This is a genomic window from Corallococcus terminator (assembly GCF_049194865.1).
GTDB lineage: Bacteria > Myxococcota > Myxococcia > Myxococcales > Myxococcaceae > Myxococcus > Myxococcus terminator_A.
This window is the reverse complement of sequence record NZ_JBLZWL010000031.1, coordinates 1-55164: the sequence shown is the minus strand read 5'-3', so window position 1 is coordinate 55164 and position 55164 is coordinate 1. Positions and strand designations below refer to the sequence as shown.

Here is a 55164-nt window from a genome sequence, read left to right as displayed (position 1 = left end):
GCCGTCACGGGCGCGGGCAGCGAGCTGGACGCTCACGCGAAGAAGCAGGGCTGGCTGCGCACCTTCCCGATGTGGGACTGGGTTGGCGGACGCACGTCGGTGATGTCGGCGGTGGGCCTCTTGCCCGCGCGGCTCCAGGGCCTGGACATCGACGCGATGCTGGCGGGCGCCCGGGAGATGGACGTGGCGACGCGGCAGCGGGACGCGGTGAAGAACCCGGCGGCGCTGCTCGCGCTGATGTGGTTCCACGCAGGCGACGGCAAGGGCCTGAAGGACATGGTCATCCTGCCGTACAAGGACCGCCTGCTCTTGATGTCGCGCTACCTCCAGCAGCTCGTCATGGAGTCGCTGGGCAAGGAGAAGGACCTGGACGGCAAGGTGGTGAACCAGGGCATCGCCGTCTACGGGAACAAGGGCTCCACGGACCAGCACGCGTACGTGCAGCAGCTCCGTGAGGGCGTGCCGAACTTCTTCGCCACCTTCATCGAGGTGCTGAAGGACCGCGACGGCGAGTCCATGGAGGTGGAGCGAGGAATCACCAGCGGGGACTACCTGCTCGGCTTCCTGCTGGGCACGCGCCGCGCGCTGTTCGAGAAGGGCCGCGAGTCCATCACCCTCACCGTCCCGGATGTGAGTCCGCGCACGGTGGGCGCGCTGATTGCCCTCTATGAGCGCGCGGTGGGCCTGTACGCGAGCCTCGTGCACATCAACGCGTACCACCAGCCGGGCGTGGAGGCGGGCAAGAAGGCGGCCACGAGCGTGCTGGACCTCCAGAAGAAGCTCACGGCGCGGCTCCTGGATGCTCGCGCGTCGGCGCGCACGGCCGAGCAGCTCGCCAACGACATCGGCCAGCCCGACGAGGTGGAGACGGTGTTCAAGGTGCTGGAGCACCTGGCCGCCAACCCGGGGCGCGGCGTGCAGCGCTCGGGTGGCGCGAGCCCCTCGGAGGCCCGCTTCCAGGTGAAGTGAGACGCACCGCGGGGCCCGGCGTGCTTCATCAGCGCCGGGCTCTTGTGTAGCGAGTCACCCCTGGGGCCACTTGGGGAAAATTGCTCAGGGGTGGGGCATGCGGTTGTCCTGGACCGCCAGCGGGGACTTCGACCTAGGCTGAAGGCATGAGTCGGTCGACGAGCGCTTTCATGCAGCCCACCCCGCCGCTTCGGGAAGTGGCACATGCCGGACTCGTGCGCGTCTTCGCGTACCACTGCCGCGCGCTGAAGGGCGCTCGAGTCGAACCCGAGCAGTTCACTCACACCTCCATCGCGCTGGTGCGCTCGGGCGTGTTCGGCTTCCGCAGCGAACAGGGGCCCCGGTTGCTCACCACCGGCTTCGCGATGCTCGCGAATCCCGGGCAGCAGTACGAAATCTCGCACGAGCACGCGGGCGGAGACCGCTGCGTCGTCTTCCGCCTCGACGAGGCCGCGCTCGAGGAGCTGGTGGGGAGTCCTCCTCGCGGGGCGCCTCGCAGGTACTTCGCGAGGTCGGTGCTCCCACCTTCGTCGAGGGTCGAGGCGCTCCGACACCTCGCCGAGCAACAGCTGGCCTCCGGTGGCGCGTCGCTGGGGCTGGAGGAGCTGGGGCTCGCGCTCGCGGCCAACGTCGGTACGCTGCTCGGGCGTGCCCCCAAGTCCGAGACGACACGCGACAACCGCGCGGCCCGGGACAGCGTCTATGCGGCCCTGCATGCGATTGAGCTCGGCTCCGCGCGCGAGCTTCGACTGGAGGAGCTCGCGCGAGTGGCAGGCTTGAGCCCGTATCACTTCCTCCGCGTGTTCAAGCGCGAGACGGGTGTGACACCCCATCGCCTCTTGTTGCAGACCCGCGTGCGACGCGCGCTGGAGCTGCTCCGCGACACCTCGCGGCCCGTGACGGACATCGCCTTCGACGTGGGCTTCGGAGACCTCTCCAACTTCATCAACACCTTCCGCCGAGAGGTGGGCAGCTCTCCCTCGAACTTCCGCAAGGCGGCCCCCAAGGACTGGGCCGACACCGTGCTCGCGTCCGCGCGCGGGTGAGGTGACTCGACGGACCCCGCGCCGAAACCTATCGCGACGCCGCCGCCGTCCCCGCGAGCCCCGCCTTCTCGCGTCGACACAGCTCCGCCACCCAGTCCGAAGCCGCGCGCACACGCGGGCTGCGCTGCAAATCCTTGTGAAACGTCAGCCACAAGGGCCGCTTCGCCACGACTCCCGCGCCCACGCGCGTCAACCGAGGGTCCCTCTCTCCCGAGAGACACGGCAGCAGCGCGACGCCCAGACTCGCCGCCGCCGCCTCGCGCAGCACCGCGGTGCTGTTGCTCTGGAGCAGTCGCCGCCCGCCCGACGTCAGCCGCTTGAGTTCCTCGGACTCCTCCCCGGACGTGAGGGACGCGCGGTAGACGAGCACCGTGTGCTCGCGAAAGTCTCCGGGCCGAGGAGCACCCCGGCGACGCAGGTAACCGCGCGCGGCATACATGGCGAAGGCAATCTCGCCGACCTTGCGCACCACCAGCGCATCGCCTCGGGGTGGCGTCAACCGCAGCGCCAGGTCCGCGTCGCCTCGCTGGAGGTCCACCACGTCCGTGCCCACCACCAGCTCCAGGTTCAGCCCGGGGTGGCGCGTGTGCAGCTCTCCCAGATGTGCGACGAGCAGGGCCTGGGCCAGGTACTCCGTGGCCGCGAGGCGGACGGTGCCCTCGGCCTTCGCCTCTCCGGAGACCGAGTCATGGAGCAGGCGGAGCGAGTCCTCCATCTCCCGCGCTCGCGCCACCACCGCCTCGGCGTCCTCCGTGAGCCCCAACGTGCGCGAGCCTCGCAGCACCAACCGCGTGCCGAGCGCCTTCTCCAGCGCCGCCAGTCGTCGGCCCACCGTGGTCGCATCCACCCGCAGCTCTCGGGCCGCCCCGGCGAGCGAGCCCTGGCGTGCCACGGAGAGGAGGTAGCGCAGGTCGTCCCATCGCATATCCATGCCTGCAATGGTGCAGCAAAGCCCTGCATTCCCGCAGCACTTCCGGCGCTATCTCCGAACCTGGAAGCGGCGGCCCCCTTGGCGGCCCCGCGCGAACGACAGGAGAACGCGATGTCCATGTCTCATGCGACGGCGCTGGAGCAAGACACGGTCCCCTCGGTGCGGAGCATCCCCCAGGAGGACAGACTGACGGCGGTCACCCAGGCCTCGAGCCCGGGCGTCCCCTTTCGACTCAAGGCCCAGGACGGCTACACGCTGTCCGCCACCCTCTTCCCGCACGAAGGCGCGGAGGTCGGCGCGGTGGTGCTCGTCGTCGGTGCCACGGGAGCACGGCAGCGGTACTACTCGCGCTTCGCGTCCTTCCTCGCGCGCCGGGGCTTCCCCACCGTCACCTTCGACTACCGAGGCATCGGCGGCTCGCGCCCGGACACCCTCTCGGGCTTCGGCGCGCGCATGGAGGACTGGGGGAGCCAGGACCTCGCGGGCGCCATCGCCGCGATGCGCGAGCGCTTCCCGGGCCGCCGCTTGCTGATGGTGGGCCACAGCGTGGGCGGCCAGCTGCTCGGGCTGGCGGAGAACGCGCGCGAGGTGTCCGCGCTGCTGAGCGTGGCGGCGGGCTCCGGCTACTACAAGCTCTTCCCCCAGCGGCTGCGCATGGCGCTCAACTGGCGCGTGCTGACGCCGGTGCTGACCCGTGCCTTCGGCAAGCTGCCCGGCTGGGCGGGGACGGCGGAGGACCTGCCGGCGGGCGTGGCCACGCAGTGGGCGCGCTGGTGCCTGTCTCCGGACTACCTGCTCGGCGAGGGCGGTGAGCCGCGCCGCGACGCCTTCGCTTCCCTGTACCTGCCCCTCAGGGCCTACAGCTTCGCGGACGACCCCATCGCCTCGAAGGCCGCCGTGGAGCACCTGCTGTCGTTCTACGCGGACGCGCTGGTGGAGCACCGTCGGGTGACGCCCAAGCAGGTGGGCCAGCCCATCGGCCACTTCGGCTTCTTCCGCGAGAACTTCCGCGACACGCTGTGGGAAGACGCCGTCGAGTGGCTCGCCACCCAGGCGCTCACCCCGCGCCCCGCCAACCCGCGCTGACCCACGTCGGTCGACGGACAGAAGTACCGCGCCGGAGACGGCTCTGGCACCGAGGCGTCCCCTCCGCGCGCGGCAAGAATTCACGGTGTGACACAGGCCTCATGCTGTCTCACGGACGGAGGTTGCGCCCGGGTGACCTGAAGTAGAACCCAGCTCCATGGAACTGGAGCTCAGAGGCAAGGCGGCCCTCGTCACCGGCAGCAGCCGGGGCATCGGACGGGCCACGGTGGCGGCGCTGGCCCGCGAGGGCGCACGGGTGTGTCTCAGCGCGAGGGGCGCGGAGGCCCTGGAGACCGCGGCCAAGGAGCTGCGCGCGGCGGGCGCGGACGTGGCCACCGTCGTCGCGGACGTGGCCACCCAGGCGGGCGCCGTGGCGGCGGTGGACGCGGCTGTGCGCGCGTTCGGCACGCTGGATATCCTGGTGAACAACGTGGGCGGCAGCGGCGGCGCGGGCTCGTTCGACGCGGCCACGGTGGAGCAGTGGAGCGCGGTGATGGACCGCAACCTGATGTCCGCCGTGTGGTGCAGCCAGCGCGCCGTGGAGGTCATGCGCGCCAAGGGCGGCGGCACCATCATCCACATCAACTCCATCTACGGCCGCGAGTACGCCGCCAGCGCGCCCTACACCACCGCGAAGGCGGGCATCACCGCGCTCACCAAGGAGATGGCCGTGGACCTCGCGCACCATCGCATCCGCGTCAACGGCGTGGCGCCCGGCTCCATCCTCTTCCCCGGAGGGAGCTGGGACAAACGCCAGAAGGCGGACCCGGACAAGGTCGCGAGGATGGTGAAGGACGAGCTGCCCTGGGGTCGCTTCGGCTCGCCCGAGGAGGTGGCGGACGTGGTGACCTTCCTCTGCTCGGAGCGCGCCCGCTGGGTGACGGGGGCCACGCTCCCCGTGGACGGCGGACAGGGCCGCGCCTTCTGAACGGACCCCAGGGACAGGGGGCCCGTCCCCTGCTGGCGCCAGCCGGACGCCATGCTATGGAGGGCCCTCCCCTGGAGTATCAAGTGCTGAAGCTCTACAAGAAGGAAGGCGACAGCCTCCGTTTCTGGGAGGTCTGGGTGCATGAGGGCGTGCTCACCACGCACTGGGGCACCGTGGGCGAAGTGGGCGAACAGAAGGACACGCCCCTCCCTCCGGAAGAGGACCCCGACTTCGCCATCGCCGACGCCGCCGGCCCGCTCATCGAACAGGACTACGACGAGCCCGAGCCCGACGCCATGGCCACGCTCATCGTGCAGTACCCCATCGAGGGCAAGGGCACCGGCCATGACGTGGAGAAGCGCGTCGCCGTCGAGGAGCTGCTCACCGATGCCCTCGGCTGGACGGGCAACGGCGAGGTGGAGGGCGGGGAGCTGCGCGACGGCCACCTGCGCGTCCACTGCCAGGTGATGCACGCCGAGGCGGCCGTCCGCACCGTGCTTCAGGCCCTCGACTCCGAGGACCTCGTCGATGACGTCAGCGTGCTCGTGGCGAACGGAGACGAGGAGCCTCGCCTCATCTGGCCCACGGCGCCCTGAGCGCCACGTCGCGCGAAGGACAGCTCCGGAGCAAAAGAGCTGTCCCCCTTCAGCGAGAGAGACTTCAGGCGCCCGCGGGGTGCGCGACGGGCGAGGCCTCCACGCCAGCCGAGACGCGGTGCCAGAGCTGGTGCGACGTGAGCAGCAGCGTCAGGACGACGAGGGGCGCGACAGTGGTGCCCAGCGGGTCTCCCATCGCGATGTGCGACACCGCCGCCGCCACGAAGTCGATGGCGAAGCCCGCATAGGCCCACTCGCGCAACGTGCGGGGCCCGGGAGCCCACAGCGCCACCACGCCCAACAGCTTCGCGACGCCCAGCATGGTCCGGAAGTAGTCCGGGTAGCCCAGGTGCTGGAACGCCGCGACCATGTTCGGCGCAGCAGTGAGATACAGGAAGGCGGAGCCCGCGGCCGACAGTGATACCAGCCCGGTGACAACCCAATACGCGACTTTCAGTTTCATGCTCACGCCTCCAAGGACCGTATGGGCTGACGAGCAGCCCCCCACGTGAGACGATACGGGTTACAAATCCGCGGTCGCAAGCGGGCCACTCTGACCCGCCCCCTCGCCCTCGACGAGCCGCCGGTTGTCATTCGCCAGGTCCGGCCTCCGGCCTCGGTCCAGCTCGTCCCGGTCCAACATCCCGTCCTCGTCCTGGTCCACGCCGATGCGTCGCTCGGAGCCCTTGGGCACCACGGTGTACGTCAGCTCCGAGCCGGGCCGCGCCCCCGCCAGCAGCAGGAACGCGCCCACCTTCTCCGAGGTCCGGTCCGACTGGAACACCCCGCCGCCCAGGTAGGCGAAGCCGCGCGCCTCGCCCAAGCGGCGCCCCTTCACCACCAGGCCCACCTTGCCCTGCTCCGCCAGGGACATGAACTGCAACACCCGGGCGAACTCGGAAGGCGTCGCGGTCGTCAGCGTCACCTGCTGCCCCACCGCCGCGTGTGAGTCCTTGCTGTCAGGCCCTGGCGGCAAGAACATGTCCGTGGCCGAGCCGCGCGGCAGCTCCGAGCCCGCGAAGGACAGCAGCAGCGCGACGAGGTCCGCCACCTCCTGGTCGCTCTCCGGATTGAAGGTCGGCTCGGTGATGAAGCGCGCCAGCGAGTCCACGCTGCCGTCATGGATGAAGGCGAAGCCGGCCAGGCTCTCCTTCTGCGTCAGCTCCATGCCCACCTTCTCATAGAGGTTGCGCAGCTGCGGCACCTTGAGCGTGACGTTGGTGCTGCCGTCGGTGGACACGAGCGCGTGGTGCGACTCGCCCATGGCGCCCTTCGGCAGGGGCATCCACATGGCGCCGGTCCACTGCATGTCGACGGCGAGACCCGACGGGAAGGTGTGGCAGGTATTGCACGCGAAGAGGCCCTGCGCGAGCAGGCGCGGCGGACGGAACAGCGCCATGCCGCGCGTCGCGTCACCATTGGGCAGCGGCTGGCCGGCCGGCGCGAAGCGGCCCGTCGTGTATTGGCCCGGCAGCGGCAGGTTCCGGGGCAGCGAGTTGTCCAGGTTGCGGAACGGGTTGGGCGGGAAGGTCAGCGTCGCGAGGAACGAGCGCAGCTCCTTCATCTCCCGGGGCGTCAGCTGGGCATCGTCCCCCTGGAGGCCCTCGAAGGCGGGGTTGAACTCCTCCAGGCTCGCGCGGTCTCCGCGCCAGTGCAGCGGCTCCTTGCCGATGATGTCCTGGAGCGTCTGCGTCGTCATGGGGCCCTTCATCGGGTGCCACGCCTCGAAGGGCGGCAGCGGCAGGCCCATGCCCAGGTTCTGCCCGTCCAGCGCCTTCACCGTGCCCGTCGGGTCGCCCAGGTCCCACGCCAGCCGGTCCATGCGCCCGTCGATGTGGCACGACGCGCAGGCCACGTGGCCCAGGCCCGACGTCTTGTGCGTGTCATAGAGGTGCTTGCGGCCGACCTTGAGGGGCTCGGGCGTCGGGTCGAAGAACGCCACCCGCGACAGCTCCTTGAGGCGGTCCGTGCTCAGCACGGAGATGCTCGCGCCGAAGCGGTTGAGCACGTAGAGCCTGTCGCGCGAGTCGTCGTGGACGATGCCCGTGGGACCCTCACCCACCTGCACCTGACCCAGCCGCGCGCCGCCCAGCCCCACCGCCACCACGTTGTTGGAGCCCATGCCCGTCACGAAGGCCCGCGTGCCACGCGAGTTCCAGGCGATGCCGCGCGGGTCACCCACGGACAGGCTCCGCACGGCCTGGGGCACCGTGGGCGTGGAGTAGTCGAGGTGCGGGTTGAGGTCATGCACCGGGGACAACGAAGGCCGGCGCGGGTCTACCACCGCCATCAACACGCGCAGGAAGCGCCCGTTGACGTTCGGCTCGAAGCGCACCTCGTTGCGCGCGTCGGTGCCCACCACCGTGACGGAGCCGGAGGGATGCACGGCGAGCGCCATGTTCGCGTTCATCAACCGCGCGGCGTAGCTGACGGAGAGTGACGCCGTGTCGATGATGGCCAAATCGCGGTCCGGCAAGTCCCAGCCCGTGAGGCGGCCGGACGCGGCGGCATTCGCCCCGCTCACCAGGTCCGTCCAGTCCGCGCGGTTGTCGTCCAGCCACTGGCCGCGCGCTGTCTTGCGCACGATGAGGCCCACGGGCGGAGGCGGCGGGTTGGCGGGGTTGAGCGCGGGGAAGAAGGTGGAGCCCGCGTTGGGCGGAGGGTTGATACCGCCATAGGGACCGCGCGCGTCGCTCACGGCGTTGGGCGGGTAGGCGTCCGGAATCAGCGAGCCACCGCCGAGGATGGTGCTGCCGTTGCCGGACTCGAAGATGGCCGCGTAGACGAAGCGGCCGTCGGGGCTCACGGCGAGCGCGCGCGGGTCCTCGCCCTTCAGGGTGATGCGCTGGGGTGTGGCATCTGGACGACGAGGGTCCACCACCAGCACGCGGTTGACCTGGGAGCAGGTGATGAAGGCCCGCTCCGGGCGACCGGCGAAGACGACGTCCGCGGGCTCGTCATCCGTATAGAGGGTGGCCGTCACGGTGCCGCGACGAAGGTCGACGATGCTCACGCTGTCGGAGATGTGGTTCACCACCCACGCCTCGGTGTTGCTCCGAGCCCGCACCGACACGGGGTCCAGGCCCACGGGGATGGAGGCCACCAGCTCCAGCCCGCGTCGCGACGTCACATCGAACACCATCAGCCGGTTGTCGGCGGTGTTCACCGCCAGCAGCAAATTGCCGTCAGGAGTCAGGTCCAGCGGGTGAACGTGGGGGTCCTCCCAGTTCACGAACGACTCATCGGCGTGAGACATCCCCGGGAGCAGGAGCGAAACGAGGCACAGCAGCAAGACCGCGCGTCGGACGACAGCCATAAAGGCGACCTCCACGTCAGGAAGAAGCGGTGCTTCTCACTGTCTTGCATTTATCAACGCGACGGATGCAACTCCTTGCGTGCAGAAAATCAAATTCCTACATCCACCCATGCGGGGCGCGTCCTCTCGGGAATCAAAGATTCGAGCGACCTGGAAAACGACTCGGGGCGTCACACACGCCAAGCAAAGGCAGACACACAAGTCCCTTTACCCGCGCCAAAGCCGACAGAACCGCTACACCCAAAAATGCGAGTGCCACTCAAGAAACCGCCCGCATGGCGTTGCAGGGCACTCGCTCCGTCGAGACAGGATTTTTCTGTCTCACACTCTCACTCCCCCAGCGCGGCAACGGGGTGAGGGACGAGGGACAAGGTCTTGGAAAAGGGCGCGTCAGTGTCCGGAGTCCACGGTGGACGTGCCGTCGGGCCTGGGGCGGAACACGCGGAACAACAGCGCGATGGAAGGAAGCACCGTGAGCGCACCCACCGCGAGCGCGATGAGCAACAGGCGCTGGGCCGCGGGGCTCGCCGCCGCGCCCTGCAGCGTCACGTCCGGCACCACCAGATAGGGATACTGGGACGCCGCCCAGCCCAGGACGATGAGCCCCGCCTGAAACGCCGCCGCCAGTCGCGCCCACTGGAAGCGACGCGTCCACAACAAGGCGAACGCCGTCACTGCCGCCACCCCTGTCGCCCCATGCAGCGCCAGCGCGAAGGGCGAGCGCGACAACCCCTCCCACACCCGGGGCGCCCCCTCGCGCGCCAGCAACAGGACCACGAGCGCCGCGATGAACACGGCCACTCCCGCGCCGAGCGCGCGCTTCCGGAAGTCCTCTCGCAGCTCCGCTCCGGACGCCTCGTGCGTAAGGAACACCGCCGCCAGGAAGGCGAAGAGCGCCAGCGCCAGCACCCCCACCGCCCACGCGAAGGGCGACAGCCACGACGCGAAGAAGCCGCTCACCACCACCCTGCCCTCCACGCGGATGGAGCCACTCACCACCGCGCCCACGCACATGCCCAACAGCAGCGGCGCGACGATGCTCGCCCCGCTGAAGACGAGGCCCCACTGTCGCTGCGCGGCGTCGCCTCGCATGTCGTAGGTGCGGAAGGTGAAGGCCGCGCCCCGGAAGACGATGCCCAGCAGCAACAACGTCAGCGGCACATGCAGCGCCACGCTCAGCGCCGCGAAGGCGCGAGGAAACCCCGCGAACAACAGCACCACGCCCACGATGAGCCAGATGTGATTCACCTCCCACACCGGGCCCATGGCGCGAGCGATGAGCGCCCGCTGCTCCGCCTTGCGCGGCCCGAAGGACAAGAGGTCCCACACCCCGCCACCGAAGTCAGCGCCGCCAAACAGCGCGTAGAGCACGAACGTCCCCGCCAGCACGAAGCCCAGCACCGCGTCAGTGGACATGGGCCTCGCCTCCCTTCGCGTCAGGCCCCTTCGGCTCGCGGTCCGGCAGCGTGTCCGCCACCTGCCGCTTCAACAGCGCCACCACCACCACGCCCAGGAACACGTACACGACTGTGAACGTCCAGAACGGCGCGGCCAGGTGCGGCACCGGCGTCACCGCGTCCGCCGTGCGCATGACACCCCGGACAATCCACGGCTGCCGCCCCCACTCGGTGACGAGCCACCCCGCTTCCAACGCCACCAGCCCGAGCGGCCCCGACACCAACCACGCCCACATCATCTTCCGACCCGAAGGCCACGCCTTCTTGCGCCACCGATACCCGAGCGTCACCAGCGCCAGCAACGCCATGGCGCTGCCCGTGCCCACCATCACCTGGAAGGCCACGTGCACCTTCGCCACCGGCGGCCACGTGTCGCGCGGGAACTCGTTGAGCCCCTTCACCTCCGCGTTCGGATCACCAAACGCGAGGATGGACAGGCCCTTGGGGATGTCCAACGCATGCGAGACAGTCCGCGTCTCCACGTCGGGCAATCCGCCCACCCGCAGCGGCGCGCCGCGCTCCGTCTCGAACTGCCCCTCCATCGCCGCCAGCTTCACCGGCTGCGCCTTCGCCACGTGCTTGGCGGACAGGTCGCCGACGACGGGCTGGAGCAGCGCGGTGACACACGCTAGCGGCAGCGCCACCGACAGCGCCTTGCGATGGAAGGCCGAGCCCGGATGGCGCAAGAGCACGAAGGCGTGGATGCCCGCCATCGCGAACGCGCTCGCCTGATAGCAGGACAGCAGCACGTGCGACGTCTGGGTGAGCCAGCCCGGGCTGAACATCGCCTTCAGCGGTTCGACATCCGTGGGCCCATTCGGCGTGGCCACGAAGCCCGACGGGTCATTCATGAACACGTTGACCAGCGTGACGAAGAACGCGCTGGCCGCGCCGCTCACCGCCACCATGACGCCGGAGAACAGGTGCAGCCCCGGCGACACCCGCTCGCGGCCGTACAGATAGATGCCCAGGAAGATGGCCTCGGTGAAGAACGCCACGCCCTCCAGACTGAAGGGCAGGCCGATGACTTCACCGTACTGGCCCATGAACTCCGGCCACAGCAGCCCCAGCTCGAACGACAGCACCGTGCCGCTCACCGCGCCCACCGCGAAGAGGATGGCCGTCCCCTTCGCCAGCTTCTGGCTCAGCTTCCGGTAGTCCGAGTCCCCCGTGCGCCGCGCCTTCCAGTCACTCAGCACCATGAGCACTGGCAACGCCACGCCCGCCGCCGCGAACACGATGTGGAACGCGAGCGACAGGCCCATCTGCGCCCGCGCATAGAGCAGGTCCGTCATGAACATCAGAATGCATTATGCGCATTTGTTGCGCATTTAGATATTCTACTCCTCCAGCAAAGCGGGGCCCGGGGCCTGCCGTGCGGGCACCAGCGTCTTCACGGAGTTCTTCGCCACGGCGGTGGCCAGCGTGGTGGCGAAGATGAGGATGAGCTTGCGGCCCAGCTCGGCGCCCACGGGGCGTTGGTCGGCGCTGGAGGCCAGCTGGTCCGGGTGCTCCCACGCCCGCTGGAGCGCCTTGCGTCGCTTCTTGCGCAGCACCTCTCCCCGGTGGCGGGAGCGGTAGATGGCCAGGCCCACGCCCGTGCCCACCAGCACCATGGCCACGGCGCCCGCGGCCACCAGCGCGCCGGAGTGCTGCTTCGCTTGATAGCGGACGTCGAGGATGCGCCCGCGCCGCCGATCCAACTCCTCCAGCGTCAACAGGAGCTCATCCCGGATGCGGTCCGCGGTCTGCTCCACCTGCTTGCGGTCATCCATGCCCCGGGTGATGCGGTGGTCGACGTGACGGTGACGCTCCGCCAGCTCGTTGCCCCCTCGGCCGTTGTCCTTCATTGCAGCGTCTCCCGCGTGAGCTGGTAGTCGAGCTTCAGCCGCTCCTGCGTGTGCGTCAGGGGCTTCTTGGGCACCCGCTTGCTGCCCAGGAAGAGCATGCCGCCGGCGATGGCGAGCAGCGCCACGCCCACCAGCAGCACGCCCAGGGCCGCGCCCAGGGGAAGGGCCAGGCCCAGCGCCACGAAGAGCACCGCCAGCGACGTGAGGGCCAGCACCGCGCCCGCGCCGATGAGGATGCCCGCGGTGCGCGCGGCCTTCAGCTCGTCGCGAAGCTCCTTCTTGGCGTGCAGCACCTCGGCGCGCACCAACAGGCGCGTCTCCGCCAGGGCATGCCGGATGAGCTCCGTCGTGGAGAGCGACTCCAGTTGGCTCCGCTCCAGGCGTTCCGATTCGAGGTCCACGACTCACGTCTCCCGCGCTCTGAGGAGGGGGGACTCCCGGGTGCGCGCCCGTCCGCTCGGACGGCACCTGGCCCCACTCCTCCGGACAAGGTGGGCAGGGCGAACGAGCGCGCAAAGCCCGCCTGGAAGTGCAGGGCCGGCCCGCCTGGTCGCCTGCCCGGGGAGGCTCGCGAGGGTTTAGCGGCGGCGCTGGTGGGCCAGGGCCGTGGCCAGCGTCTCCCGCACCTGGTGGGCCCGGAACAGCCGGTCCGCGGTGTCCACCAGGTTGTCCATGTACAGCACCTGCTTGCGCAGGCGCGCGGGGAGGGCGCGCGTGCCCAGGTGCGCGCCAAGCAACGCGCCCGTCAGCGCCGCGGCGACGTCCGCCTCTCCGCCGCAGCGGAGCACCAGCGCCACCGCCTCGCGGAAGTCGTGGGGCACCTTCAGCGCGGCGTACAGCGACGTCAGCAGCACGGGCACCACGTGCGAGGGCAACCCGTCCACGCCCTTCAGCTCGCTGGGGGGCACGCCCACCTTGCGCAGCTGCGACAGCGCTCGCGAGGTGTCCCACGTCAGGAGCCGGGGCAGGTGCCGCACTTCCTCGGCCAGCCCCTTGTCGTGCACGGCCGCCGTCAGCGACAGCTGCTCGCAGAAGGCCGCGGGCGTCAGCGGCGCCTCCTCCATGCCCAGCGCGGCGGCCTGCGCGAAGGCGGCGGCGGCGGCGGCGCAGACAGGGTCCTTGTGGGTGATGACGGTGAGCACGCCCACGTCATGCGGCAGGCGCGCGCGCTGACCGCTCTCCAGCAGGCCCACCACCAACGCGCGGCTGAGCACCGACGGGCAGCGCGTCCCCAGGGGCGCGCCCGCGCTCATCCAGGGCGTGCCGCTGGCGAGCCGCTGGAGCGACTCCGCGAGGCTGCGGGGCGGCTGGAGGATGATGCCCTCCTGCCACAGCCACGCCAGGTGCGCCGCCGCGCTGCGCCCGTCCACGCGGCCCTCGCGGATGACGCTCTCCGCCGCCGCGAGCAAGAGCTGCGTGTCGTCGCTGAACTGGCCCTTGGCGAACTTGCCTCGCGGCCTGGGCGCGAAGTCCTCGGCGAGCCCCGGCAGCCGCGCGAGGCTCGCGGGAGGGACGCCGCGCAGCGGGAAGCCGAGCGCATCACCTATGGCGAGCCCCACGAACGCCGCTTGGAACCTGTCCTGGCGCTCGGAGGGAGTCAGCGGCATGGAGTCGAGGAGATTAACCGAGGCTCAGGGCTGGACGGACAGGGAGAAGCACGCGAAACGCGCGCGGCTTCCGACGAAATGACACGCGTGGGGACTTGACTCGCGGAGGAGGAGTTCACTCGCGTGTTTCACGCGAGCGACAACCGCTGTGGACACCAGGACGCACCCCGTCATCACCGTCCACCCTCCTTGCCTCGTGCCCCCCGCGCCGTCACGCGCGGGGGTGGGCTGACTATCGCAACCAGCACGCGCGCGGCAAGCCCGAGCACCAGCATGCATTCGCGCACCTGCACGCGTGTCCAACTCCGGAAGCTTCAGCGCGTCCGCTCACACGGAGCGCATGGCGCACGAGGACCGCGCAGGTGGCAGCCCCACGCGGGAGTCGGCACACGCGCCGTCACGCGTCACGCGTCGTCGCGGCCCAGGTTGACGACGGCCTGCAAGCGCGCCAGCACCGCCTCCGCGCCCTGGTGCAGGTGTGTCCCGTCCCAGAGTGCGGGTGTGGAGTGGCCGCCATGCAGCGTCCAGTCCAGCTCCGCTTCCGCGTACACGAGGTTGCGGAACACGATGCGGTCCTCCAGCGCGTGGTCGACGATGTAGCGGCGCGCCGCGGCGGAGGGCTTGTCGGCGATGCGGTGGAACAACTCGAGCGGGGCAGAGGTCATGGCGCCGTCACGGGGAGGAAGAGGTCGGCCAAATCCTTGCGGGAGCGGCCGACCAGGTCCGCCAGTGTGTACCGGTCCAGCACGGCGAGGAAGGCCTCTCGCGCCTCGGACAACACGCCCTTGAGCCCACAGGCCGGGGCGATGGGGCACGTGTTGGTCTCACGGTTGAAGCACTCCACCAGCTCGAAGTCCGGCTCCGCCGCGCGCAGCACCTTGCCCACGGAGATGTCCTTCGTGGGGCGCGCCAGCGTGACGCCACCGGAGCGCCCCGCTTTGACCTCCACGAAGCCCTCGCCCGACAGCGTCTGCACCACCCGCACCAGGTGGTGCTTGGAGATGCCATATGCGTCCGCCAGCTCCTGGGTGGAGGCGAGCCTTCCGGGGCGGGCGGCGAGGTAGAGCAGGACGCGCAGCGAGTAGTCGGCGTGGAGGGTGAGGTGCACGGTCAGCGGGCTCCGACGACCTCTGCTCCCGGAGCGCTCGGCAGGAAGACATCCGCGTGGAGGTCCTTCAGCGAGAGCCCCGAGAGGAAGAGCTTCTTGCGCAGGGATAACACCATTCCGGAATCGCCGCAGAGCCACGCACGGAAGCCCACCGGCTTCGGGCACTCCGCGCGGATGAGCACGTCGAGTGCTCCCTCGGCCACGTCCCGGCTGCCGCCCGTCAACACGCCGGGCCTGTAGTGGAAACCCGGGTGTCGCGCGGCCAGCTCGCGCAGCTCGTCCAGGAGGTAGAGCCCCTCGGGCGTGCGCGCGCCATGGAAGAGCCAGATGGGGCCGGTGTGCCCCGACTCCAGCGCGTCCCGGGCGATGCCGTAGAGGGGCGCGAGTCCCGTGCCGGTGCCCGCCAGCAGCAGCGGCTGCTCGGGACGTCCTGGCACGTAGAAGCAGCTCCCCGCCGGGCCCTGCACGGACAGGGTGTCACCGACGCGCGCCTCGCGGGCCAGCCAGCCGCTCATCGCCCCGCCCGGCACCAGGCGCACGTGCAGCTCCAGCAGGCCCTCGCGCGGAAGGCTCGCGAGGGAGTAGCTGCGGGCCAGCCCATCCGCCCGCAGCAGCGACACGTACTGCCCCGCCCGGTAGTCGAAGGGCGCGGCGGTGGACAGGCGCACGCGCAGCACGCTCTGGGACAAGAGCGTCAGCGACTCGAGGCGCGCGGGCACACGCAGCGCGTCCGCGCCCGCCACCTCCAGCTCCGTGCCCGCGACGGGCTTGCAGACACACGCGAGGAAGTAGCCCTGCGTGCGCAGCGTGTCCTTCAGTCCCACGCGCGCGGCCTCGGGCACCTCGCCCGACAGCGCGCGCATGAGGCAGGACTGACACGCTCCGGCGCGGCACGCGTTCGGCACGGCCACACCCTGCCGCAAGAGCGCGTCCAGCACGCTCTCCTCGGACTCCAGCGGATACCACCGCGACTCGTGCTTCACCCTGGCCATGGCGCGCCTCCCGTTGCCTCAGCGGTTGAGCACGTCGGCGCGAGCGCCCCCGGCGATGGCGAGCACGCGCTCCACCAGCGGCGCCGGAACGTTGAGTTCCTCCAGCGTCGCGCGCAGGTGCTCCACCACCGCGTCGAAGTGCGTCTCGTTCAGCCCACGCTTCACCAGGGGCGCATGCCCCGCGCGCATGTCCTTGCCCGAGTAGTTCGACGGGCCGCCCGTCACCATCGTCAGGAACGCCTTCTGCTTGGCGGCCTGGCGCTCCATGTCCACGTCCTCGAAGAAGTGGCTGATGCGGTCATCCGACAAGACCTTCCGGTAGAAAACGTCCACCGCCGCCGCCATCGCCGGCTCTCCGCCAATCTGCTCGTAAACGCTCTTCTCCTGCGCCGCCGTGCTCATCTCGGTCCGCCCCTTTCGCCCGTTCGGGCTTAAAGCTGCATTTTAAATGCATCTATTCGCGCGTAACGTCAACCTCGGTGGGACATGACAGTTGAATCGATGGAATCAGGCGGGGCGCCCTCGCGGTGACGGCGCGTCTCCGCGCAAGATTTGCGGCCCCTGGACGGGCTGACGCCGACGTCGTCGGTGGGACACGGAAGAGCAGGAGTCACCAACGGTTGACGTGGTCCAGGATGATTCGGCGCTCACCGAAACGTCCTGGTACGCTGCGCCGCGAAGCTCTCGCCATGCCCCACCCCATCGACCTCGCCCTCACCGCCTCGCTCATCGGAGACGCCACCCGCGCGGGCATGCTCTCGCGTCTGCTCGAAGGGCCCGCGCGCACGGCGGGAGAGCTGGCGCGAGAAGCGGGCATCTCCCCGCAGACGGCGAGCGGACACCTCGCGAAGCTGTTGGAGGGAGACCTGGTGCGCGTGGAGGCGCAGGGTCGGCACCGCTACTACCGGCTCGCCAGCGCCGACGTCGCGCGCGCCCTGGAGGCGCTCAGCCTGCTCGTCCCCACGCGCGTGGCGCCCGTGCGCGTCCCGGAGCCGCTGCGCTTCGCGCGCACCTGCTACGACCACCTGGCGGGCACGCTGGGCGTGGCCCTGGCCGAGGGCCTGGAGCGGCGCGGCCTCTTGGAGTCCAGCGAGGACAGCTACGCGCTCACCCCCGCGGGCACGCGCTTCGTGGCGAAGTGGGGCGTGGATCTGACGACGCTGTCCCAGGGCCGCCGCGCCTTCGCGCGCCGCTGCCTGGACTGGAGCGAGCGCCGCGCCCACGTCGGAGGGGCGCTGGGCGCCGCGTTGGCGGAGCGCCTCTTCGCGCTGCGCTGGATTGCGCGCCGGCCCGAGGGCCGCGGAGTGCGGCTCACCGTCGAGGGCCGGCGGGGCTTCGAGAAGTCGCTGGGGCTGTCCTGGCCGTGAGGCGGCCAGGAGGGTGACTCAGCCCCGGGTGCCCGTGGACGCGGCGCCGATGCGCGCCGTCTCGCGACGCACGGTGGCCTGCTCCAGCGCGTAGCGGGCATCCTCGGTGGGCAGGTTCTTCAGGCGCTCCTGCGCCTCGGACATACGCTTGCGCGCGCCCTCCACGTCGATGCCGGACACATGCTCCGCGCCGTCCGCCAGCACGAGCACCTTGTCGTTGGCCACTTCCACGAAGCCGCCGGCGACGAAGTACGAGTCACGCTTGCCAGCGTCGATGAGCGTCAGCGGGCCCGGCTCCATCAGCGACAGGAAGGGGGTGTGCCCCGGCCGCACGCCAAACAGACCCGTGCCGCCGGGCACGATGGCCTCGTCGGCCTGCACCGACAGGATGCGCTTCTCGGGGGTGACAATCTCCACAGTCAGCTTGGCCATGAGGCTCCTCGCACTACCCAAATCAGAAATGGAGCTGCTGGGTGGTTCCACCCACCGGCTCGAACTCCACCACCCCGCCGTCCGTCAACCGAGGCCCCTTGCCGGGGATGCCGAGCGTGCCCTCCACCCACTTCAGGTGGTGGGTCATCTGGCGCACCTCGGTGAGCTGCTTGGCGGGAACCAGGTCCGTCAGCCGCCGCTCCAGGACGCGCTGCCCGTCGCGGCCGTACTGCCCCGCCACCAGCACGTTCACGGCCCAGCCCGGAGGTCCCTTGGACTTCTTCGCCTTGCCGCGCCTCGGCGCCGGCTCTTCCTTCGTCTTCCCCTTCTCCACCAGGGGCCACAGCACCCAGACGCGCTCGCCGTCGTTGGAGACGAAGTAGTAGTCGTCCACCGTCCCCAGGCACTGCTCCAGTTGCCAGACGGGTCCGCTCTCCTTCGTCACCTCGAGCCGGCACTTGCCCGGGCCGCCGTCCACCATGCGCACGCTGTACAAGCCGTTGGCGCTCACCCGGGCCCGGCCCTTTCGCTCCTCCGCGACGGCGGGGAGCGACAGGACGGTGAGGAACAGGGCGAGCGCCGCGTGACGCATGGTCACCTCGGAAAGCGGGTTGGAACCGAGTCTACGCCGCCTGCTTGAGCGCGTTCTCGACGACTTCGCTGATGGTGCCCGCCATGTAGAAGGCGCCCTCGGGGATTTCGTCGTGCTTGCCCTCGGCGATCTCCTTGAAGCCCTGGATGGTGTCCTGGAGCTTCACGTACCGGCCTTCCTTGCCGGTGAAGACCTGGGCGACGAAGAACGGCTGGGACAGGAACTTCTGAATCTTGCGGGCGCGCGCCACCACCAGCTTGTCGTCCTCGGAGAGCTCGTCCATGCCGAGGATGGCGATGATGTCCTGCAGCTCCTTGTACCGCTGGAGGATGCCCTGGACCTTGCGAGCCACCGCGTAGTGCTCCTGGCCGATGATGCCCGGGTCCAGGATGCGGCTGGTGGAGTCGAGCGGGTCCACGGCGGGGAAGATGGCGAGCTCGGCGATGGAGCGGTTGAGCACCGTCGTCGCGTCCAGGTGGGCGAACGCCGTCGCGGGCGCCGGGTCCGTCAGGTCGTCGGCGGGCACGTAGATGGCCTGCACCGAGGTGATGGAGCCCTTGGTGGTGGAGGTGATGCGCTCCTGCAGGCTGCCCATCTCCGTGGCGAGCGTGGGCTGGTAACCCACGGCGCTGGGGATGCGGCCCAGGAGGGCGGACACTTCCGAGCCGGCCTGGGTGAAGCGGAAGATGTTGTCCACGAAGAGGAGCACGTCACGGCCCTCCACGTCGCGGAAGTACTCCGCCATGGTCAGCGCGGAGAGGGCCACGCGGGCGCGGGCACCGGGCGGCTCGTTCATCTGGCCGTACACGAGGACGGCCTGGCTGGCCTCCAGGTTGTCGGTCTTGATGACGCCCGTGTCCTGCATCTCGTGGTACAGGTCGTTGCCCTCGCGGGTGCGCTCACCGACGCCGGCGAACACGGAGAAGCCGCCGCGCTCGATGGCGACGTTGCGGATGAGCTCCTGCAGGAGCACCGTCTTGCCGACGCCGGCGCCGCCGAACAGGCCAATCTTGCCGCCACGGGTGTAGGGGGCGAGCAGGTCGATGACCTTGATGCCGGTCTCGAACATCTGCACGCGCACGTCCTGCTCCGTGAACGCGGGGGGCGCGCGGTGGATGGGCCAGTACTCCTGCGCCTTCACCGGGCCCATCTCGTCCACCGGCTCACCGGTGACGTTGAGGATGCGACCCAGGGTGGCCTTGCCGACCGGCACCTGGATGGGGGCGCCCGTGTTGCGGACGGCGGTGCCACGCGCCAGACCCTCGGTGGAGTCCATGGCGATGGTGCGCACCGTGTTCTCGCCCAGGTGCTGCGCCACTTCCAGGGTGAGGTTCTCCTGCTCCGGCCCCAGGTTGGCGTTCGTCACCTTCAGGGCGACGTACACCTCGGGAAGACCGCCCGGCGGGAACTCGACGTCGACCACGGGGCCGAGAACCTGGATGATTTTGCCTGCCGTAGGAACTTGAGCGCTCATGGGATGTCGTCTGCCTCGTGAGGGGGAGCGGCCGGCGCCGTGCCCGTCATCAAATTTCGGCCCGGATATGAGGGCGGTGCCCCTTTACCGGGGGCCTCCCCTAGAATCAAGCCTCCCGGGGTCCTGACCGGTAAGTCCCGCTTAGCGGATCCACGCCCCCGGCGCCAACCCCCCGGCTACTTCCCGTCCACCTGATAGACGAGCGGCAGGTTGCCCTTCGAGCCGCCGCCCACCACCACCACCTTGGCGTTGGGGCTGGAGGCGAGCTTCTCCGTGGCCTCGATGCCCTTGAAGCGCAGGTACTCCTCGGTGAGGCCCTGGCGGACGATGTTCTGGTACTTGGCGATGCCCTCGGCTTCGATCTGCCGGCGCTCGGCTTCCTGTCGCTCCTTGTCCAGGGTGAAGCGCATCTTCTGGCTGCGCTGCTCCTCGGCGAGCTTGTCCGCGATGGCCTCCCGGATGGCGGCCGGCAGGGTGACGTCCCGGACGAGGATGGCCTCCACGACGACGTGCTTGCCCTGGAGGGCCCGCGTCACCTCTTCGTGGATCTCCTTCTCAATCTGCTCGCGCCGGGTGGAGTAGATCTCCTCCGGCGCGTACCTGCCGAACACCTTGCGCGCCTCCGAGCGGGTGATGGGGGCGATGAGGATGTCCGCGTAGCGAGGGCCCGTCTGCGTGTGCAGCTCGAAGAGCTTCGCCGGGTCCACCCGGTAGCGCACACTGGAGTCCACCTTCAAATCCAGGCCGTTGTTGGAGAGCACGCTCAGCTCGTCCTTCATCTCCTGGACGCGCAAGTCGTAGGTGATGAGCGACTTGCCCGGCCTGAGCACGTGCAGGCCCTCGCCATAGGGCTCGCGCTGGGTGCCGCTGCCGAACGAGTCGAAGCCGATGCCCCCGTGGCCGCTGGACACCGTCTCACAAGCACACCCACTGATGCACAAGAGTCCCAGCACCACCCACAGTCGCTGCTTCACGCGGCCCTCCTCGCGCGCACCCCACACGCGCTCGTGGAGGCCATTAAACGCGAAGGGCCCGCACCCAAAAATGGGGCGGGCCCGGAGGCGGCTGCGACAGGAGGCGGGGAGCTACTTGAGCGCCTCAGCGCCGGAGACGATCTCCATCAGCTCCTTGGTGATGACCGCCTGACGGGTGCGGTTGTAGGTGAGCGTCAGGCTGGAAATCATGTCCGAGGCGTTGGACGTGGCGTTCTCCATGGCGCTCATGCGGGCGCCGTGCTCGCTGGCCACGCTCTCCAGCAGGGCGCGGTAGACCTTGATGTTGACGGCCTGGGGGACCAGGCGGTCCAGCACGGCCTGACGGTCCGGCTCGTACTTGAAGTCCACCATGGCGGTGGCGCCCTCGGCGGGGGGCGCGCTGGCGCCGAGCGTCTGCAGCGGCAGCAGCTGCGCGACGACGACCTTCTGGTTAATCGCGCTGATGAACTCGTTGTAGACGATGTGGACCGCGTCCACCTCGCCGTTGAGGAAGCTGGCGACCAGCTCCTCGGCGACTTCCGCGGCGGCGCGGTAGTTCAGCCGCTGGTAGAGCCCACCGAAGTCCTTGCGGATGGTCTGGTTGCGGTTGCGGAAGAAGTCGTTGCCCTTGCGGCCCACCGTGGAGACCCGGATGCTCTCCAGCGCGGTGTTCTCGTAGATGAAGCGGTTGGCGCGGCGGGTGATGTTGGAGTTGAAGCCGCCCGCGAGGCCGCGATCCGACGTCAGCGTCACCAGCTCCACGCGCTTGACGGGGCGGGCCACCAGCAGCGGGTGGGTGAGGTTGTCGTCACCGGAGCGCGCCGACAGGTCCGAGATGATCTGGTCCAGCATCGTCGCGTACGGACGGGCGGCGAGGATGGCGTCCTGCGCCTTTCGCAGCTTCGCGGCGGAGACCATCTTCATGGCCTTGGTGATCTGCCGCGTGTTCTTCACCGAGCGGATGCGCTTGCGAATGTCGCGAAGGGACGCCATGGGACGGAGGACTCCTGTGGGACGTTCTGCCCAGGTGCGCCCGGGTGGGAGCAAGGCAGTCTGACGGCGGGGCCCCCTATATAAGCGGGCCGGGAGCCGGTCAACGCCAGTCCTGCCGGGGCTTTCCGGACACGCGGTCCGGGTGCTCCCCGCGAGCTTCGGCGGAGGGCTGCCGGGCGGGCACCCCCGGGGCTGTCGGTGGTGCGCGGGCCCCTTACCTTCCAGGGCATGGCCCCAGCCGTCGGTGGACCCCTGCTCGTCGTCGAGGATGACGTGGATATCCGCGAGGCGCTCCAGGTCTACCTGGAGCTCCAGGGCTACGAGGTCCGCGTCGCGGGCGACGGCCGGGAGGCGCTGGCGCACATGGCGGGCCCGACCCCTCCCTGCCTCATCCTGCTGGACATGGGGCTGCCGGTGCTGGACGGCCACCGGGTGCTGACGGCGCGCCGGACGGACCCGGCGCTCTCGCGGGTGCCGGTGGTCATCCTGTCGGCGGAGACGGCGGACATGAGCCCCCGGGACAGGGCGGTGTACGCGGCGAGCCAGGGCGTGGCGGCCTTCCTGCCCAAGCCAGTGGACCCCAGGCGGCTCCTGGAGACGCTCCGGCGGCTCTTGCCGGGGCTGGCCGCTCCCCAGGCGGACGCGCCCCTTTGACGCGGCGGGCCCACACGGGGCTTTGCGAGGGCCGTCGGCCGTAACACAATGGCGCCTGGAGCGGTGGTTCCAGGGTCCATGAAGCCAACCCGAGCGAGCGGTATCTGGGCGCGCAGGGCCCTCATCCTCCTGCTCGTGGGCACGGTGTGCCTGCTCGTCACCTCGCACCTCGTGCGGGTGAGCTACGAGGAGCGCATCGTGTCACTGGCCCAGGCGCCGTCCGCGCCGGTGGCGCTCGTCTTCGGGGCGGGGCTGGCGCCGGGCGCGGTGCCTTCTCCGGTGCTCGCCCAGCGGTTGGACATGGCGATGGCGCTGTGGCGCGAGGGCAAGGTGCGCGCGGTGCTGGTGAGCGGGGACGAGGTGAAGCCCTTCCACCACGAGACGCGCGCCATGCGGCGCTACCTCCTGGAGCGCGGCGTGCCGGAGGAGGCGGTGCTGGGCGACGAGGCGGGGCTGTCCACCTACGACAGCTGCCTGCGGGCTCGCGGCGTGTTCGGAGCGAGCCAGGCGCTGCTCGTCACCCAGCGCTTCCACCTGCCCCGGGCGCTGTTCATCGCCAACTCGGTGGGCATCGACGCGTGGGGCGTGGCGGCCGACGAGGGGCGCTCGACGCCCTGGCGCTACACCGTGCGCGAGACGCTGTCGCGCGTGCTGGCGTTGGGCATGGTGCTGCTGAAGGTGGAGCCCGTCTACCCCACGGGCCGCACGGCGTTTCCGAAGGGCTGAGCCGTTGAACCCGGCAGGCGGGCGGCCGGCACGAATTGCGGCGGTCCTCGCGGGTTCTCATTGTTGAAACACGGCGGCCGGCCCACCCCGCTTGAGCGAGGAGACACCATGCGATTCAAGAAGCTCGGTTCGGAGGACGTGGGCGAGTCCACCTCACTGCGTCATGTGAATCAGGACACCGGCGAGGAGGAGATCAACATCTCCGACCAGGACATGGCGGCGACTCCGCCCCTGGAGGAGGAGCCGGACTTCCGAGACATCCTGCCGGACCAGATTCACGAGTTCCGTCGAGGTGACGAGGAAGATGAAGAAGTGGAGCTGACAGCCCAGCCCGAGGAGCGCTTGCGCCCCGCGCGCAGGGACCAGCTTCCGGAGAGTTAGGGAACGGCGCCACCAGTTGGAGGGGTGAGGCCTGGATGGAGGCTCGCGGTCGAGCAGCGTGCACCGCCGTTCGCGGCGCCCTTGCTGCCGCTACCAAACATCGCCTTGCCTCCGAAACCACGGGGCGGCCCCTTGCTGAATCGAGGGGCCGCGCGTGGACGCGAGGAGCGACTACCTCCTCGACTTGGCCTTCTTCGCGGCGACCTTCTTGGTACCCGTCTTCTTCACGGCGGACTTCGCGGGTGCCTTCTGCGCGGGTGCCTTCGAGGGCGACTTCTTCGCTGCAGCCTTCGCGGGTGCCTTCTTCGCGGGAGACTTCTTCGCAGCGGCCTTCGCGGGTGCCTTCTTCGCAGCGGCCTTCGCGGGTGCCTTCTTCGCGGCGGACTTCTTCGCAGCGGCCTTCGCAGGCGCCTTCTTCGCGGCGGACTTCGCGGGTACCTTCTTCGCAGAGGGCTTCTTCGCAGCGGACGTCGTAGGTGCCTTCTTCGCGGCAGGCGTCTTCGCAGGCCCCTTCGTCGCAGCGAGCTTCTGCACGGGTACCTTCGTCACACCTGACTTCGATGGCTCCTTCGTCGCAGGTGCCGTCGTCACGGCGGGCCGCGCAGGTACCTTCGTCGCGGCGGGCTTCGTTTCGGCGGCCTTGCCTCCGGCGCTCGTCGCGGCGGGCTTCGTTCCGGCGGCCTTGCCTCCGGCGCTCGTCGCGGGCGCCAGCGCCACGGGTGTGGCCGCCTTCTTCGCCTTCGGCTTCTTCGCGACAGGCTCGGCCTGGGGGGCACTCACCGGCTTCACCTCGACGGGCGTCACGGCCGCTGGGGGCCTGGTCTTCTTCGCGACAGGCTCGGCCGGGGCCACGGACGCCTTCTTCTTGGGCCCCTTCTTCTCCGGCCCCAGCTCCTTGCGCAGCGCCTCCTGCATCGTCGGCCGCACGAAGAGCTCCACCTGCGTCACCGCTACCTTCGACGGAGCCTTCTTCCCACCACCGACCTTCGCGCCACCCTTTCCGAACCCGACGCCCTCGTCGCCCTTCCGGCCTCGCGACACCTCGTCGTCGTACTCGTAGGCCAGCTCACGCTGAGCGCCCTCGTCCTCCTCTTCCTCCTCCTCGGCCGCGACGAGCACCTCTTCCGCGACGGCCTCCTCCGCCTCCTCTTCGTCATCCACCGCGACGCCAGAGAGCGCGCCCTGGAGCACCGCGTTCAGCGCGCGCGCGAAGGTGCGCTCACCGAAGCTCTCGACCTCCGCCGGAGGCACGAGCACGTCGAGCATCTCCTTCAGCGAGCGGTACAGCCGCATCTCGCGCTTCTCGCCCTCCCAGGTGCCGAAAATCCACTCCTCGTCACCCAGCGACTGGACCCAGCCCGGCAGCGGCCCGCCGCCATCCCCCTGCTCCACCATGGCCGACTTGCGCGCGGAGAACAGGTGCCGGTGAGTCCCCTTCATGCCGATGCGCCACACGCCCGCCGCCGGAAGTCCCTCCAGCTTCAGCCGCGTCTTCTCCAACACGCTCACGGAGCCCTCGGGCCCGTGCAGCGGAAAGAGATTCACATCTCCGTGAAACTCACCCCCGTTGAAGGACAGGTACAGGTGGCCGAGGTCCTCGGGGAATGGAACGCCACACTCCGTCTCCGCCCACCGGACCTCATCCGCGGACACACCCGATGACGCTGCCTTCGCTGCCTTCCGCAGTGCCTGCAACCACTCGTGCATGACCCCTCCACGACACAACCATTGCCACAACCTTACGGCGGGTGTGCCCTCCCGCGCAGTGCGCCTGTTGGGCTTTTGATGAGCCCCCCGCGCGGGATGATCCAGCCCCCGAGGTAGGGCCCGGAGTCCCCTCCTCGCGACCTACCACGACAACGCCCGGCCTGGGTCCCATCCAGCCCCTCCCTCGGGAGGAGGACCCGCCTCCGAGCCAACGGGCCCCACCCTCCAAGCCCTCCCCGGCCCCCGGACACCCCAGCGCCTTCCGCTGATCCACGACGCGCCTGGGAGTCGCCCCTTCGGGCCCGCTCGTCCCCGCCCCCTGTGTCCTGGCGACGACACGCGCCGCGTCGAGCCCCTCTTGAAGCCGGGCGGACACGAGGGCCAAGGCCCCTCGCCCACGATGACGCTCCAGACCGAGCCTGGCTTGAAGCCGGCCGAGCGACCCGTTAGGCAAGGGGCATGGCACATCCCGTGAGCTATGAGGGAACGGCGGAGAACTTCGACCAGCTCGTCATGGAGCCGAAGGGCGAGCTGGTGGTGGTGGACTTCTGGGGTGACGGCTGCCCGAACTGCGACATCTACGCGGCGGCGGAGCCCATGCTCCTCTCGGAGCTGGACGGCGCGCCGATGCGTGTCGTGAAGGTGAACGCCTACCAGCACGAGACGCTGGCCCACCGCTTCGGCCTCTACGGCATCCCCACCTTCCTGCTGTTCCGGGATGGGAAGCTCATCGGGAAGATGAGCCAGTACTACGGCAAGGAGTACTGGCTCGGCGTCGTCCGCGAGCACCTGCCGACGGCGTAGCGTTTCAGGGCGCCGTGCTCAACCCGCATGGGTGGGCACCACGCCAGCGACGCCTCCTCCGACAAACCCCATGAAGCCCCACACGAAGACAATGCCCCGCGCCTGGTCATAGAGCGCCTGCGCATGAGCGCGAATGACTTCCGCGTCGTATCTGACAGTCATTGATTCCCCACCGGTCGAGTCCCGCGGATGCGGGCCCCTGGGAAGCTTCCACAAGCGCGCGCGGGAGGGACCTACCCCGGGGAGGTATGGACAAGAGCGCGTCCGCCCCGCGGGGCTACGAGCTTGATGTGGCGGGGGTTCGTTACAACCATGGAGGCTCGCGGTGGCAGGCCACGAGGGGGACGGGCATGAAGAAGCACCGGTTGGGGCAAACGCTCACGCGTCTGGCTTTCATCGCATGGATGGGAAGTGGCGCGCTGGGCTGTGGCGCGGGTCCAGGGGACGCACCCGGCGAGGGCGCTTTGTCAGACGAACTGGAGACGCAAACCGCGAGCCAGGGACCTGCCTTCACGGAGGATATCTTCTACGACCACTGTCCCAAGGTGGAACAGGCCAGGGGCCCCACGCTCCACGTGTCGAAGAATGGCCCGAGGACCCCCACGAAGCCACTGGGGTCCAACGCGAATCCCTACTCCACCATCATGGCGGCGGTGAAGGCCGCACGGCCGGGGAACATCATCCTGGTGAGAGCAGGCGACTACAGAGAGCAGGTCGCCATCACCGCCGCGAAGGGGGCCCGACCGGGAACCGCCGATGCGCCCATCATCCTGCGGGGTGAGATGGCAAGGCGCCCTCGCATCCTTCCCTCCGACACCGACGTCGGCAGCCTGGTCGCGGTGAGCCAGCCGTACTGGGTCGTCCAGGGCTTCGAGGTGGATGTCCAGGGCCGGCCGTCGTTCGGCGCCCTCTTCGAGACGAATACCACCTGCTCCCGGCTCCTCGACTCGACGCTGCACGGAGGCCGGGCCGGCGGCGGTGTCGTCGTCAGCTACGCGGACTACGTCCTCATCGACAACAATGAAATCCACGACTTCGCCAAGACGAACATGGACTCGCACGGCGTGGCGGTGCGAGGCGTGTCCCGCAACGTCTTCATCGTGGAGAACGACATCCACGACGTCTCGGGTGACGGGGTGCAATGCCAGCCGAATGGCGGCCGGCCCGCCATCCTCCTCATCGAGAAGAACAAGCTGCACGCGGCCGGGGAGAATGGCGTCGACATCAAGGCCTGCGATGACATCCTCATCCACCAGAACATCATCTACGACTTCCCGAACATCGAGCGCTATCCCTGGCAGGCCAACGCCTCCGCCGCGGAAGGGGTGCTGATTCACGAGGACGCGATGAACGTCCAGATTCTGGGCAATGAAATCTTCCAGGCGGGCCGGGGCGTCTCCATCGGTGGGAACAACCCCGTTGACCGCCCCGCCAACGTGCAGGTCTCCAACAATCACATCCATGACATCCATGACTACGCGAACCGCAACAACGGCCAGGGCATCCGCGTCGTGAAGGCGAGAGGCGTGCACATCATCGGCAACCACATCGAGCGGACCGCCGACGCGGGGATGCGGCTCGCCGCGGACGAGCCCAACACCGTGCAGGGACTCATCGTCTACGACAACGTCCTGAACGACATGCGGCTGTTCGTGCGGCTGGGGCAGCCCTCCTCCCGGCCCGGAATGGGCATGGACCGCAACCGCTATGTGGGCACCACGGGCGTCTTCACCATCACTGACCTCTTGTGGGAGGAAAGCCACTCCCGGTGGCTCGGCGCGCTGGCCTCGTCCTACCTGGACCAGTTCTCGGTGAGGGTCCTCGTGGCCCCCCGCTGAAATGATTGAAGGGGGGCAGCCCCTCGCATTGTCCCCTCGTCGCACTGTCCCTATCCTCGGGGCTCATTCAACGAGGAGCACGCTGTTGGCCCGTATCGCATTCGTCGTGGTGGAGCCGTTCGCCGACTGGGAGCCCGCGCTGCTGGCGGCGGTGGCTCGCGAGGAATTCGGCGACCAGGTGTCGTGGTGGTCTCCAGGAGGACGTCCGGTTCCGTCCATCGGCGGAATGACCCTCCAGGTCCACGGAGCGCTCGAGGACTTCTCCACCGACCAGGCCGATGCGCTCGTGCTGATTGGCTCTTCGCTCTGGATGACGCCCGCCAGCCCCGACCTCACGCCCCTGCTGCGACGCGCGGCGGAGGCGGGCCTCGTCGTCGCCGGAATCTGCGGCGCGACGCTCGCGCTGGCCCGGGCCGGCCTGCTCGATGACCGCGCGCACACCAGCAACGCCCTCGACTTCCTCCAGCAACAGGCCCCCGCCTACCGGGGCGCCGCGCACTATCGACCGGGGCCCCGCGCGGTGCGCGACGGACGAATCGTCACCGCGTCGGGCTCGGCGCCCACGAGCTTCGCCTCGGAAGTGCTCGGCGCCCTGCACCCCGACGCCACCAAGCCCCTGGCCGAGTTCGTCACGGAGTTCGGACGCGAGCACCAGCCCACCTGAGCCCTCCGCGCACACAGGGGGCCTCTCCCCTGTGCTTCAATGGTGGGAGCCCCCCCGCTCCCGCCGCGTCACGAGGCAGACCATGACCCTCCTCGAGCCCTTCCTCCTCGCCAGCGCCACCCTCAGCGGCATCGCGGGCGCCGTGTGGGGCATCACCTCGGACCCCATCTGGGGACTCGAGGGCTTCGTCGGCGGCGCCGTGCGCGGGCTCGGTGGCTTCATCGGCGGCGCAATCGTGGGGACTGTCTCGCTGTGCGTGGTGCTCTATGCCCTGGGCTCCCTGCTCGCCCTCAAGGGCAGGGCCCCTCGGAAGCGGTAGGACCCTTCGAGCGGGCCGGCTCCACCCGTCTTCCCCATCTTGGGCTCATGGAGAGTGCTCTCATGAAGCTTTCCCTGAAGCGTCCTGCCCGCCCCCAAGCCTCCCAGCCTCCTTCAGCGGAGGTGGCGCGCCTGCTCGGCCTGCTCGAGACAGGTGACGAGGCCTCCCGCCATCAGGCGGCCATGGTCCTGCTGAACGACAAGGACCCCGTCACCGCGCGCCACCTGGCCCGGCTCCTGCGCACCACCGCCGACCCCAAGGCCCGCGAGGCCTGCGCCTGGCTGCTCTGCAGCCTCGGGAAGGGCGACCCTGTCGTCATCGACGCCCTGCTCGAAGCCGCCGAGGACCCCCATGAGCTCATGAGCGTCCGCTGTCAGGCCATCGAGGCCTTCGGGGCTTCGCCATCGGCTCGCCAGCAACCTCGGGTCCTCAGGGCCCTCGTCGGCTTCCTGGAGCACCCCGCCGTCGAGCTGCGCTTCTGGGCCTGCTTCGCCCTCGGCGCCCTCAAGCACCGTCCCGCCATCCCCGCGCTCCGCCAGGTCGCCCAGGAGGACGAGCGGGTGAACCCGGGCTGGTGGTACGTCGCCGAGGAGGCGCTCGACGCCATCGACCACATCGAGGCGAAAGAGACTCCCGAGCGCGTCCCCGTCCTGCATCGCGACGAGCGGGTGTGAGCGCCTCGCCTCAGCTCTGATAGCCGCGCGCCTGCAAGCGGAACAGGTGCGCGTAGCGCCCGTCCTTCGCCATCAGCGCGTCGTGGCTGCCCAGCTCGTCCACTCCGCCGTTGTGCAGCACGGCGATCTGGTCCGCCATCCGCACCGTGGAGAAGCGGTGCGAAATCACAATCGCGATGCGGTCCGCCGCCAGCGCCTGGAAGCGCTCGAACAGCGCGTGCTCCGCCTCCGCGTCGATGCTCGCCGTGGGCTCATCCAGAATCAGCACCTCCGCGTCGTCGCGCATGAACGCTCGCGCCACCGCCAGCTTCTGCCACTGCCCCGCGGACAGCTCCTGCCCCTTCTCGAACCACCCGCCCAGCATCGTGTCGTACTGGCTGGGCAGCGTCTCAATCACCCCGCTCGCCCCGCCCTGCTCCGCCGCCTTCACGATGCGGCCCCGGTCATCCAGCGCGGGCACGTGCCCCAGCCCGATGTTCTCCGCCACGTTGAACTGGTAGCGCACGAAGTCCTGGAACACCGCCCCGAAGCGGCTGCGCAAATCCCCCACGTCCATGTCGCGGATGTCCACGCCCCCGTAGAGGATGGTCCCCTCCGTCGGCTCGTACAGCCGCAACATCAGCTTCACCAGCGTGCTCTTCCCCGCCCCGTTCTCCCCCACCAGCGCCAGCTTCTGTCCCGGCCGCAGCGTCAACGACACGTGCCGCAGCGCCCACGCCTCCTTCCCCGGATAGCGGAAGGACACGTCGCGCAGCTCGATGTCGTTGATGGGCCCGCGCGGCGGTGACTTCGCCGGCAGCACCCGGGACGTCTCGGCGCCCGTCGGAATCTCCAGGTACGTGAAGAGATTGCTCATGAAGAGCGCGTCCTCGTACATGGAGCCCACGCTCGTCAGGATGCCCTGGAACGCCGCCTGCCCCTGCCGGAACACGCCCAGGTACAGCACCATGTCGCCCAAGGTGATGGTCCCATCCGCCGCCCGCCCCGCGACGAACAGATAGCAGCCGTAGAAGGCCGCCAGCGACAAGAGCCCCAGCCCCAGCCCCCACCCCATCCGCTTGAAGGCCAGCGCCCGGTCCTCCGCGAAGAACTTGCGGAACAGCTCCCGGTAGCGCCCCAGCACCAGGTCCCCCAACCCGAAGAGCTTCACTTCCTTCACGTGGCTGTCGCGCGTGAGAATCCACTCCAGGTAGTTCAGCTTGCGCCCCTCCGGCGCGCGCCACGAGTAGAGCCGGAAGCCCGCCATCGCCAGCCGCGCCTCCGCGATGAACGCGGGAATGGACGCCGCCACCAGCACGACGACGCTCCACGGCGACAGCGCGACCAACAGCGCCGCGAAGGTGGACAAGGTAATCGCGTTGCGGACGATGGAGAACGCCTGCATCACCAGCGACAGCGGCCGGCTGCTCGCCTCGCGCCGCGCGTTCTGCATCTTGTCGTAGGTCTCCGAGTCCTCGAAGTGCTGGAGCTCCAGGTCCAACGCCTTCTGGAGAATCCGCTCGTTGAGCAGGTTGCCCAGGTTGGCGCGCAAGAGCTCCCGCGTCAGCGTCAGCGAACGCTCCACCACGCCCGAGACGAGCATCAGCCCGAACTCCAGCCCCACCAGGCCGAAGACGCGCGAGTGCGCCTCCGCCGAGCCCTGCGCGGACGCCACCACCGCGTCGACAATCAGCTTGCCCACCCAGGCGATGGCCGCCGGCAGCACCGCCGCCACCAGCGTCAGCGCGCCCAGCAACACCGCGCCCCGGGGGCTGGCCCGCCAGAAGAGGTGGAAGGTGCCGGGGAGCTGCCGGAACAGGCTCCCGGCGCCCTTCAGGCGTTGCTTGAGAGAGGTCTTCGCGGGGGGCGTGGATTCAGGAGGACGAGGAGACACAGGGCGCGTTCATAACGCGCCCGGCGTCCGCGCGCTTGCCCCCTCACGACACCGCGCGCCCTTCGTGCCGGGACACCAGCACGTCGCACGAGGACCTCGCCAGCACCCGCTCCGCCAGCGAGACGCCGCACCCCTCGGACGAGCCCGAGCCCGCCAGCGCCAGCAGGTCCGTGCCCAGCTCGGCGGCATGCGCGAGGATGCTCTCCCCCGGCTCTCCTCCACGCAGCCGGGCTTCCAGCTCGCACCCCGTCTCCCGGTAGGGGGCCAGGAAGCGGGCGAGCGCCAACCGCGCGGCATCCTCCCGCTCCCGCTGCAACACCAGGAAGCGCTCCGGTGACGCCCCGCGCGCGCGCAGCTCCGCCTCGTCCGCGCGGGTGTCCACCACGTGCAGCACCTCCACGGGCGTCAGGGGGCACAGCCGCAACGTCAGCTCCAGCGCCCGCCGCGACTCGCGCGAGAAGTCCACCGCGACCAAGGGGCTCGCGTACGGCCGCGCCGGATGCGGCAGCACCGCCAGCACCGACGTGTCCAGCCGCCGCACCATGCGCCGCACCGTCGAGCGCTCTCCCAGCTCCCGCCCCGGCGTCATCACGTGCGTGCCGCCCAGCACCACCAGCTCCGCGCCCCGCTCGCGCGCCACCGCCACCGCCGCGTCCACCGCGTCTCCACGCCGCAGCTCCTGGCTCACCGTCACGTCGGGCCGCTGCCGCAGCCGACGAGACACCGCGTTCACCGCCTTGCGCAGACAGCGCTCTCCCGCCACGACTCCCCCCGCGGGTGTGCCCTCCAACAGCGGCCCCGCGTGCAGCAACGTGAAGGAAGCGCCCTGGCCCAGCGGCAGCCTCAGCGCGCGGGCCATCGCCAGCTCGGAGCGCAGGGAGAAGTCCGTCGCCACCACCACGCGCGTCATCCCCCTCGGGCCCCGGAAGGGCCCCGGAGACATCGAGGGAATGTCCATTCGGGTCAGCTCGTGCTGCCTCATCGCGAGACCCTCCTTTCGTCTGTCCTCACTTCTTTAGTGTCGGCGCCGTGGGGCGGTGACACGCCATCCCATGCACCCGACACGACCTGGGCGAGCCGTTGCTCGTCGGTCCGCCGCCGCCGCGTCGCGGCGAGAGCCAGGTCCTCGCACCGAAGATTCAGGCCGACGCGCCCAGATGCCACCCTGGCTTCGGGGACGCCGTGTGCCCGAGCGGACGACGAAGCCCTCCCGTCCTCGCGCGCCCTTCTCGCCCCCCGGCCTGGACGTCGTGCGCCCGGCGCGTGTCCCGGCGGATGGCGCGCTGACACTCGCGCCGCCTCGACTCAGACCTGGGTGAGGGTGGAGCACGACACCGCGTTGCATGGGACGCGGCGTCGCGAGGGTGGCGAGGGTGCGAGCCCTCGCTGCGCGCGGGGAGGAGAAGTGCGTCGCACGGTGGACGGCCTCCCTGAAAAAACTCCAGGCGGCTGGCGTCCGTATCTCACGTGAGCCGCGAGGGCCAGGCACCCCGACGTGAGGATTGGCCCGCTTGGCACGTTCGCCGAGCAACAGAGCGAGGACTGCGGGCCGCGTGAAGCACGGCCAGGGCTTTGCAGATGGGGTGCGGCGGCAGCGCGGTGGGGTGGCGGGACGGACGGGACGAAGCAGAAGGGGGAGGGCGCAATGCGCGGGGTCATCACCGGCAGAGAGGTGGTCACCAATCTGGGTCTCATCTACCGAGAGTTCGGCGCGGGCTGTGTGCTGCGCTGCTTGTGGGTGATGCTCAGTGGGAAGACCACGACGTTTCTTGAAGTGGCGTGTCCGCCCGTGGTGAAGCGCTAGGGCGGCGACGACGGCGACGGGCCGCGAGGGCATGCCCCGCGACCCGGCCGTCAGCTTCAAACTTCACGACATCCGACTAGGGCTCATCGCGGCGAGGCTTGTCATCGTCCACCGCGTCGCGGACCGCGCGCTTGGCGTCCTCGAGCTTCTCCTTGGCGTGGCCCTTGGCCGTGTCGACCTTGCCTTCGGCCTCCAGCGAGCGGTCTCCCGTCGCGGCGCCCACGGTCTCCTTGATCTTGCCCTTGGCCTTGTCGATCAACTCACCCATGACGCGTCTCCTTTGGCTGTGAGCTCCTGAGAGCCGTTGTGGTGAAAGTGTGAACACCCACCCGCTGGCGTGCAGGCGTCGCGGGCGTGCTCGCCTGCTCTGCGAGCGGTGGACGAGATGTAGGTGCCGGTATCAGCCGCCTGCTTCTCACAGGGTGGTAATCCCATAATTTTCCTGGAATTGACTGACATGCAGACAGACTGGGGGTAGGGTCCGCAGGACCAGGCAGACACGCTACCTGGCTGGAATCCTCCTCTCAGGCTGAAACGGGACATTGACGCAGAGCGCGCCGGCCCGCACGCTCAAGTCACTGCCACCCCGGAGTCACTGCTTCCCGATGTCTACTCCTCCGCTTCCGACCCCTGGCGCGCTGTTCTGGCGGATGTACATGTTGCGGTCCCTCATCACGACGGTGGCCTTCTGTCCGGCCCTGTACGTGGACATGCAATTGCTCTCACTCGAGGGACCGCGCGCCATGCGCATCCTGCTGGGAGTCATCACCCCGCTGGTGCTGGGGTTGTGCGCGGTGGCGCAGCCGGTGCTTGTGCTTCCGTGGCTCTTGAAGCGCGCCATGGCCTCGCAAGGAAAGCAGCGCGTGGAGCGGTTGATCCGCATCCCCTCCACGCTGGCGTTCGGCGAGTCGATGGTGTCGTGGTTCATCGGCGGGGTGCTCTTCAACGGTGGCGTGGCGCTGCTGTTGGACCGGCCCCTGTCGGTGGTGCCGGTGGGCGTGGCGGTGTCGATGAGCGCGGGCCTGTTCAGCAGCCCGCTCTTGTACATGCTCTATGAGCAGGTGCTGATGCCCACCGTGCTGGACGCGTACCAGAAGGCCCCCAGCAGCCGGCCCGCGGGCGATGGCTTCGCGCCCCGGCAGCTGTGGCTCCTGCCCGCCACCGTCGTGTCCGCGCTGCTCGTCACGTGTCTGACGAGCATCGTCACCCTGCACCTGAGAATCGAGCGGGAGCTGGGCGAGCTGGCGACGGACATCGCGTCGCGAGGCCAGGCCGCGTCGGCGGACCGCGTGCGCGCCACGGTGGCGCCGCTGCAGCGCGATTTGGTGCTGCCGGTCATCATGTTCGGCGGCTATGCCGCGCTGGGCTCCATCCTCACTGCGGCGTGGGCCGCGCGGAGGCTCGCGAAGGGCTCGCGGGCGGTGGGTGAGTCGCTGGAGGCGCTGGTGGAAGGCCGCGCCGCGCCGCCGCGCTGGGTGTCCACGGACGAGCTGGGCGACCTGGCCGCGACGACGTGGCAGCTCTACCAGCGGCTCCAGGAGCTGCCCCGCTCGCTGCGCTCCTCAGCGGGTGACCTGGCCCAGGCCGGCACGCGGCTGTCGGAGGCCAGCAGCCAGCAGAACCAGACGCTGTCGCGCCAGGCCGCGGCGCTGCATCAGGCCCGCGCCACCGCACAGGAAATCCAGCAGGCGTCACACGTCGCCGCCTCGCGGGCCACCAGCATCCTCCAGGTCGCCGAGCGCGCCGCCGCCGTGGGCCGGCTGGGCGAAGAGTCCCTGCTCGGCACCGAGAAGGGCCTCAAGTCCATCCGCGAAATCGCCGACGGGCTGCATGACCAGATGATGGACCTGGAGCAGCGCGCCCGCGAGGTCGGCCGGGTGTCGGAGGTGGTGAAGGCGCTGGCGGACCAGTCGCACATGCTGGCCATCAACGCCGCCATCGAAGCGACGCGCGCGGGTGAGCACGGCAAGGGCTTTGGCGTGGTGGCGCGGCAGATGCGCGAGCTGGCGGACCAGTCCGTCCAGGCCACCAACCAGGTGCGAGGCCTCCTGGAGACGATGGCCGCCGCCGCCACCCAGGCCACGGAGATGACCGACAAGGGCGCCGCGGGCGTGGAGACGGCGCTGACGCCGCTGCGCACCAGCGGAGAGCGGCTGCGCGAGCTGGCCACGCTGTCTCGAGAGTCCGCGTCCGCCGTGCGTCAAATCGCGGAGGCCGTGGCCCAGCAGCACCAGGGCGTGGACCAGCTCTTCGCCGCCGTGCGCGAGCTGGACGAGCTGACGACGGACACGCTGCGCCACCTGGACACCACGCAGCAGGCCGCCGTCGCCGTCACCCACGCGACGGGCCAGGTGTCCCAGCTCGCGCAGCGCTACGTCTGAGCCAGCGGCGCTTCCTCCAGTGACACGGGAGGCTCCGGCACGAGCCTCCCATCCGACGCCAGCACCGGCGCGCGCAGCAGCACCACCAGCCGCCCCGCGAGCACGCCCAGGCGCGACAGCCGCTCGCGAGGCGCCGCGCCGCCCTCCTCGAAGCTGGCCGCGTCCAGGTAGGTGAGCTGCACCTCCGCGCGCCCCTGAAGGACACCCACGCGCGCGTCGAGCGTGACCAGGCGGGTGAGCAAGTCCTCCAGGAAGGCCGTGGCCCGCGTCAGCACCGCCGCGCTGTCATCCAGGCTCCGCACGCGCGCCTCCGCCGTGTCCGGCGCGGGCGAGACGGCCCAGGGCGCCACGGCGTCGAACAGCGACATCCCCTCCAGCACCACCGGCACCGCGTCCGCCTGGAGCCAGCCGCGCTCCAGCCACTCCAGCACCGGCACCAGCTCCGACGGCGCCGTCGCCCCCGCGCCGAAGAGCGGCCACGCGCGCCGGGCGCCGCGAGACACGGGCTCCAGGGGCAGCGCCTCCAGCGCGGACAGGGCCTCGGCCGGGAGGACGTCTTCGCGCCGCGCGGACTCCCACCGCTCCAGCCGCGCCAGCAGTCCGCGCAGCGGCTCCACGACTTGCGCCTTCGCCTTCACCTGCCGCTCACCGAGCGAGGCCATGGCGTCCCGCACGCGCAGCCGGGTGGACTTGAGCGCCCCCAGCGCCGAGGCGTGCCGCGCCTTCGCCGCGCGGACCTCCAGCGGCTCCGGAGGCCCCACGAGGCCCTCGTCAAAGGCCCGCTTCACGCCGAGCCCCAGCGCCGTCAGCACCAGGCCACCCACCGCGAATGGGATGAAGAAGGGCATGCGCTCGCGACCTCCAGGGACAGGGTGACAGCTTCGCACCCGTCACGCCGCCGCGCGAGCCGGGCCCGCCGTTCGCACGGAGAGGAGGGAGGCTCAGCCAGCGCGCGCCTTGGGCGCCTGCACCGACGGGCCCTGGGCATCGCGCGTCGCCTCGTCGAGCGGCGGCACATACGGCCAGCCCGGCAGCGGGCCCTGGCCCGCCTCGCGGTTGAGGTAGTCCGCGGCGATGTTGGCGCTCTCCATGATGGTGAGCAACCCGCTGCCCGGATGCGTGCCACCGCCCACCCAGAACAGGCCCTCCACGTGCGGACTCTTCACCCGGGGCCGCAGCGGGCCCAATTGCAGCCATGTATGAGAGAGATTGAAGACGGCGCCACGGAACACGTTGAAGTCGTCCCGCCACGTCTCCGCGGTGAAGTAGCGCTCCTCGCGGATGTGCTGGCGCACGCCCTTCAGGCCTACCTTCGCCAGCATGTCGGGGATGCGCTCGCGCAGCTTGGCCTCCGTCTTCGCCCAGTCCACCGGACGCGCCGTGTTGGGCGTGGGCACGAGCACGTAGAGCGTGGAGTGTCCCTTGGGCGCGCCGGACGGGTCCGTCACGCACGGGTTGCACACGTAGAAGGGCGGGTCGTCCACGTCGACGCTCCGGTCCTCCAGCGCGTCGCGGTCCGTGCGCCGCGCGGCCTCCGAGAGATAGATGAGGTGGTGCGGCAGGTCCTCGTAGCGCGTGTCCAGCCCGTAGTACGCCATGAAGGTGCTGCACGAATACTTCGCCTTCTCCAGCGCCGCGTCCGTCAGCCGCGAGCCCTCGCGCGACTCGGCGGGCACCAGCTTCGTCGCCGCGTACGGCAGGTCCGCGTTCATCACCACCGCGTCCGCGTCCAGCACCTCGCCACCCACGAGCTTCACGCCCACCACGCGCCCCGCCTCCACGCGCACGCGCTCCACCGGCGCGCCCATGCGGAACGTCGCGCCCAGGTCCTGCGCGCAGCGCATCATCCCTCGCGCCAGCTCGCGGAAGCCGCCGTCCACGTGCCACACACCGAAGGCCAGCTCCAGGAAGGGAATCACGCTGAACACCGACGAGCACGTCGTCGGGTGCAGGCCCAGGTACTTGGACGGGTACGCCAGCGCGTACGTCAGCCGGTCGTCATGGAAGAAGGAGTCCAGGTGCCGGTACAGCGTCTGCCACGGCTTGAAGCGCAGCGTGGGCGCCAGACGCCAGGGCGCGTAGTAGCCCAGGCTGCCCGCGTGCGTGCAGATGAACTTCTCGTACGCGACGCCGTACTTCTCCCGGCCGTCCGCCAGCCACCGACGCATCGCCTCCACCTGTGAGGGGCCGAAGCGGGCGAGCTCCGCCTCCATGCGCTCCGGGTGGCGGCTGGTGTCCAGGTGGGTGCCGTCCCAGAAGTGCACCCGGGTGTTGATGTCCAGGGGGACCAGCTTCACGTAGTCCGCCAGTCGTCGTCCCGCCCGCTCGAAGATGCGCTCCAGGACGCCGGGGAGCTGGAGGATGGAAGGACCGGTATCGAGCGAATACTCGCCCTGGGGTCCGAGCTTCAGCCCCTTCATCCGGCCGCCGGGCACGGGGTCCTTCTCCACCACCGTGACTCGAAAGCCCTGTCCGGCCAGGTTGATGGCGGCGGACAGTCCGCCCGGTCCCGCTCCCACGACGATGACGTGACGCACCATGGCTCCTAGAATGCCCTGAGCGAGCACCCGTTGCAGTGTCCCAGGTGCGGACGGGCAGGCGGGCATTGTGTTTCGCCCCCGGGCGTTTCTCCTGGAAGACACGTGGGAGCGGGGACGGCTTGAAGGGGGCCGCCGCGCACTCGAAGCTCGCCTCGTCGTCCTCCCGGCCCCTTCCCCGGCCACCTCCCTCCGGTTCTGCTCCCGCGCGGCCGTGTCGACCCCCCTCCTCTCCCACCTGCGCCGCGACGCGGCCGCGTACTTCGCCCTGTTGATGGGGCTGCTCATCACCGCCGGAGCTACGTCCTACGTCCAGCGCGGCGTGGCCCTGCGGCGCGAGCAGCTCTTCGAGGACGCCGTCACCGACGGCACGGTGGCCCTCCAGCTGCGCCTGGACATGTACCAGGCGATGCTGCTGGGCACGCGCGGCGTCTTCAGTGGCAGCCAGAAGGTGGAGCGCGCGGAGTTCCGCGCGTACACGGAGAGCCTGGAGGCCAGGCAGCGCTTCCCCGGCATCCAGAGCATCGGCTTCGCGCAGTGGATTCAGGAGGACACGCTTTCGGAGCACGAAGCACGGATGCGCGCCGAGGGCGTCCCCGGGTACCGCGTCCAGCCCCGACTCGAGCGGCCGTACCATGCCGTCATCGTGATGGTGGAGCCCTTCGACGCGCGCAACGCCCGCGCGCTCGGCTTCGACGCGCTGTCGGAGCCCGTGCGGCACGCGGCGCTCCAGCGCGCGCTGGAGACGGGGCTGCCCGCGGCGACCGGCAAGCTGCGGCTGGTGTCGGAGCAGGAGGGAGACCGGGACCGCCAGGCGGGCTTCGTGATCTACGTGCCGCTCTACGACAAGCCGGAGCCCACCACGCCCGAGGAGCGCCGAGCGCGGCTCCTGGGCTTCGTGTTCGGCGTCTTTCGCATGAAGGACCTGGTGGAGGGCCTGCGCTTCCCCGGCTTCCAGTCCACCATCGACCTGGACATCTACGATGGGAGAGAAGCGCACGAGCAGGACCTGCTCTTCGCCTCGAGCGCCGAGCGTCCTCCCGGCGAGCGCGGCCTGCTGCGCTCGCAACTCCCGATGTCGGTGGCCGGAGAGCCGTGGACGCTGGTGTTCACCGCCCGACCCGCCTTCATCGAGGGGACGCGCTCCAACCATCCCGTCACCGTGGCGGCCGGCGGGCTGCTGATGTCGCTGCTGGTGTTCCTCGTCACGCGCGCCCAGGCCAACGCGAGGGACTCCGCGGAGCGCGCCAGCGCCGAGCAGCGACGGCTGGCGGACGAGGCCCAGGCGGCGGTGCGCATCCGCGACGAGTTCCTCAGCGTCGCCGCTCACGAGCTGCGCACGCCGCTCACGGCCCTGAAGCTCCAGCTCCAGCTCCTCTTCCGGCAGCTTCACCAGCGAGAGCCGCTGGACCTGGGCCGGCTGGAGCGCGGCGTGGAGACCTGCGAGCGCCAGATGACCCGGCTCGCCAAGCTGGTGGACAACCTGCTGGACGTGTCCCGCCTGTCGAGCGGGAAGATGGAGCTGCAGCTGGAGTCGCTGGAGCTGGGAGAGCTGGTGCGCGAGCTGGCGCACCGCTTCGAGATGGAGGCGCAGACGGTGAACGTGCGCCTGGATGTCGACGCGCCCGCGCCCATGACGGGCCGGTGGGACCGGCTGCGGCTGGAGCAGGTCATCACCAATCTCCTGTCCAACGCGCTCAAATATGGGCACGGCGCGCCGGTGGAGGTGCACGTGGTGGGCGACGAGAAGGAGGCCCGCCTGGAGGTGCGAGACAGGGGCATCGGCATCGCCCCCGAGGACGCGGAGCGCGTCTTCGACCGCTTCGAGCGCGCGGTGTCCAGCCGTCACTACGGCGGCCTGGGCCTGGGCCTGTACATCACCCGCCAGCTCGTGGAGGCCCACGGCGGCCGCATCTTCCTGGAGAGCCACCCCGGCCAGGGCACGACGTTCATCGTCGTGCTGCCGCGCGCCGGACCCGACGCCGGGGCCGCGAAGCCACCCCGGCCGCCGGAGCTCCCTGGACCGCCCATGCACTGAGGCAGCGCTCGCCAATGACAGCCACCGCCTCGTGGCGCGCGAGCGGGGTGTTACTCGTACGTCGGCAGACAACGGCTGGCTGCCGCCGTGAACGGCTGCCAGACACATCGCTGGGACCCCTGGGTACAGGCCGCCTGCGTCTTGAACTGCGCGCAGAAACACTCCCAGGCATTGGCGCTGGTGCAGAGCTCCTGCTCCGTCTCGGAGCGGACCTCCTGCTCGACTCCAGCGGACTCGACACCACCACCACACGCGGACAGACCGAGGAGCGAAACCAGCACGACCAAGCGACGCATCATGTGAACTCCGGTGCGACGAGGGCGACACCGCCCTCGGTGAGCTGGACCTTGCCTCAGGCTTTCAAGAGGTGTCCAGGGTGCCCCGGGAAGGGCACCTCTTCATGGACACGGCTCGACGAAGACTGGCGCATTCAAAGAGACGCGGGCGTCGCTACCAGGCGTAATCCTCGGGCGCGGGACGGTGACCCGGGAAGATTTCATTCAGCGTGGCCAGGGTCTTCTCGTCGAGCTTCACCTCGAGCGCACGGAGCGCCGCGTCGAGCTGACCCGCGGTGCGCGGTCCGATGATGGGCGCGGTGACGGCGGGCTGGTGCAGCAGCCACGCCAGCGAGACGTCCCCCGGTTCGTGTCCCAGCTCGGCGGAGAGGTTCTCGTAGCGCTCGATTTTCTCGCGATTCTTCTGGAGGGCCTCCTGCGCGCGGCCTTCCAGCCGGCGCTTTCCCTCGCGCTCCTTCTTCAGCACGCCGCCGAGCAGGCCGCCCTGGAGCGGAGACCACGGCAGGATGCCCACGCCGTAATGCTGAGCGGCGGGGAGCACCTCCAGCTCCACGGTGCGCGCCAGCAGGTTGTAGAGGGATTGCTCGCTGACCAGGCCCATGAAGTTCCGGCGCGCGGCGGCGGCCTGGGCCTGGGCGATGTGCCAGCCCGCGAAGTTGCTGCTGCCGACATAGAGCACCTTGCCCTGGGCGACGGCGACCTCCATCGCCTGCCATATCTCCTCCCACGGCGTGGCGCGGTCCACGTGGTGGAACTGGTACAGGTCGATGTAGTCGGTGCGCAGCCGCTTCAGGCTGGCGTCCAGCGCGCGGCGGATGTTGAGCGCGGACAGCTTGCCCTCGTTGGGCCACTCCCCCATGGGGCCGTAGAGCTTGGTGGCGAGCACGGTGCGCTCGCGCCGACGGCCGCCCTGCGCGAACCAGTTGCCGATGATCTGCTCGGTGCGGCCCTTGTTCTCGCCCCAGCCGTAGACGTTGGCCGTGTCGAAGAAGTTGATTCCACGCTCCAGCGCGGAGTCCATGATGGCGTGAGCGTCGGGCTCCTCGGTCGTCCACCCGAAGTTCATGGTGCCGAGGCACAGCCGGCTGACGGAGAGCCCCGAGCGACCCAGGTTCGTGTACTTCATGTCGACTCCCTCGCGGCCGGCTGGAAGGACGCAGCACGTTGGGAACGGCCCGGCCGGCTACCGTTCGAGCGCGCCACAGTGACGGCTCGCGCCGCGCGAGTCGAGCCCGAACCCGGGCGGCGTCCAATTCCTGTCCATCAACCAGGATAATCACAGACCGCGTAAGGGCTCCCGGTGGCTCGCGCATCCGGCGCGTCCATCCCTAGGAGAACCACGATGATTGGTCGTTCTGGATTACTGCTGATGGGTTTGTCTCTGCTCGCCGCGCTCCCGCTGGAGGCCTCCGCCCAGACCGAGGAGGGGCCTTTCTACAGCCGCCAGCATCTGCAGACGTACTGGGCGAACTACAACACGTCGAGCGCGACGGAAATCTCTCTCAACGCGTACGTCGTCCATACGGCGACGGGCTTCGGTCCGGCGCTGCGCCTGATGTACTTCTCCTGCCTGGATGGACTCATCCGGCAGGACTGCAACCAGTTGCAGGGGCCCTTCGTCCAGCGCTGGCAGCTCGAGGACTACCTCAACGCGTCTCCGGGTGGCGGCCACATCGTCGCCTACCTGGATGGGACGCGCTTCCTGAATGGCTTCGGGCCGCTCTTCGGCACGTACCAGTACCGCACCTGCTCGGGTGACGTGAGCCCGTTCGGCTACGGCACGCTGAAGTACATCGTGCTGCAGTCCGCCACCACCATCCACGGGCCCATCGCCGGACAGGCCTGCCTGCCGCACCTGTAGGCTCTTCGTGACATGAAGCCAGGTGCTCGGAGCGGCAATGGTCCGCTCCGAGCGCCGTATGGGACCGAAAGCCCCACGGATGACCGCTAAAAGGAGCCCATGTCCTCGAGCCTCTTGGCCACCCTGGCCTCGCTGTCACTGGCCCTCTCCGCCGCCGAAGGGCCCCGGTTCGAGCCCGCGCCCTGCCCCGCCACCGTGGAGGCTGGGGAGCGCATCGACTGTGGATTCCTGGTCGTCCCCGAGAACCGACAGAAGGCGGACAGCCGTCCCATCCGGCTGCCGGTAGTTCGCCTGCGCAGCCGCGCCGAGCACCCGGCGAAGGACGCGCTGCTCTTCATGCCCGGTGGGCCCGGGGTCAGCGCCGTGGCCCGGCTGCGCTCCGGGAAGAGGAACCCCTTGCTCGACGAGCGGGACGTCATCGTCCTGGAGCAGCGCGGCATGAAGATGGCTCAGCCGGCGCTGGAGTGTCCCGACATCAATGCCCTCAAGGGCGACATCGCGGCGGGCCGGCTGCGCGGCGCGAAGGCCCAGGAAGCGCTGACGAAGGCGGCGGGTCGCTGCCGCGCGACGCTGACAGCCTCCGGAGTGGACCTGGACGGGTACACGACGACGGCCACGGCGGACGACATCGAGGACCTGCGCAAGGTGCTCGGTTACGAGGCGTGGAACCTCCAGGGTATCTCCTACAGCACGCGGCTGATGCTCACCGTGGCTCGCAGACATCCCGCGGGGGTGCGCACGCTCATCCTGGATTCGGTGCTGCCGCCCGAGGTGAACTTCGATGAGGTCGGCGTGGCGAACCTGCTGCGCTCGCTCGACCTGGTGTTCGACGGGTGCGCCATCGACCGGGAGTGCTCGGCCGCGCATCCGGACCTGCGCAAGCGCTTCGCACAGCTCGTCGCCGCCGCCGAGCGCAAGCCGCTGCCCCTCGTGTTGAAGGAGTCCGCGACGGAGGGGCGTCCGGTGGAGGTGCGCGGCGCGCAGGTCGCCGAGGCCCTCTACACGGCGCTGCATGACCCGGAGACGATTCCCCTCCTCCCGCGAATCATCAGCCGGGCGGCGGCGGGCGACTACTCGGAGCTGATACCCCTGGTGGAGAACAGCCAGGGTGCGTCGACGATGAGCTGGGGACTGCGGCTGTCGGTCTGGTGCTCGGAGGAGATTCCTTTCGAGGACCCCCAGCGCATCGCCGCGCAGCACTCGCCGGCCATGGGCCTGGGCGGCGTCGACGCAGGCACGGCTTCCGTGGCGACGTGCCGCGTGTGGAACGTGGCGCCGGTGCCCGCCGAGGAGAACACGCCGGTGAAGAGCGACGTGCCGACGCTCATCTTCGCGGGAGAGTTCGACCCGGACACGCCTCCGGACTGGGGACGGCAGCTGCTGGAGTCCATGCCCCAGGCCCGCTACGTGGAGATGCGGGGGCGCAGCCACGGCGCGTCGTTCAACCTCTGCGGCGGACAAATCACCATGGCCTTCCTCCGCGACCCCAAGGGGCCACTGCCCCTGGACTGCGTCCTCCAGCTTCGCGGCGCCGACTTCGGCAAGAGCGCCACGCCCCGTTGAGGGCATCTCCGAGGCCGAGGACTACCAGGCCACCATGTCACCGGCGTCGTGGAGCCTTCCCGTGGAGCCGTCATCGCCGATGAGCGCCGGACGCACCGCCACCGCCGCCCCAGATTCTTCTTGGGCCAAGACGGTGGCAGCAGCGATGCGACACGCTGCCAGAAGGCGTCGCGGACGAGCTCACGGACGATGTACCCTTCGTCGGTGGTCAACCCCAGTCCTGACTTTTGTTAACAGCCTCTAACAAATGTCAGGGTAGAGGCGTCGTAGGAGCATGAGGCAGCAGCCGAGAACGAGAAAGCCAAAGTGGACATCGTCCCTGCGCTCGTCGCGGACACGGAGCCGGCGCAGCTGGTTCTTCCAGGCCAGCGTGCGCTCCACCACCCAGCGGTAGCGGCCCAGCCGTTCCTTGGACTCCACGCCTGGGCGAGCAATGCGAGAGGCGATGCCGCGCAGGCGCAGCCCGCGCCGGTTCTTTCTTGAGGCGTAGGCTTTGTCGCCATGCAGCTTCCCAGGGCGGAGCCGTCGTTGGCCCGAGGGCATCCTCACCGCGGGCACGGAGTCCAGAAGTGGGAAGAGTTCGTGCGTGTCGTGCACGTTGGCGGCCGTCACGGATTCGGTGAGCGGCAGCCCTTGGGCGGCTACGAGAAGATGATGCTTGCTACCCGCCTTCGCTCTATCCGTCGGGCTTGGGCCCGTGAGGGCCCCCTTTTTGACGCCCGAACAGACGAGGAGTCGATGGAGGCCCGCGAGAAGTCTATCTTGCCCCGCAAGCCCAGCTCGTCGAGCAGCCGCTCCTGGAGCTTTTCCCACACGCCTGCCCGGGTCCATTCCTCCAGCCGGCGCCAGGCCGTCATGCCCGACAGACCGAACTGCTTGCGGGGCAGCATCTCCCAGGGGATGCCACTGCGAAGCACGAAGACAATGGCTTCCAGGGCCGCCCTATCGTCCGCTCGTGGTCGCCCCAGCTTCTTCTTGGGGCGAGGCGGAGGCAGCAAGGGCGCCACGCGCTGCCAGAAAGCGTCGGGGACGAGTTCGCGGACCATGCCCCTCAACCTGAGGCTGGTCCTTGCCTGCGACCAGCCCAGCCCTGACTTTCGTTAGGAGCTGTAAGTCCTCTAAACCCCGCCAATTAGACAAGCGAACCCTAGACTAGCGAAAGAACTCTCTTGAATCATGCTCAAGGAAGATGACCTCAAGATTATCACCAGGAAGGATCCCGACCTCTTCCAGTGTACGGGAGTCCATTGCGAGGCCCCGGCGAAAAAAGCTCCGCTTACTATCAAGCTCCCGTGCATGCATGAGAACTTCTCCGGAAACCGTGTTACGCAACCGCCATGTTTCCCCATAAGTAAAGGGCTCCACGGGCGGCTCTATCTTGAAATAGACCATATTCACTAGCTCCTGAAAAGTAGCCAAGCTTCGAATCTCAAGCTCGACTCTGTATGCCGCCCGTCCCTCGTGCGCTGGAATGAAGATTTGAACGCTGCGTTCCAGCAAGTGTTCCACCGACTGGTGTGTGACCCGATCACCAAAGAAGCCCTGCGGCCATAAAGGGGCGCGCGTTTGATCCAATAAATTGCGCGAGCGAATACCCTCCAGGTCGGTCGGCGGCACCCACGTCGAGAGCGCAGACACGGGGCCATGGCGAATTACGACCCGATCAAAGAGTCTGCTTTCGCCGCTTTTGAGCTGAACCCGATACCCGCCCTCCGCTTGACTTACGCATGCAATTTCTCCCCGCCACCAGTCCGCACCCACCGCACTGGGCATTGTGAATTCGGCTTCACCATTCCTAAGCCCAATCAGCGCCGAAGCCAGGAATCGATTAAGTATGCTCGCATTGAGTCTCCAAGGGAATTGGCTTGGACCATTCAGAGTCGCGCGCGTATCCCGCCGAAGCCTGCTAGCCACCATTTCATCAATATGCAGTGGTCGGAGGCGTTGGTATTCATCATAAAGGAAATCAGCAGGGTCTTCGCCGCGCTCTGCTTTGTCACGAGCCACCTCCTCGACGCGTAGGAGTTCCTTCTCTAACGACCGAGTAGGAATGCCTCCCAAGAACTCCTCAAGAACTTGATCGTGCCTGAAGTCGCGTATCCGAATACGCAGCAGGTCGACCAATCCCCCATCTCCGCATCCGGACACAAGATGGTGGCGTATGCGATCCGCATCAATCTCATACTGAGCCAAGTCATCATTTCGCCAGTAAGAGTGCGCTGCACCAACCCCTGGGCGCTCCAATCCAAACCCAACCGCCAAAACAATCACATCAAAACGTTCACTATGAAATCCCCCTCCGGCATTCCTCCACTCCAAACGCTGGCCCACCTGCCCGGCCTGAATACCGACATTTCGCACACCTATCTGAACCTTGATCGTTCCGAGCTTTCGCACAAGCCTGTAGAACTCGTCGCGAAGCTCAATTGCAACATTCGCCGCGTAATTTGCAGACCAATCAAGCAAAGGGAGATCAGCATTCACATTCCGGCACCCGTCCGCAGGCCATTCGTAGATATGCGGATGAAGCCACCGTGTCAGACTTCCAGACTGAAAGGGAATCACCGCATCAAGACGTTCAAGAAGCGTCACAGAGGCACCGCACTGCGCAAGCGCAGCCGTTGCGGTCATGCCAGCCGCCCCCCCACCTATGACTGCAACTCGGCTATCGCGAGCCAACTTTCTCCGTTCGAAAAGAGCAAATGCCAAGTTCAGCGCACGTACTTGCTGCGAATATAGCGTAACCCGGCTTTCCAGGCACCCAATCTGGTAGACATTGGGTTTGGATGGGACGGCCATGTGCTGCAAGATATTTTCAGAAGAGACTGACATTTTCATCCCACGGTGGATCGAGGCAGCCGCTTGTAGATGGTCACAACCTACCTTGATGCGCTCGCATCTCCATAGTATGATCCCATATCAAATGTGAGAATAGAGGCTGCGGAAGAGCATGACGCAGCAGCCGAGTACGAGGAAGGCGAAGTGGGCGTCCTCCCTGCGCTGATTACGGACTCGCAGCCGACAAAGTTGCCTCTTCCAAGCCAGAGTGAACTCCGCCCCCAGCAGGGACGTTCCAGACGCACCTTGGCCTCGACGCCTGGGCGAGCGCTGCGTAGCGCGATGCCACGTCGTCGCAGCCTGCGCCGGTTCTTCTTTGAGGCGTAGGCCTTGTCACCGTGGACCCTCTGGGTACGGAAGCAGCGTTGACCTGAAGACATCCTCACGAGAGATATGGAGTCAACGAGCGAGAAGGGTTCATTGGTGTCGTGCACGTTCGCATCCGTCAACGACTCAGTGAGCGGCAACCCATGGGCCTCCGCGCGAGGGGGATGACTGCTCCCTGTCTTCGCTTGGTCCGTCGGGTTCGAGCCCGTGAGGGGTTCCTTTTTGAGGCCAGGACGGACGAGGATTCGATGCTGGTACGAGACGGGAGAGGAGCAGCTTGCCTCGTAGCCCCGACTCGTCCAGCAACTGGTGCTGGAGTTTTCCCAGACGACCGCCCGGATTCATTCCTCCAGTCGGCGCCATGCCGTCATGCCCGACAGACCGAACCGCTTGCGAGGAAGCATCTCCCACGGAATGACGCTTCCGAGCACGAAGCTGATGGCCTCAAGCACTGCTCGGTCATTGGCCAGGAGTCTCCCTAGCTTCTTCTTGGGCCGAGGCGGCAGGAGCAGCGGTGGGACGCTCTGCCCAAAAACGTCGCGGGCGAGTTCACGGACCACGTGCCCTTCGTCGGTGGCCAACCCCAGCCCTTACTTTCGTTAGATCCTCTGAGGCTCGCATTCCGAATCAAGCCGTGGGGGTCGCGCGACGACCGGGGTGCGTCAAGCGGGCGACCAGCGACGCCACGCCCCACCACACCAGCCCCCAGACCAGGACGACCGCGACCCAGCCGAGCACCGACGGCCCAGCCCAGCCGCCCGACGGCGCCGTCGAAAGGACAGGGAGCCCCAGGGCACGCAGGGGCATCAGCGGCAGGTAGATTGAACCCGCCAGCGCGGGGGCCAGCTCCTTCGGGAGCAACGCAATCGCGAGGAAGTGCAGCGCCATCATCACTGCCCAGGTCACCCGTCGAATTCGCATCGCCTCACAGCCTCTGGTGACAAGATGCGTGAGTCAAGGGAGGCTTCAGGGCGCGACGAAGGCACGCAGGTGCGTCCACTCGTCCTTCAACGTCGCGGCCAGCATCGCCTCCTGTAGCGACGGGAGGGGCCACGCGTCGAGTTCGAGCCGCCTGGCCGCGAGCCACACCGCTCGCCCTTCTTCGAGGTCCATCGTGGCCCGAGCCAGTCGCTCCGAGTCCGCAAGCAGCGCGGCGCCCTTCCGCCTGCAGTTCAAGCCCAACATGCGCTCGATGAGCGTCGACTCGGCGGCCATGCGCTCCCCCAAGGACCACAGCGCCCGTCCCAGCCGCATGCGATGGTCGGTGGAGAGCGTCCCGGCGGAGGCGTCGACGACCTGGAGGAGAAGAAAAGGCCCATGAGTGCCCAACTCCTGTACCAAGGCCGAGAAGGATCCTCCTGCCGGCTGCTCTACTCCTGCTGACCTCAAGAGTCGCTCCGCCTCCGCGTAGAGCGACACAGTGGACGTGGACCGGTAGTCAGGCAGCGCCACGATGCGCTCCAGCTCACGGAGCTCTTCCTCGGTGAACGGCGCGTCGGGCGCGTGCGGATCCACGAGGAGCAGGAGGGCCCGCTGCATCTCCGTCGGCTCCTCGTCCGCGAAACGACGAAGTCGCGACCGCAGCGCTTCACGCGGCTCCACCGGATGGATGTCCTTCGGAAAGTAGGCAAGGGCGGCCAGCAGCAATCCGGGGTCCTGGATATCTTCCAGATGGGCGAGCAGCCAGCGCCGCGACTCTTTATCGAGGTCTACGCCCGCGAGCGCGAGCATCAGGCGGACCTCCACCCGGTCCGTCCGAGCCCAGGCTCCCGCCATCGAAGCCTTGATTTTGTCCCAGACGGCCATCCCCGAGAACAGTCCCCGGTCCTCAAACGCCGGACGGCCCGCCTCCTCCCATGCCCACACGAAGGCGTCGCGCCAATCCTCTGTCGGGTGCGTGCCGCGCCGCTCGGTCAGCGCTTCGAGGACCGGACCTTCGAGGCTCGTCGGCGCCACCTCGCGCAGGCGCTTCACCATGCCAGCGGCCTCCTTCAGCGAACCCCGCTCCAGGAAGACACAGGCCTGGACGAATAGGGCCCGTGCATCCGTGGGTTCGTCGGCGAGGGCCCGGGAGAGGTGCTGCTGCGCAGTGTCGAGGTCCTTTCGCACCACGGCCTCCACGGCACGCATCACGGGCGTGGTGGGTTGCTCTGGCTCCGTCACCAGCAAGGGGTTTGCCTGGAACGAGCCCCCACCCGTGGTGGCGCAGGCGGACACGAAGAGGAACAGGAGGCAACGCGCGAAGGGCATGGCGAACCCAGTCTACTCGAAGCCAACGGGTGCATTTCTTCCAAGCGCCCGCGGCCCGTTCCAGGTGGAATCCGCGTCTCACCCCGCTGGAGCCCACCCCATGTCGTCGACCTCCTCACCGCTCGCCGTGCCGGAACCCTGGGACCTCGTCGCGCCCGACTACGTGCGCGAGCTGCTCCCCGTGTTCGAGACCTTCGCCAGGGACGCCCTCGCCCGCACAGGCACCGGCGCCGGCTCGCGCGTGGTGGACGTGGCGGCGGGTCCCGGCACACTCTCCGTGCTCGCGGCCCGACAGGGCGCCCGCGTGACGGCGGTGGACTTCTCGCCCCGGATGCTCGCCACCCTCCGGGAGCGCGCGACGTCGGAAGGGCTCTCCATCGAGGCGCTCGTCGGTGACGGCATGGCCCTGCCGCTGCCAGACAAGACCTTCGACGCCGCCTTCTCCCTCTTCGGCCTGATGTTCTTCCCGGACCGCCCCCGCGGCTTCCGCGAGCTGCACCGCGTCCTCGTCCCGGGCGGACGCGCCGTCGTGTCGAGCTGGCTGCCCTTCGAACACTCGCCCACGATGAACACCGTCTATCAATCCTTCGCGGAGCTGATGACAGGCGGGAGCGGCGGCCCCCGCGACGGCATGATGCCCCTGTCGGACAAGGAGACCTGTCGGCGGGAGATGACCTCGTCTGGCTTCGAGGAGGTCGCCGTGCACGAGGTGACGGCCCGCGTGGAATACCCATCCACCGCCACCATGGTGGACTCCTTGATGCGCTCGAGCGCCCCCGTCGTCCTGGCGCGCAAGGCCTTGGGCGACAAGTGGCCCGCAATCCAGCAGGCCCTGGAGGGGAAGGTCTCCGCTGACCTGGGCCCCGGCCCCCAGGTCGGCCTCTTCAATGCCTACCTCACCACGGGCATCCGCCGTCTGTCCGCCGAGTCCAAGACCAGACACTCCCCTACCGACAAGCGTTGAGCGAATGACAATCCAGCCACTTTCCGCCGGCCCAGGAACCCCGGACGCTCAATTGTGACCTTTCCTCTCTCTTCGTACGTCTGCAATCTCATTGCGGCTTCGGAGACAGCGTGGGGACATACCGCATCGTGAAGAAGCTGGCCGCGGGCGGCATGGCCGAGGTCTTTCTGGGCAAGGTGGTGGGCGCGGAAGGCTTTGAAAAGCCTGTCGCGGTGAAGCGCATCCTCCCCTCCTTCGTGCAGGACGCGGCCTTCGTGGACCTGTTCCTGCGCGAGGCGAAGCTCTCCGTCTCCCTCCAGCACGGCAATGTCTTGCAGGTGCTGGACCTGGGCTCCAGCGCCGGCCAGTACTACATGGTGATGGAGTTCGTGGACGGGGATAACCTGAGCGCGCTGCTCAAGGCGGCGCGCAAGCGCCAGGTGCCCTTGGGGATTCGCGAGATCTGCTTCATCGCCCAACAAGTGGCGGACGGCCTCGCGTATGCCCATGGCTGCACGGACTCTGCGGGGGCGCCGCTCAACATCATCCACCGCGACGTCAATCCCTCCAACGTCATGGTCTCCATCAACGGAGGCGTGAAGCTGGCGGATTTCGGCATCGCCAAGGTCGCCGACGAGGGGCACCAGGAGACGCAGGTCGGCGTCCTCAAGGGGAAGATCAACTACCTGTCCCCCGAGCAGGTCCACGGCCGCCCCCTGGACCAGCGCAGCGACATCTTCCTCTTGGGATTGCTGCTCTTCGAGATGCTCGCCGGACGGCGCCTCTTCGAGGGCACCACGCCTCAAATCATCCACGCCCTGGGCAGCTTCGACGAGCGCACGCTGGAGCCGCTGCCCGGCGTCCCCGCGCCGCTGTGGGCCCTGCTGCTGCGGGCGCTCGCCGCCAATCCCTCCGCCCGCTTTCCGGTGGCCCGCGAGTTCTCCGAGTCCATCCAGAACTTCCTCTTCGACCACCGCTTGCGCGTGGGCGCCTCCGACATCGCCAGCCTCTTTGGCCGCGCGTTTCCGGAGTGGCGCTCACCCCTGGCGGACCTGGCCAGCGTCCCCGGCGAGGAGATTCGCCTGGAGGGCGAGGACTTCCAGCGCGCGCGTTCGACGCCGGGCCGGGATGCACGGCGCCCGCCGACTCCAGGGCCACCGCCCACGTTGAAGCCCGTGACGCCTCCTCCTGGCGGCGCGGGAGTCACCGCGGTGGGGCGCCCCTCCTTCTTCGCGACCCCTCCCCAGCCAGGCCTCGAGCCCGCCACCAAGCTGGCCACCACGGTGGCCCCGCCCGGTCCCCGCGCCATCCGCTCGCGCCAGCAGCTGGGCGCCATCCTCCTGACGCGCGGCCTGCTCACGCCGCACGTCCTGAACGAAGCGCTGGCGATTCAGCGGCGCAAGGGCGGCAGGCTGGGCCAGCTGCTCGTGCAGGAGAAGTGGCTGGAGCCCGAGCACCTGATGCGCGCGCTGTCCGAGCAGGCCGGCCTGCCGCACATCACCGACGAGAAGCTCCAGGCCCTGCCGGTGCCGAAGGAGCTCGTGCAACGAGTCCCCCGCGAGCTGTGCGAGCGGCTGTGCGCCGTCCCCATCGGCCTGCGCGGTCGCGAGCTGCTCTGCGCGGTGGTGGACCCTCGCGACGTGCAGGTCACCGACGCGCTCAAGTTCTCCACGCGCGCCGTCGCCGTCCAGGGGCTGTTCGCCACGGAAGAGGCCATCCGCAAGGCCATCCGCCGCTTCTACGACGAGGAGGAGCAGCCCCAGCCCGCGCCGCGCTCCCATGAGCCCATCCCCCTGGACGACGAGCCCGACCCGGGTGGACGCGCGCGCGTGCTCCAGTTCGCGGAGCAGTTCACCGGGCGCGCGGTGCTCGACGGGGGCACCTTCGCGCCGGCCGAGCCCCAGGAGGTCAAGACACCCGCGTCGGTGGAGCCCGCGAGCCGGGCGACCCCGGCCCGGAGCGACGTGCGCGCGCGCATGGTGCTGCTGGTGGCGGAGCCCTCCGAGCCTCGCGAGGCCGTGGTGCGGCTGCTGTTGATGCAAGGGCTGGCGGCGGCGACCAGCCCGGCCGCGGATGCCGAGCGCGCGCTCTCACTCGGGGGTTATGACCTGGTGCTCGTGCTCGAGGACTCGGTGAGAGAGCCCGCCGTCCTGGCGCAGAAGCTGCGCGCCTCGCACCCGCAGGTGGAGGTGCGCCTGCTGCCGTCCTACAGCGCGGCGCTGATGGGCGAGGGCGGACCGCTGGCGCGGCTCGCGGAGACGCAGACGCGGCTGCTGGATGGAATGCTGTCCATGCTCGGCGGCAGCGCGACGCTGGCGCCCCTCATGACGAAGCTGGCGCGACGAATCGCGGTGCGGCTGGGCGCGGGGCGCGTGGAGGAGGTGCTGCTCGGGACGGCGGCGTGCGCGCTGGCCCTGGCCGCGCGACTGGAGGAGCCACGCCGCTTCAAGCTGCCCTCACGCGCGCGCGCCCTGGTGCTCGCGAGCAACGCCATGCCCGAGGTGACCGAGCTGCTCATGTCGGTGCTGCCCGAAGGCGAGGAGCGCACCCCGCCCGTGGGACGCGCGGCGGGGGCGCTGCTGGGCGCGGCGCGCTTCGTCCAGGAGGTCCACACCCCGCAGCCCACGCCGGCCAAGGCGGCCCAGGCGCTCCAGACACTGCGCCAGGATCCGCGGCTGCCCCTCCCCGTGCTGGAGGCGCTCACCCTGGAGCTGGAGGGGAGCACACACGCCGACCAGACGGCCCCCAAGGTGGTGGTGGCCGAGACGGACAGCGCCAACGCGATGACGCTGCAAATCCGACTCATGGCGGAGGGCTTCAGCACCGTGCGCGCGAAGACTCGCGCGGATGTGGAGAAGGCGGTGAACGCAGGCGCGCAGGCGGCCATCCTCGCCAACCCGCTGCCGGACGGAGACTTGAGCTCGCTCTTGCAAGCGCTCCGGAAGAACCCGGCCACCCAGGACCTGCCCGTCTTCCTCATCGTCGACAAGGAAGACGCCACTGTCTTCACCGCCAGCCTGGAGGCGGGGGCCGATGACGTCCTGGTCCGCTCCGCGAGCCCCGAGGTGCTCATCGCCAAGCTGCGCCGGGGCATCCAGCAGCGCCAGGGGGCGCGCCGCGCCGCGAAGACGGCCCCTTGAGCGAGGAGTGGGCCGCGTTGTTCAGCGGCGCACAGCTCCCCTGATAACGCATGCGGGCAAGTCAGCCCTCCTGGGCATCATCCCGGAGTTCCCCTTTCCAGGAGCTCCGGATGATGCTGAAGCCTGCGTCGGGATTCGTGCTGGCGTTGACCGTCGCGGTGGGAATGGTGGTCACCACCTTCCCACGGGATGAGCCTCTCGCGGCCGAGTCCGCCGTCCCCACCTCCAGCGCGTGTGAGGCGGACAAGCAGAAGCTCCTCATGTCGAGGGCGCGCAGCGGCCTTCCGCTGGACGTCACGCCAGCCCTCTTCTCGGAAGAGCCGGTGGGCCTGCGGGGCTACTGTTCCTATGACTGCTCGGGGTGCGCCACCTCCGCGGAGTGTCGGGCTCGCGGCGCGGGCAGCTGCTACAACATCTGCCCCTGAGCGTCCCTCCGGGCGATACCCGGTGCTCCACGCTGGAGCACCGGGTAGAGGACTCGAGGAGTCCCTGTCAGCCGCAGGTGGACGAGAACTCCGTCACCGCGAAGCTGGTCCGGCGACCGCCGATCCACGCGGTCTGGTAACACTCACAGGACATGTACCCGACCACCTTCGTGAGCGTCGCGTCGGAGTAGTAGTCAATCCAGTAGGACTGGTTGCCGCAGAAGGGCAGCGCGTCCGCGCGCGTGTCGATTGACGACTGCTCCTCCTCCAGCGCCGGCTCCACACCACCACAGCCCACCATCAGCAGCCCTGCCGCCAACACTCCACCCAGGATGTTGCTGCTTCGCACGTGTGCATCCTCCACCGAGCGATTGGGGGCCCGGTGGGGCAAACCTAGCACCAGTCCGTGAAGTCGAGACAAGTCGGCGAGAATGACTCACCCTGTCTCAAGGATTGCCAGTGGCATAGGCCCACAGCTCGATGGGCGTCGCGTAATAAATCCATCCGAAGAAGCCTCCCACCGCGGAGTGCGCGGGCGGACGGAGGTACGCCTTGTCCCTCATGCCGAGCAGCTTCAGCAGCCCGCCGAGGGTGCACGTCCACAGCAGTTGCAACAGGGACGTGATGACATACGAGGCGGCGACAAAGGGCAGATAGAAGGGGCCGAAGATGCGCGCCTGGAGCAGGTGCATCTTCTCGTGCTGCCCCGCGCCTCCCAGGTTCACCGTGCCCAACGTCTGGAGCACGTTGTGTCCGAACGAGCCTCCTGGGTTCGGCCGATAGACAACCCAGCCCTGATTCTCCGAGTCCGCGCGGGAGGGCCTGCCGAAGAAGACATAGACGAGATTGCCGAAGACGAAGCCGAACAGCGTGTTGGGCAAGCTCCACGTCAGGTCGATGAGAAGCTCCACCCACCCCTGGGCGGAGGACAGCGGATAGCTGCGCAGGAGCCCCGTCTGGAGGCCGTACCCCAACCCCAGGGGAAGCCCCAGCAGCAGCGCGACACCCGCCGGAAAGGCGCCGCCCGTCACCGCGCTGACGAGGAGCAGGACTCCCGGCATCAGCACGAGCGACAGCAGCACCGTCAGGAAGGACTGCTTATCCTTCGACATGGTCCCCACCTCTCGAAGCTCGAAGCGAAGCCACCGTGGCTTCCTCTCTCGTGGAGCACCGGTCCTCCCATTGTGACACCCGGGCGAGCCACCGTGGGCAGGGCGGCACGGCAGGCCGTGTTATGCGTCACCCATGCCGAGGATTCTCATGGCGGCCCATCCGACGGCGGGCCACACCAACGCCCTGCGCGTCATGGGCGTGCGACTGCGCGAGCTGGGCCACGACGTCGCGATGGCCCTCGCCGCCCCGCCCCTTCCCTTCTCCCACCTCTGGCCCGAGCCCCTGCGCGT

55 protein-coding genes (1 of these 55 only partly in view) are annotated in these 55164 nt (G+C 69.1%); 22 read left to right on the top strand and 33 right to left on the bottom strand.

Annotation, left to right across the window (positions count from 1 at the left end; genetic code table 11):
* On the top strand, positions 1 to 969 hold the 3' portion of the coding sequence (locus ACN469_RS12770) for a glucose-6-phosphate isomerase (RefSeq protein WP_498767556.1). The gene continues 621 nt to the left of window position 1, outside the view; 969 of the gene's 1590 nt are visible here — the last part of the coding sequence; the start codon falls outside the window, past its left edge; the stop codon is at positions 967 to 969.
* 170 nt (positions 970 to 1139) lie between these two features.
* Positions 1140 to 2015: a helix-turn-helix transcriptional regulator gene (locus ACN469_RS12765; RefSeq protein WP_498767555.1), complete on the top strand. Its 876-nt coding sequence runs from the start codon at positions 1140 to 1142 to the stop codon at positions 2013 to 2015.
* 28 nt (positions 2016 to 2043) lie between these two features.
* On the opposite strand, the gene ACN469_RS12760 is transcribed toward ACN469_RS12765, so the two are convergent.
* Positions 2044 to 2940 (bottom strand): LysR family transcriptional regulator, encoded by an 897-nt coding sequence (locus tag ACN469_RS12760; protein WP_498767554.1) that lies wholly within the window; start codon positions 2938 to 2940, stop codon positions 2044 to 2046.
* Positions 2941 to 3057: 117 nt separating this feature from the next.
* Here ACN469_RS12760 and ACN469_RS12755 point away from each other — a divergent pair, with 117 nt between their 5' ends.
* From ACN469_RS12755 to ACN469_RS12745, 3 genes are all read left to right on the top strand, one after another.
* Positions 3058 to 4032: an alpha/beta hydrolase family protein gene (locus tag ACN469_RS12755; RefSeq protein ID WP_498767552.1), complete on the top strand. Its 975-nt coding sequence runs from the start codon at positions 3058 to 3060 to the stop codon at positions 4030 to 4032.
* Positions 4033 to 4189: 157 nt separating this feature from the next.
* The gene (locus tag ACN469_RS12750) at positions 4190 to 4960 is read left to right on the top strand and encodes an SDR family NAD(P)-dependent oxidoreductase (RefSeq protein ID WP_498767550.1); all 771 of its coding nucleotides are present in this window, start codon (positions 4190 to 4192) and stop codon (positions 4958 to 4960) included.
* A gap of 83 nt (positions 4961 to 5043) precedes the next feature.
* On the top strand, positions 5044 to 5556 hold the full coding sequence (locus ACN469_RS12745; protein ID WP_498767548.1) for a hypothetical protein: 513 nt from the start codon (positions 5044 to 5046) through the stop codon (positions 5554 to 5556).
* Between the two features lie 64 nt (positions 5557 to 5620).
* On the opposite strand, the gene ACN469_RS12740 is transcribed toward ACN469_RS12745, so the two are convergent.
* The 11 genes from ACN469_RS12740 to ACN469_RS12690 all read right to left on the bottom strand — a co-directional run bounded on the left by ACN469_RS12740 (position 5621) and on the right by ACN469_RS12690 (position 16288).
* Positions 5621 to 6019, bottom strand: coding sequence for a DoxX family protein (locus tag ACN469_RS12740; RefSeq protein ID WP_498767546.1), 399 nt, complete (start codon positions 6017 to 6019; stop codon positions 5621 to 5623).
* Between the two features lie 60 nt (positions 6020 to 6079).
* Positions 6080 to 8872, bottom strand: coding sequence for a YncE family protein (locus ACN469_RS12735; RefSeq protein WP_498767544.1), 2793 nt, complete (start codon positions 8870 to 8872; stop codon positions 6080 to 6082).
* A 390-nt stretch (positions 8873 to 9262) separates the two neighbouring features.
* Positions 9263 to 10288, bottom strand: a complete 1026-nt coding sequence (locus ACN469_RS12730; RefSeq protein ID WP_498767542.1) for a cytochrome d ubiquinol oxidase subunit II — start codon at positions 10286 to 10288, stop codon at positions 9263 to 9265.
* A complete protein-coding gene (locus tag ACN469_RS12725) occupies positions 10278 to 11630 on the bottom strand; it encodes a cytochrome ubiquinol oxidase subunit I (protein ID WP_498767540.1) in 1353 nt (450 codons plus the stop codon). Before ACN469_RS12725 ends, ACN469_RS12730 begins: the two co-directional genes overlap by 11 nt.
* Positions 11631 to 11669: 39 nt before the next feature.
* A complete protein-coding gene (locus ACN469_RS12720; protein WP_498767538.1) occupies positions 11670 to 12179 on the bottom strand; it encodes a hypothetical protein in 510 nt (169 codons plus the stop codon).
* A complete protein-coding gene (locus ACN469_RS12715) occupies positions 12176 to 12580 on the bottom strand; it encodes a phage holin family protein (RefSeq protein WP_498767536.1) in 405 nt (134 codons plus the stop codon). Before ACN469_RS12715 ends, ACN469_RS12720 begins: the two co-directional genes overlap by 4 nt.
* A 177-nt stretch (positions 12581 to 12757) precedes the next feature.
* A complete protein-coding gene (locus ACN469_RS12710; RefSeq protein WP_498767534.1) occupies positions 12758 to 13786 on the bottom strand; it encodes an ADP-ribosylglycohydrolase family protein in 1029 nt (342 codons plus the stop codon).
* A 404-nt stretch (positions 13787 to 14190) separates the two neighbouring features.
* Complete coding sequence (locus ACN469_RS12705) at positions 14191 to 14451, bottom strand: hypothetical protein (RefSeq protein WP_253998141.1); 261 nt, start codon at positions 14449 to 14451, stop codon at positions 14191 to 14193.
* Positions 14448 to 14894, bottom strand: a complete 447-nt coding sequence (locus tag ACN469_RS12700; RefSeq protein ID WP_163864328.1) for an RrF2 family transcriptional regulator — start codon at positions 14892 to 14894, stop codon at positions 14448 to 14450. Before ACN469_RS12700 ends, ACN469_RS12705 begins: the two co-directional genes overlap by 4 nt.
* A gap of 2 nt (positions 14895 to 14896) precedes the next feature.
* Positions 14897 to 15886, bottom strand: coding sequence for a 2Fe-2S iron-sulfur cluster-binding protein (locus ACN469_RS12695; protein WP_498767531.1), 990 nt, complete (start codon positions 15884 to 15886; stop codon positions 14897 to 14899).
* Positions 15887 to 15904: 18 nt separating this feature from the next.
* Positions 15905 to 16288, bottom strand: a complete 384-nt coding sequence (locus tag ACN469_RS12690; protein ID WP_498767529.1) for a group I truncated hemoglobin — start codon at positions 16286 to 16288, stop codon at positions 15905 to 15907.
* 287 nt (positions 16289 to 16575) lie between these two features.
* Between ACN469_RS12690 and ACN469_RS12685 the strand changes: the two genes are divergently transcribed.
* Positions 16576 to 17253: an ArsR/SmtB family transcription factor gene (locus ACN469_RS12685; RefSeq protein WP_498767527.1), complete on the top strand. Its 678-nt coding sequence runs from the start codon at positions 16576 to 16578 to the stop codon at positions 17251 to 17253.
* A gap of 18 nt (positions 17254 to 17271) precedes the next feature.
* On the opposite strand, the gene ACN469_RS12680 is transcribed toward ACN469_RS12685, so the two are convergent.
* From ACN469_RS12680 to atpG, 5 genes are all read right to left on the bottom strand, one after another.
* Complete coding sequence (locus ACN469_RS12680) at positions 17272 to 17685, bottom strand: F0F1 ATP synthase subunit epsilon (RefSeq protein WP_498767525.1); 414 nt, start codon at positions 17683 to 17685, stop codon at positions 17272 to 17274.
* A gap of 22 nt (positions 17686 to 17707) precedes the next feature.
* Positions 17708 to 18277, bottom strand: a complete 570-nt coding sequence (locus tag ACN469_RS12675) for a hypothetical protein (protein ID WP_498767523.1) — start codon at positions 18275 to 18277, stop codon at positions 17708 to 17710.
* A 31-nt stretch (positions 18278 to 18308) separates the two neighbouring features.
* The gene (gene atpD, locus ACN469_RS12670) at positions 18309 to 19751 is read right to left on the bottom strand and encodes a F0F1 ATP synthase subunit beta (protein WP_498767521.1); all 1443 of its coding nucleotides are present in this window, start codon (positions 19749 to 19751) and stop codon (positions 18309 to 18311) included.
* Between the two features lie 176 nt (positions 19752 to 19927).
* Complete coding sequence (locus ACN469_RS12665; RefSeq protein WP_498767519.1) at positions 19928 to 20725, bottom strand: prohibitin family protein; 798 nt, start codon at positions 20723 to 20725, stop codon at positions 19928 to 19930.
* 111 nt (positions 20726 to 20836) lie between these two features.
* Positions 20837 to 21718, bottom strand: a complete 882-nt coding sequence (atpG, locus tag ACN469_RS12660; protein ID WP_498767517.1) for an ATP synthase F1 subunit gamma — start codon at positions 21716 to 21718, stop codon at positions 20837 to 20839.
* A gap of 228 nt (positions 21719 to 21946) precedes the next feature.
* Here atpG and ACN469_RS12655 point away from each other — a divergent pair, with 228 nt between their 5' ends.
* From ACN469_RS12655 to ACN469_RS12645, 3 genes are all read left to right on the top strand, one after another.
* Positions 21947 to 22372 carry a response regulator transcription factor gene (locus ACN469_RS12655; protein WP_498767515.1) on the top strand — a complete coding sequence of 142 codons (426 nt, stop codon included), beginning with the start codon at positions 21947 to 21949 and terminating at the stop codon, positions 22370 to 22372.
* A gap of 78 nt (positions 22373 to 22450) precedes the next feature.
* A complete protein-coding gene (locus tag ACN469_RS12650) occupies positions 22451 to 23098 on the top strand; it encodes a SanA/YdcF family protein (protein ID WP_498767513.1) in 648 nt (215 codons plus the stop codon).
* Positions 23099 to 23206: 108 nt separating this feature from the next.
* Positions 23207 to 23479 (top strand): hypothetical protein, encoded by a 273-nt coding sequence (locus ACN469_RS12645; RefSeq protein WP_498767511.1) that lies wholly within the window; start codon positions 23207 to 23209, stop codon positions 23477 to 23479.
* 171 nt (positions 23480 to 23650) lie between these two features.
* On the opposite strand, the gene ACN469_RS12640 is transcribed toward ACN469_RS12645, so the two are convergent.
* Positions 23651 to 25186, bottom strand: a complete 1536-nt coding sequence (locus ACN469_RS12640; RefSeq protein WP_498767509.1) for an SMI1/KNR4 family protein — start codon at positions 25184 to 25186, stop codon at positions 23651 to 23653.
* A 459-nt stretch (positions 25187 to 25645) separates the two neighbouring features.
* On the opposite strand from ACN469_RS12640, the gene ACN469_RS12635 reads away from it, so the two are divergent.
* Positions 25646 to 25990, top strand: a complete 345-nt coding sequence (locus ACN469_RS12635) for a thioredoxin family protein (protein ID WP_498767507.1) — start codon at positions 25646 to 25648, stop codon at positions 25988 to 25990.
* Positions 25991 to 26008: 18 nt separating this feature from the next.
* Here the strand turns inward: ACN469_RS12635 and ACN469_RS12630 are convergent, their stop codons facing one another.
* Complete coding sequence (locus tag ACN469_RS12630; protein ID WP_498767505.1) at positions 26009 to 26152, bottom strand: hypothetical protein; 144 nt, start codon at positions 26150 to 26152, stop codon at positions 26009 to 26011.
* Between the two features lie 188 nt (positions 26153 to 26340).
* Here ACN469_RS12630 and ACN469_RS12625 point away from each other — a divergent pair, with 188 nt between their 5' ends.
* The 4 genes from ACN469_RS12625 to ACN469_RS12610 all read left to right on the top strand — a co-directional run bounded on the left by ACN469_RS12625 (position 26341) and on the right by ACN469_RS12610 (position 29485).
* Positions 26341 to 27828, top strand: a complete 1488-nt coding sequence (locus ACN469_RS12625) for a right-handed parallel beta-helix repeat-containing protein (RefSeq protein ID WP_498767503.1) — start codon at positions 26341 to 26343, stop codon at positions 27826 to 27828.
* 85 nt (positions 27829 to 27913) lie between these two features.
* Entirely contained in the window at positions 27914 to 28492 is a 579-nt protein-coding gene (locus ACN469_RS12620; protein WP_498767501.1) for a type 1 glutamine amidotransferase family protein, read from the top strand.
* Between the two features lie 82 nt (positions 28493 to 28574).
* A complete protein-coding gene (locus tag ACN469_RS12615; protein ID WP_498767499.1) occupies positions 28575 to 28811 on the top strand; it encodes a hypothetical protein in 237 nt (78 codons plus the stop codon).
* Positions 28812 to 28873: 62 nt separating this feature from the next.
* Positions 28874 to 29485 carry a HEAT repeat domain-containing protein gene (locus ACN469_RS12610; protein ID WP_498767497.1) on the top strand — a complete coding sequence of 204 codons (612 nt, stop codon included), beginning with the start codon at positions 28874 to 28876 and terminating at the stop codon, positions 29483 to 29485.
* A 10-nt stretch (positions 29486 to 29495) separates the two neighbouring features.
* Here the strand turns inward: ACN469_RS12610 and ACN469_RS12605 are convergent, their stop codons facing one another.
* Entirely contained in the window at positions 29496 to 31358 is a 1863-nt protein-coding gene (locus ACN469_RS12605) for an ABC transporter ATP-binding protein (protein WP_498767495.1), read from the bottom strand.
* Between the two features lie 43 nt (positions 31359 to 31401).
* Positions 31402 to 32316 carry a universal stress protein gene (locus tag ACN469_RS12600; RefSeq protein WP_498767493.1) on the bottom strand — a complete coding sequence of 305 codons (915 nt, stop codon included), beginning with the start codon at positions 32314 to 32316 and terminating at the stop codon, positions 31402 to 31404.
* Positions 32317 to 33003: 687 nt separating this feature from the next.
* Between ACN469_RS12600 and ACN469_RS12595 the strand changes: the two genes are divergently transcribed.
* A complete protein-coding gene (locus ACN469_RS12595) occupies positions 33004 to 33162 on the top strand; it encodes a hypothetical protein (RefSeq protein ID WP_498767491.1) in 159 nt (52 codons plus the stop codon).
* A gap of 76 nt (positions 33163 to 33238) precedes the next feature.
* Here ACN469_RS12595 and ACN469_RS12590 read toward each other — a convergent pair whose 3' ends face one another.
* Positions 33239 to 33430, bottom strand: a complete 192-nt coding sequence (locus ACN469_RS12590) for a CsbD family protein (RefSeq protein WP_046716721.1) — start codon at positions 33428 to 33430, stop codon at positions 33239 to 33241.
* 388 nt (positions 33431 to 33818) lie between these two features.
* On the opposite strand from ACN469_RS12590, the gene ACN469_RS12585 reads away from it, so the two are divergent.
* A complete protein-coding gene (locus ACN469_RS12585) occupies positions 33819 to 35543 on the top strand; it encodes a methyl-accepting chemotaxis protein (RefSeq protein ID WP_498767489.1) in 1725 nt (574 codons plus the stop codon).
* On the opposite strand, the gene ACN469_RS12580 is transcribed toward ACN469_RS12585, so the two are convergent.
* Both ACN469_RS12580 and ACN469_RS12575 read right to left on the bottom strand, forming a co-directional pair.
* Entirely contained in the window at positions 35534 to 36391 is an 858-nt protein-coding gene (locus tag ACN469_RS12580; protein ID WP_498767487.1) for a hypothetical protein, read from the bottom strand. The genes ACN469_RS12585 and ACN469_RS12580 overlap by 10 nt on opposite strands.
* A 93-nt stretch (positions 36392 to 36484) precedes the next feature.
* Positions 36485 to 38083 carry a phytoene desaturase family protein gene (locus ACN469_RS12575; protein WP_498767485.1) on the bottom strand — a complete coding sequence of 533 codons (1599 nt, stop codon included), beginning with the start codon at positions 38081 to 38083 and terminating at the stop codon, positions 36485 to 36487.
* Positions 38084 to 38294: 211 nt separating this feature from the next.
* Between ACN469_RS12575 and ACN469_RS12570 the strand changes: the two genes are divergently transcribed.
* A complete protein-coding gene (locus ACN469_RS12570; RefSeq protein WP_498767483.1) occupies positions 38295 to 40118 on the top strand; it encodes a CHASE domain-containing protein in 1824 nt (607 codons plus the stop codon).
* Positions 40119 to 40168: 50 nt separating this feature from the next.
* Here ACN469_RS12570 and ACN469_RS12565 read toward each other — a convergent pair whose 3' ends face one another.
* Together ACN469_RS12565 and ACN469_RS12560 are read right to left on the bottom strand one after the other, a co-directional pair.
* The gene (locus ACN469_RS12565) at positions 40169 to 40417 is read right to left on the bottom strand and encodes a hypothetical protein (RefSeq protein WP_498767481.1); all 249 of its coding nucleotides are present in this window, start codon (positions 40415 to 40417) and stop codon (positions 40169 to 40171) included.
* Positions 40418 to 40568: 151 nt separating this feature from the next.
* On the bottom strand, positions 40569 to 41540 hold the full coding sequence (locus ACN469_RS12560; RefSeq protein ID WP_498767479.1) for an aldo/keto reductase: 972 nt from the start codon (positions 41538 to 41540) through the stop codon (positions 40569 to 40571).
* A 243-nt stretch (positions 41541 to 41783) separates the two neighbouring features.
* Between ACN469_RS12560 and ACN469_RS12555 the strand changes: the two genes are divergently transcribed.
* Together ACN469_RS12555 and ACN469_RS12550 are read left to right on the top strand one after the other, a co-directional pair.
* Positions 41784 to 42275 carry a hypothetical protein gene (locus tag ACN469_RS12555; protein ID WP_498767477.1) on the top strand — a complete coding sequence of 164 codons (492 nt, stop codon included), beginning with the start codon at positions 41784 to 41786 and terminating at the stop codon, positions 42273 to 42275.
* A 99-nt stretch (positions 42276 to 42374) separates the two neighbouring features.
* Entirely contained in the window at positions 42375 to 43838 is a 1464-nt protein-coding gene (locus ACN469_RS12550) for an alpha/beta fold hydrolase (RefSeq protein ID WP_498767475.1), read from the top strand.
* Positions 43839 to 44078: 240 nt separating this feature from the next.
* Here the strand turns inward: ACN469_RS12550 and ACN469_RS12545 are convergent.
* The 5 genes from ACN469_RS12545 to ACN469_RS12525 form a co-directional block, all read right to left on the bottom strand.
* A protein-coding gene (locus ACN469_RS12545; RefSeq protein WP_498767473.1) for an IS5 family transposase occupies positions 44079 to 44884 on the bottom strand; the annotation gives its coding sequence in 2 pieces (ribosomal slippage) (positions 44079 to 44539 and positions 44539 to 44884; 807 coding nt in all).
* A 106-nt stretch (positions 44885 to 44990) separates the two neighbouring features.
* Positions 44991 to 46676 (bottom strand): FAD-dependent oxidoreductase, encoded by a 1686-nt coding sequence (locus ACN469_RS12540; protein WP_498767471.1) that lies wholly within the window; start codon positions 46674 to 46676, stop codon positions 44991 to 44993.
* 668 nt (positions 46677 to 47344) lie between these two features.
* Positions 47345 to 47563 (bottom strand): transposase, encoded by a 219-nt coding sequence (locus tag ACN469_RS12535; protein ID WP_498767572.1) that lies wholly within the window; start codon positions 47561 to 47563, stop codon positions 47345 to 47347.
* Between the two features lie 67 nt (positions 47564 to 47630).
* Complete coding sequence (locus tag ACN469_RS12530) at positions 47631 to 47924, bottom strand: hypothetical protein (protein ID WP_498767469.1); 294 nt, start codon at positions 47922 to 47924, stop codon at positions 47631 to 47633.
* A gap of 45 nt (positions 47925 to 47969) precedes the next feature.
* Positions 47970 to 49253 carry a tetratricopeptide repeat protein gene (locus ACN469_RS12525; RefSeq protein WP_498767467.1) on the bottom strand — a complete coding sequence of 428 codons (1284 nt, stop codon included), beginning with the start codon at positions 49251 to 49253 and terminating at the stop codon, positions 47970 to 47972.
* A gap of 100 nt (positions 49254 to 49353) precedes the next feature.
* Between ACN469_RS12525 and ACN469_RS12520 the strand changes: the two genes are divergently transcribed.
* From ACN469_RS12520 to ACN469_RS12510, 3 genes are all read left to right on the top strand, one after another.
* Positions 49354 to 50217: a class I SAM-dependent methyltransferase gene (locus ACN469_RS12520; protein ID WP_498767465.1), complete on the top strand. Its 864-nt coding sequence runs from the start codon at positions 49354 to 49356 to the stop codon at positions 50215 to 50217.
* A gap of 110 nt (positions 50218 to 50327) precedes the next feature.
* A complete protein-coding gene (locus ACN469_RS12515) occupies positions 50328 to 53336 on the top strand; it encodes a protein kinase domain-containing protein (protein ID WP_498767463.1) in 3009 nt (1002 codons plus the stop codon).
* Positions 53337 to 53446: 110 nt separating this feature from the next.
* Positions 53447 to 53761, top strand: coding sequence for a hypothetical protein (locus ACN469_RS12510; protein ID WP_498767461.1), 315 nt, complete (start codon positions 53447 to 53449; stop codon positions 53759 to 53761).
* 67 nt (positions 53762 to 53828) lie between these two features.
* Here ACN469_RS12510 and ACN469_RS12505 read toward each other — a convergent pair whose 3' ends face one another.
* Both ACN469_RS12505 and ACN469_RS12500 read right to left on the bottom strand, forming a co-directional pair.
* Positions 53829 to 54110 carry a hypothetical protein gene (locus tag ACN469_RS12505; protein WP_498767460.1) on the bottom strand — a complete coding sequence of 94 codons (282 nt, stop codon included), beginning with the start codon at positions 54108 to 54110 and terminating at the stop codon, positions 53829 to 53831.
* A 97-nt stretch (positions 54111 to 54207) separates the two neighbouring features.
* Entirely contained in the window at positions 54208 to 54873 is a 666-nt protein-coding gene (locus tag ACN469_RS12500) for a hypothetical protein (RefSeq protein WP_498767458.1), read from the bottom strand.
* Positions 54874 to 55164 lie beyond the last annotated feature (291 nt).

Excerpts from the sequence above, each read along its gene's own strand:
- ACN469_RS12750 (WP_498767550.1), top strand. The coding sequence starts at position 4,190 with ATGGAACTGGAGCTCAGAGGCAAGGCGGCCCTCGTCACCGGCAGCAGC.
- ACN469_RS12635 (WP_498767507.1), top strand. The coding sequence starts at position 25,646 with ATGGCACATCCCGTGAGCTATGAGGGAACGGCGGAGAACTTCGACCAG.
- ACN469_RS12645 (WP_498767511.1), top strand. The coding sequence starts at position 23,207 with ATGCGATTCAAGAAGCTCGGTTCGGAGGACGTGGGCGAGTCCACCTCA.
- ACN469_RS12630 (WP_498767505.1), bottom strand. The coding sequence starts at position 26,152 with ATGACTGTCAGATACGACGCGGAAGTCATTCGCGCTCATGCGCAGGCG.
- atpG (WP_498767517.1), bottom strand. The coding sequence starts at position 21,718 with ATGGCGTCCCTTCGCGACATTCGCAAGCGCATCCGCTCGGTGAAGAAC.
- atpD (WP_498767521.1), bottom strand. The coding sequence starts at position 19,751 with ATGAGCGCTCAAGTTCCTACGGCAGGCAAAATCATCCAGGTTCTCGGC.
- ACN469_RS12655 (WP_498767515.1), top strand. The coding sequence starts at position 21,947 with ATGGCCCCAGCCGTCGGTGGACCCCTGCTCGTCGTCGAGGATGACGTG.
- ACN469_RS12580 (WP_498767487.1), bottom strand. The coding sequence starts at position 36,391 with ATGCCCTTCTTCATCCCATTCGCGGTGGGTGGCCTGGTGCTGACGGCG.
- ACN469_RS12710 (WP_498767534.1), bottom strand. The coding sequence starts at position 13,786 with ATGCCGCTGACTCCCTCCGAGCGCCAGGACAGGTTCCAAGCGGCGTTC.
- ACN469_RS12565 (WP_498767481.1), bottom strand. The coding sequence starts at position 40,417 with ATGATGCGTCGCTTGGTCGTGCTGGTTTCGCTCCTCGGTCTGTCCGCG.
- ACN469_RS12675 (WP_498767523.1), bottom strand. The coding sequence starts at position 18,277 with ATGCGTCACGCGGCGCTCGCCCTGTTCCTCACCGTCCTGTCGCTCCCC.
- ACN469_RS12720 (WP_498767538.1), bottom strand. The coding sequence starts at position 12,179 with ATGAAGGACAACGGCCGAGGGGGCAACGAGCTGGCGGAGCGTCACCGT.
- ACN469_RS12740 (WP_498767546.1), bottom strand. The coding sequence starts at position 6,019 with ATGAAACTGAAAGTCGCGTATTGGGTTGTCACCGGGCTGGTATCACTG.
- ACN469_RS12725 (WP_498767540.1), bottom strand. The coding sequence starts at position 11,630 with ATGTTCATGACGGACCTGCTCTATGCGCGGGCGCAGATGGGCCTGTCG.
- ACN469_RS12585 (WP_498767489.1), top strand. The coding sequence starts at position 33,819 with ATGTTGCGGTCCCTCATCACGACGGTGGCCTTCTGTCCGGCCCTGTAC.
- ACN469_RS12530 (WP_498767469.1), bottom strand. The coding sequence starts at position 47,924 with ATGCGAATTCGACGGGTGACCTGGGCAGTGATGATGGCGCTGCACTTC.
- ACN469_RS12500 (WP_498767458.1), bottom strand. The coding sequence starts at position 54,873 with ATGTCGAAGGATAAGCAGTCCTTCCTGACGGTGCTGCTGTCGCTCGTG.
- ACN469_RS12600 (WP_498767493.1), bottom strand. The coding sequence starts at position 32,316 with ATGGACATTCCCTCGATGTCTCCGGGGCCCTTCCGGGGCCCGAGGGGG.
- ACN469_RS12520 (WP_498767465.1), top strand. The coding sequence starts at position 49,354 with ATGTCGTCGACCTCCTCACCGCTCGCCGTGCCGGAACCCTGGGACCTC.
- ACN469_RS12555 (WP_498767477.1), top strand. The coding sequence starts at position 41,784 with ATGGGTTTGTCTCTGCTCGCCGCGCTCCCGCTGGAGGCCTCCGCCCAG.
- ACN469_RS12640 (WP_498767509.1), bottom strand. The coding sequence starts at position 25,186 with ATGCACGAGTGGTTGCAGGCACTGCGGAAGGCAGCGAAGGCAGCGTCA.
- ACN469_RS12575 (WP_498767485.1), bottom strand. The coding sequence starts at position 38,083 with ATGGTGCGTCACGTCATCGTCGTGGGAGCGGGACCGGGCGGACTGTCC.
- ACN469_RS12730 (WP_498767542.1), bottom strand. The coding sequence starts at position 10,288 with ATGTCCACTGACGCGGTGCTGGGCTTCGTGCTGGCGGGGACGTTCGTG.
- ACN469_RS12610 (WP_498767497.1), top strand. The coding sequence starts at position 28,874 with ATGAAGCTTTCCCTGAAGCGTCCTGCCCGCCCCCAAGCCTCCCAGCCT.
- ACN469_RS12755 (WP_498767552.1), top strand. The coding sequence starts at position 3,058 with ATGTCCATGTCTCATGCGACGGCGCTGGAGCAAGACACGGTCCCCTCG.
- ACN469_RS12540 (WP_498767471.1), bottom strand. The coding sequence starts at position 46,676 with ATGAAAATGTCAGTCTCTTCTGAAAATATCTTGCAGCACATGGCCGTC.
- ACN469_RS12615 (WP_498767499.1), top strand. The coding sequence starts at position 28,575 with ATGACCCTCCTCGAGCCCTTCCTCCTCGCCAGCGCCACCCTCAGCGGC.
- ACN469_RS12650 (WP_498767513.1), top strand. The coding sequence starts at position 22,451 with ATGAAGCCAACCCGAGCGAGCGGTATCTGGGCGCGCAGGGCCCTCATC.
- ACN469_RS12680 (WP_498767525.1), bottom strand. The coding sequence starts at position 17,685 with ATGGCCAAGCTGACTGTGGAGATTGTCACCCCCGAGAAGCGCATCCTG.
- ACN469_RS12550 (WP_498767475.1), top strand. The coding sequence starts at position 42,375 with ATGTCCTCGAGCCTCTTGGCCACCCTGGCCTCGCTGTCACTGGCCCTC.
- ACN469_RS12685 (WP_498767527.1), top strand. The coding sequence starts at position 16,576 with ATGCCCCACCCCATCGACCTCGCCCTCACCGCCTCGCTCATCGGAGAC.
- ACN469_RS12595 (WP_498767491.1), top strand. The coding sequence starts at position 33,004 with ATGCGCGGGGTCATCACCGGCAGAGAGGTGGTCACCAATCTGGGTCTC.
- ACN469_RS12625 (WP_498767503.1), top strand. The coding sequence starts at position 26,341 with ATGAAGAAGCACCGGTTGGGGCAAACGCTCACGCGTCTGGCTTTCATC.
- ACN469_RS12690 (WP_498767529.1), bottom strand. The coding sequence starts at position 16,288 with ATGAGCACGGCGGCGCAGGAGAAGAGCGTTTACGAGCAGATTGGCGGA.
- ACN469_RS12525 (WP_498767467.1), bottom strand. The coding sequence starts at position 49,253 with ATGCCCTTCGCGCGTTGCCTCCTGTTCCTCTTCGTGTCCGCCTGCGCC.
- ACN469_RS12765 (WP_498767555.1), top strand. The coding sequence starts at position 1,140 with ATGCAGCCCACCCCGCCGCTTCGGGAAGTGGCACATGCCGGACTCGTG.
- ACN469_RS12705 (WP_253998141.1), bottom strand. The coding sequence starts at position 14,451 with ATGACCTCTGCCCCGCTCGAGTTGTTCCACCGCATCGCCGACAAGCCC.
- ACN469_RS12560 (WP_498767479.1), bottom strand. The coding sequence starts at position 41,540 with ATGAAGTACACGAACCTGGGTCGCTCGGGGCTCTCCGTCAGCCGGCTG.
- ACN469_RS12695 (WP_498767531.1), bottom strand. The coding sequence starts at position 15,886 with ATGGCCAGGGTGAAGCACGAGTCGCGGTGGTATCCGCTGGAGTCCGAG.
- ACN469_RS12760 (WP_498767554.1), bottom strand. The coding sequence starts at position 2,940 with ATGCGATGGGACGACCTGCGCTACCTCCTCTCCGTGGCACGCCAGGGC.
- ACN469_RS12590 (WP_046716721.1), bottom strand. The coding sequence starts at position 33,430 with ATGGGTGAGTTGATCGACAAGGCCAAGGGCAAGATCAAGGAGACCGTG.
- ACN469_RS12735 (WP_498767544.1), bottom strand. The coding sequence starts at position 8,872 with ATGGCTGTCGTCCGACGCGCGGTCTTGCTGCTGTGCCTCGTTTCGCTC.
- ACN469_RS12510 (WP_498767461.1), top strand. The coding sequence starts at position 53,447 with ATGATGCTGAAGCCTGCGTCGGGATTCGTGCTGGCGTTGACCGTCGCG.